The sequence below is a fragment of the Blastococcus sp. SYSU DS0753 genome (assembly GCF_054051175.1).
The window spans coordinates 1-56,833 of the sequence record NZ_JBJHAT010000010.1 but is presented as its reverse complement, the minus strand read 5'-3'; the positions used below and the strand labels follow the sequence as shown (position 1 = coordinate 56,833).

The following is a 56,833-nucleotide window of genomic DNA, read 5'->3' as shown; positions in this document are numbered from 1 at the left end:
GCACCGTCCCCCCCATCCACCCAGAACAGGAGTCGCCCGTGCCCGTCGACCCGAACATCGCCGCGATGCTGACCATGATGGAGCAGGCCGGCATGCCGCCCATGTACGAAGGCACCCCCGAGGCCGGGCGGGCGCTGTACCTGGCGCTCACCCACGGCGCCCGCACCCCGGAGCAGCTGGTGCCCGTGGGGAGCACCGAGGACCGCACCGTCCCCGGCGCCGAGGGCGACCTGGGGGCCCGCGTCTACCGCCCGGGGGGCGAGGGGCCCTTCCCGACGGTGATCTTCTTCCACGGCGGCGGGTGGGTGATCGGAGACCTCGACACCCACGACAACATGGCCCGCAACGTGTGCCGGGGGAGCGGCGCCGTGGTGGTCGCCGTCGACTACCGGCTGGCCCCGGAGCACCCGTTCCCGGCCGCGGCGGACGACGCGGTGGCCGCCGCGCGCTGGATCGCGGCGCACCTCGACGAGTTCGGTGGCGACCAGCGGCTGGGCGTCGCCGGGGACAGCGCCGGTGGCAACCTCGCCGCCGTCGTGGCGCAGGTGCTGCACGCCGACGGCACACCGCTGGCGGCGCAGTTCCTGATCTACCCGGCGGTGGACGCCGAGGGCGAGTACCCGTCCCGCATCGAGAACGCCAAGGGGTACTTCCTCGAGAAGGACACCATGGACTGGTTCTACGGCCACTACGCCGGCGCGTGGGACGACGCGCAGGATCCGCGGCTGTCGCCGCTGCACGGCGCCGAGCTCTCGGGCCTGCCCCCGGCGGTGGTCGTCACGGCGGAGTACGACCCGCTGCGGGACGAGGGCGAGGCCTACGGCGAGGCGTTGCGCGCCGCGGGCGTTCCCGCCGACGTGCGGCGCTACGACGGCATGATCCACGGCTTCTTCGACATGGGCACGATCTCGCCGGCCGCGCAGACGGCGATCGACGAGACCAGCGCCCGCTTCGGGGAGCTCCTGCGCAGCTGAGCCGGCCGGCCGCGCGCGGGGCCAGTGCCCCTGGCCCCGCCCGCGCCCCGTCGCTCACCCGGCGGGGAAGAAGGCGCGCAGTCCGAGACGGGTCGGGCGCTGGAACGGCCGCCAGGCGCCGCGGGGCTGGGCCAGCCGGTCGGCGACCACCCACAGCACGGCCGGGTCCAGCCCCATGCCCAGGTGGCTGGCGTGCACGGCGACGTTCTCGCTGATCGGCCCCTCCTGCTGCAGGCAGGTGCGCCAGTCGACGACGCCGTCCCAGCGCGAGTACACCGAGGTGCTCGGCACCGGCAGCCCCGGGGCGGGACGCACGTCCCGCACCGCACGCAGGCGCCGGTACTCCTGGTACATGCCGGCGCCCACGGCGGCGCGGCGCGGCCGGGACGGCACGCCGGCGACCGGGGAGCCGAGCGAGACCACCTGCCGCACCAGCTGCGGGGATCGCTCGGCCAACCGACGGGCGAAGATGCCACCGAGGCTCTGGCCGACGATGCTCACCGGGCCGCCGTGCTCGTCGGCGAGCCGCTGCACCAGCGCCCGGACGCCGTCCACCACCTCCGGCCGGGGCCCGTGGTTGCGGCCGAGGTCCCAGCCGACCACGGGGTGACCCAGCCGGCCGATCCAGCGGCGCAGCCTCCGGGTGGAGGCGTCGGAGGCCAGCCAGCCCGGCAGGACGACGACCGGGTGCGGCTCGCCGCGCGGGGCGAACCGGAGCAGCGGGGACCCGGCCGCGAGCGCGCCGGCGCTGACCAGTGCGCGGGCCGGCTCGGTGAGGGCCAGCAGGTCGTCGGTGCGGGTGCCCCGAGGGCGCCCGGACGGGGTGCTCACCGGAGGTGCATGCCCGGCCGGAGGCGGGATCAGTCGCTCGGCGGCAGCACGCGCGGGACGAACACCTCGTCGATCGGCCGGGGGCCGACGTACTGGCGGCAGGTGCACGGCACCCAGCTGTGACCGGACCAGCGACCGCGCTTGTCGTAGGTGTCGCGCCGCAGCTCGGCGTAGCAGGTGTTGCTCTCGGTGTCGTGCTGGCTCAGCGTGTGCCCGCAGCCGCAGAGCGGGGTCATCGGTGCGGGCGGGGCGCTCCGCCGCCCCCGGCCCAGTCGCCCGGCGACGAAGCCGGCGCCGAGCAGCGCCGCGCCCACCAGCAGGCTGATCGGATCCATCTACGTGCACCTCCTGCGCGAGACATCGACGGTAACGCGCGAACGCCGTCCCCCGGCGGGGTGACCGCCGGTGACGGCGGCGCCGGCGGGTCGGTCGCGCAGCGTGGTGGCGACGGCGGTCGGCGGGGAGCCGCTTTCGCCCGATCGTGGTGATTGACCGGCCGTGACGTGGGGCACTGGTTGCAGGTGAGCACGTACGCCGTGGGTTTCGCCCGTCCCGACCGCTGGTCCGGCGGGCCGCGCACCGAACCGAGCTACCCGTGGCACGCCGTGGAGGCCCACCGCCCGCCGGCCGAGCTCGACGGCGAGGTGGAGCTGGCCGTCTGCGGGGCCATCGTCCAGGTCTGGGGCACGCAGAAGTGGCAGCGCGTCGGCGTGGGCCGCACCGGCTGCCCGGAGTGCGCGCGCCTCACCGCCGTCGACAGCCGGCTGACCACCGCCCGCTGACCCCGGGCCCCCTGGTCGGCCGGCCGGAGCCGGCCGACCGGCTCAGCGCTGCTCGGGCTTCCGGCCGCTGATCGCCGACAGCCCGGTGATCGCCCGGCCGACGATCAGCGCCTGCACCGAGTCGGTGCCCTCGAAGGTGAAGATCGCCTCCATGTCGGCGTGGTGACGGGCGACGTGGTGGTCGAGCAGGATCCCGTCACCGCCGAGGATGTCCCGCGCGTCGGCGACGATCGCCCGGGCCTTGGCCGCGTGGTTCATCTTCGCCAGCGACGCCATGGCGGCCGTCATCCGGCCGGCGTCGGCGAGCTTCGACAGCCGCCAGCACATCAGCTGCATCGACGTGATCTCGGCCAGCATGCGGGCGAGCTTGTCCTGCACCAGCTGGAAGCCGGCGATGGGCTGCCCGAACTGCTCGCGCTGCAGGGCGTGGGCGAGGGCCAGCTCGTAGGACGCCGTCGCCAGGCCGAGCGCCCGCCAGGCGACCGTGTAGCGGGTCCGGTCGAGCATCGAGGAGACGTCCTTGAACGAGTGGCAGTTGGCCAGCTTGTTCTCGACCGGAACCCGGACGTCGGTGAGGGTGATCTCGGCCTGCCACACCGCGCGCAGCGCTGTCTTGCCGGTCATCACCGTCGCCTCGTAGCCCGGCGTGCCCTTCTCGACGACGTAACCGCCGACCTTCCCGTCCTCGCCGCGTGCCCAGATGATCACGTAGTCGGCGATCGTGCCGTTGCCGATCCACTTCTTCTGCCCGTTGAGCACGAAGGCGTCACCGTCACGGCGGGCCGAGGTCTCCAGGCCCACGGCGTCGGAGCCGTGCTTGGGCTCGGTCAGGCCGAACGCCCCGATCTTCTCGAGGCGCACCATCTCGGGCAGCCAGCGCTCGCGCTGCTCCTCGTCGCCGAGGACGGCGATCGACTGCATCGCCAGGAAGCTGTGCACGCCGTTGAAGGTGCCGATGCTGCCGTCGGCGCGCGCCAGCTCCGCGGCGACCAGGCCCGCGGCGACGTTGCTCATGCCGGGGCAGCCGTAGCCCTCGATGGTGCCGCCGACGACGCCGAGCCCGGCGAGCTTCTGCGCCATCTCGAAGGGGAACTCCGCGCGTTCCCAGTAGTCGTTGATGTGCGGGGTGACCTCTGCGTCGCAGAAGGCCCGGACCCGGTCGCGGATCTCGATCTCCTCCGGCTCGAGGAGGTCATCGATGGCGTAGAAGTCAGGGCTGTCGACGGTCACGGTCCCGAACGTACGACGAACAGGTGCATGCTGCCCGTCGTCCGGTGCGTCGCCGGGGCGGCGCGGCTGCTGATCGCGCTGGTCGCGGCGCGTGGTCGGTGCGGCACTGCCCGGGGCGCGCCGCGGTAGCTTGCGTCGTCCCGGTCCCTGCCCCTGGAGCTCCGTTGCCGTTCATCCTCCACCGCTTCACGCGGTTCGTCCGGCTGCGCCTGACCGGCTGGCGGCTGCCGCTGGCGGTCGCGGTGTTCGTCTTCCTCTCCAGCTGGCTGGCGATGGCGCTGGTCGAGCCCGTGGGCAGCGACATCACCGCGCCGGGCACCTACTGGTGGTACTTCCTCGTCACCGCCGCGACCGTGGGCTACGGCGACGTCTTCCCCAGCTCCGTCGTCGGCCGGGTCATCGGCGCCTACGTGATCGTGGGCGGCATCGTCACCCTGACCCTGTTGTTCACCCGGCTGTCCGAGGCCCTGCAGTCGTTGCGGGGCCGCCGTCTGAGAGGTGTGGTTCCCCTGGACCTGTCCGACCACGTGGTGCTGCTGGGCTACTGGCCCGGGCGCACCGAGCGGATCGTCGCCGAGCTGACCGCCGAGGGGCGGACCCAGGTCGCGCTGTGCGCCTGGGAGGACGTCATGGAGAACCCCATGCCCGACCAGCCGGCGGTGCACTTCGTCCGCGGCGACCTCACCCACGAGGACGTCATGCATCGGGCGTGCGTGCCGCGGGCCCGGACGGTGGTCGTCGACGTGCGGGATGACAACGAGACGCTCGCCGTCGTGGTGGCCGCCGAGCACGCCCACCCCGGGGGCCACCTCGTCGCGGCGCTGCGCGACCTCGAGCGGCGAGACACGCTGCGCTACGTCAGCGCCGGCGTGCAGGGCGTCCAGTGGCACATGCCGTCCCTGCTCACCGAGGAGGCCAACGACCCTGGCATCACCCAGGTCTACAGCGAGCTGATGACCCACGGCGGGCGGAACACCTACTCGCTGACGGTGCCGGCCGGCTTCCCGCACGCGACGTTCGGCGAGTGCCAGCGGCACTTCGGCGAGGCCTTCGGGGCGACCGTGCTGGCGGTGCGCGGCCCCGACGGGCTCGCGGTGAGCCCGCCCTGGGACACCCCGCTCGCGGTGGGGACGACGCTGTACTACGTCGCGGCCGGCCGCATCCCGGCCCGGCAGCTGACCGCCGTCCGGCGCACCTAGGAGGGGTGGCCCTCGACGTCGCCCTCGTCGCCCTGCGGGGCCTCGCGGGGCGCGCTCTGCTCCTCCAGGGATGCCGCCATCTCGGGCGACTCCTGCTCCAGGGCGATGTCGCGGGGCTGCGGCGTCTCGTGCTCCGTCGTCATGCCCCCACCCTGCCGCAGTGCGGCGCCCGCCGCCCCCCGGTCGTCACTCGTCTCCGGGGGCCAGCCACCCCGGGCGGTAGAGCACGGTCCCCGACAGCCCGGGCACGTCCAGCACCACCGTGCCGGTGAGCTCCTGGGTCGGTCCGAGCGGAGCCGCCGGGAAGGGCGCCGCGCCGGTGTCGCACACCCCGGCCGGGGAGCCGCCGGCGACGACCGTGCCGTCGTCCCCGACCAGGCGGAAGTCCCCGGCCGCCACGCTGCGCTCGCTCCCCAACGCGGAGAGGTCGGCGCCGGTGGTCACCGTGATCCGGACCGCGACCAGCGACCCGTTGCTGGGGACGACGGCGGCGTCGGCGCAGCTCACGCCGGGCAGCACCTCCTCCACCGTGACGGTGAGGACCAGGTCGCTCGTCGCGGGATCCCGCACCTCCAGCGGCGCACCGGGCACGAGGACCACGGCCGGCTCGGGGGTCTCGGTGGGTGGTGGCTCGGGGGTCTCGGTGGGTGGTGGCTCGGGGGCCTCGGTGGGCTGCGGTTCCGTGGGTGGTGGCTCGGGCGTCTCGGTGGGTGGTGGCTCGGTGGACGGCGGTGCGGGGGGCTCGGTGGGCGGCTCGCCGGGTGGCGGCACCGCCGGCGATGCCGGGGTGGTCAGGGGTGCCGGGGCGGGCAGCGGTGGCGAGGACGCCGGGTCCGGGGACGCGGACGGAGCTGATGTGGGGCCGGGGGAGGGTGTGGCCTCGACGGCGGCGGGGACCGGGTCGCCGGCGGGTTCCTCGTCGAGCGGCTCGCCCGGGTCGTCGTGGGATCGCTCCGGCGTCTGGGTCGGCGACGGCGACGGAGACGGCGGCGCGGGCCGCCCTCCCGCGTCCCCGGGGTCCGGCGGTACGGGGCGGGGAACGCCGGCGGTGGGAGCACCGGGCAGGAACCAGTCCTCGTCGCCGGGTGGGAGAGCGCCGATGGTCGGGATCACCAGCGGCCCCATGCCGCTGCCTCCCTCAGGGGGGAGCAGCCAGATCCGCGTCTCCGCCCGGTCGTCCGCCGCCACCTGCAGGCCGGCGGACCCGGCCGCGGGCAGGCCGGCCCCGCTCAGCGCGACCAGCGCGGCGGACCCGAGCCCGCCCGTCACCACGCCCAGGGCACGCAACCGGCGGAGGGCCGCCGCCTCCGCGGCGCGGCGGGTCGATGGCGAGGTCGGAGCCGTCGCCCGCCTCGGCACGAAGCGCCCGCGTGCCGGCGCCGCGTGCCGGACGGCCGAGGGATCCCGGGGGACCGGCGAAGGCCGCCGCACCCCGGGGGCGCCCGAGGTGGGTGCCGCGGCATCCACCCCCGGGACCGGGACATCCCCGGCGGGGGGCTGGGGCGGGGTGGTCATCGTCATCACCGCCAGGATCGACGAGCCGGGGGAACGGCCGGGAAGGAGCAGCTGGACGCTAGCCGTCCGGTGGGCGATCCGGGAGGGCTTCCGAAACGGCACCGCCCTCGTTTCTCGGAGGCGTCACCGACCCCGCAGTTCCCGGCGCAGGATCTTGCCGGTCACCGTCTTGGGCAGCTCGTCGACCAGCTCCACGCTGCGCGGGTACTTGTAGGCGGCCATGCGCTCCTTGCAGTGCGCGATCAGCTCCTCCGACGTCGTGCTCGCCCCTGGCTTGAGGCTGACGAACGCCTTCACGGTCTCGCCGCGCTTCTCGTCGGGCACGCCGACCACCGCCGACTCGCGGACGGCGGGGTGCTCGGCCAGCACGTCCTCGACCTCCCGCGGCCACACCTTGTAGCCCGAGGCGTTGATCATGTCCTTCTTGCGGTCGACGATGAACACCCAGCCCTCGTCGTTCATGAAGCCGACGTCGCCGCTCTTGAGCGCACCGCCGGGCAGGCCGGCCGCCGTCTCCTCCGGCTTGCCCCAGTAGCCGGCCACGACCTGCGGCCCCTCGGCGACGATCTCGCCGATCTCGCCCAGGGGCAGGTCGCGGCCGTCGTCGTCCTGGATGCGCACCACCGTGTTCGGAGCGGGGACACCGACCGACAGCGCACCCGAGACCGGGTCCACCGGCGACGGCGACCCGAACGGCGTCACCGTCATCGGCGAGGTCGTCTCGGTCAGGCCGTAGGCGTTGTGCACCTGCTTACCGGTGGCGGCCAGGAAGTTCTGCTCGGCGGTCGGCGAGATGGCCGCACCGCCGGAGTAGATCGAGGTGAACGAGTCGAAGTGGTCACGCGTGAACCCCGGGGCGTTGAGCAGTGCGCTGAACGCGGTGATCGCCCCGATGGTGAACGCCGGGCGGTGCTCGGCGAAGGCGTCGAGCACGACCTGGGGCTCGAACCGGTAGGCCAGCACCAGCGGCGCCGGCACCAACAGGCTGACCGCGATGTGCCCGATCAGCCCGGTGATGTGGAACAGCGGGGCGACGCCGAAGATCGCGCCGTCCCGGCCGGCGTGCACCCAGTCGCGGTAGACCTGTGCCGTGAAGACCACGTTCCGGTGGGTGTTCATCGCGCCCTTGGGCACGCCGGTGGTCCCCGAGGTGTAGGTCAGGAACGCCACGTCGTCGGAGCGCAGGCCGACCGGCGGTGGCACCCGGCCGCGGTGGACGGCGACGAACTCGGCGAAGTCCGTCGTCCCCTCGTGCCGCTGCCGGCTGATGCCGGCGAAGAGCCGCTCGTCGTCCCGCGTCTGGAACTCCAGTTCGCTCGTGGTGAGGACGAGGCGGACGTCGGTGTCCGGCACGACCTCGCGCGCGACCTCGTCGTAGAGCGTCTCCAGGGCCAGCAGCACCGTGGCCCCGGAGTCCGCGAGCAGGTAGGAGAGCTCGCGGGCCCGGCTCATCGGGTTGATCGACACCATGATCCCGCCGGCCTTCCAGGCGGCGACCATGGCGATCACGAACTGCGGCACGTTCTGCAGGTAGACCGCCAGCCGGTCGCCCGGCCCGAACCCGCGCTCGAGCAGGCCGACGGCGAGCGCGTCGCTGAGCTCGTCGAGCTCCCGGCGGGTGATCGTCCCGTCGAAGTACCGCAGCGCGACGCCCAGCGGGTCCCGCTCGACCCCGGCCCGGAACATGTCCAGGGCGGTGTCGTACTCGATCGGGTAGTCGGCCGGCTGGTCGCCGTAGAGCGCCAGCCAGGGCCGGTCGTCGTAGCCGGTCACGACCGCGGCCTCACTTGATGACGACGGGGTTGACGGGGGTGCCGGCCGCCTTCGCGACCTTCAGCGGGGCGGCGACGTACAGGAACGCGTACTGCCCGTCCTCGGCGCAGTCGGCGGCCAGCTTCTCGAGGTCGGCGATCTCGGTGAGGGTGACCCCGAGGTTGCGCATCAGCGCGTTGTGCAGCACCAGGGCGACGCCGTTGTTGGGGTCGAAGGTGACCTCGTTGGCGATCGTGTCGGTGACCAGGTTGGGGATCTCCATGTCCTGGAACCACCGCACCAGCTCGGGGGAGTAGACCAGCCCCGGCTCGTTGAAGCCCTCGTAGAAGGCCTCGCCCTGCTCGTGGAAGAGCTGCAGGAAGTTGGTGCGGATGACGAGGATGTCGCGCTTCTGGATGGGCGTGCCCTGCGCCTCGGCGCAGGCGACGAGGTCCTCGTGGGTGAAGGTCTCGCCCTTGTCGAGGGTGGGCTTGCCGCGGAAGCGCGCCATGTCCAGGAGCACGGCACGGCCGACGACGCCGCGCTCGGCGATCGGCGCGACGCTGGCCTTCTCCAGCCCGCCGACCGTGGTCCGGGCGTCGTAGCCGTTGTAGATCTTCCCGTCGTACCAGAGGTGGCCGAGGGCGTCGTACTGGGTGGAGCCCTGGAGGTAGGCGTCGATCTTGTCGTCGGCGTAGTGCAGGCCGCCGGGGTACTGGGCGCCCTTGCCCCCCTCGTCCCAGTCGCTCTCGTCCAGCACCTGGGTGCGCACGGCGGGGGTGCGGCCGGGCCACACCGGGTCGCCCTTGGGGTCACCGATGAGGCGCTGCAGCGTGAAGACCTTGCCCGAGCGCACGAGCTTGACCGCGGCGAGCACCTGCTCGGGACCGAGGTAGTTCAGCGCGCCGACCTCGTCGTCGGGCCCCCACTTGCCCCAGTTGGTGGGCGCGTCCTTGAGGAGCTCACCGAGGTAGGGCGCGGTCGCGGGGGTGTCGGTCACAGAGGCCTCCGGGCTGGTCGAGGGGCCCGTCCGTCGACGGGCGGGGCGGTGACCTGGACTATTCGCCGCTGTGGTGCCGACCACAACCGGCGTGCAACATTCGGTGCAACCGACGCCGACCGAGCCGCAGGGAGCCCCCTTGACCACCAGCACCGTGCCCGGCAACCCCGAGTCCGTCTTCACCTACGGGGCCCCGCAGCTGAAGTTCGGCAACGGCGCCTCCGACGAGATCGGCTTCGACCTCAGCCGGTACGGCGTGCGGCGGGTCCTCGTCGTGACCGACCCGGGGGTCGCGGCCACCGGGCACCCGCAGCGGGTGGCCGACCAGATGGCGCAGTTCGGCATCGAGGCGCGGGTGTTCGACGGCGTCCACGTCGAGCCGACCGACCAGAGCCTGGTCGCTGCCATCGACGAGGCCCGGTCGTCGGGTCCCTGGGACGCGTTCGTCGCCGTCGGTGGCGGGTCGAGCATCGACACGGCCAAGGCGATCAACCTGCTCACCACCAACCCCGGTGAGCTGATGGACTACGTCAACGTCCCGGTCGGCAAGGGGCAGGCGCCGTCGGAGCCGCTCAAGCCGCTGGTCGCCGTCCCGACGACGACGGGCACCGGGTCGGAGAGCACGACGATCTGCGTGATGGATGTGATCTCGGCCCGGGTGAAGACCGGCATCAGCCACGCCCGGCTGCGCCCCACCCTGGCCGTCATCGACCCCGACCTCACCCGCAGCCAGCCCTCCGGCGTGACCGCGGCGTCGGGCATGGACATCCTCTGCCACGCGCTGGAGAGCTACACCGCCCGCTGGTACACCACCTACGAGCACAAGTCCCCCGAGGAGCGGGTGCCCTACTGCGGCTCCAACCCGATCTCGGACATGTGGTCGGAGAAGGCGCTCACCCTGCTCGCCGGGTCCTTCCGCACCGCCGTCCGCAACGGGGACGACGTCCAGGCGCGGTCGGACATGGCGATCGCGGCCACCTTCGCCGGCATGGGCTTCGGCAACGCCGGCGTGCACATCCCGCACGCCAATGCCTATCCCATCGCCGGGCAGGTGAAGGACTTCCACCCCAAGGACTACCCGGGCGACGAGGCGATGGTCCCGCACGGGATGTCGGTCGCCCTCACCGCGCCGGAGGCCTTCCGGTTCACCTTCGAGGCGTCCCCGGAGCGGCACGTCCGGGCGGCCGAGCTGCTGGCGCCGGGTGCCGACCGCCCCGCGGACCTGGCGGAGTTCCTGCCCACCGTGCTCGCCGACCTGATGCGCGACATCGACATCCCCAACGGGGTGGGTGCCGTCGGCTTCGGCGAGTCGGACATCCCCGACCTCGTCGACGGCGCGATGAAGCAGCAGCGGCTGCTGGCCACCTGCCCGCGCGCCGTCACCGAGGACGACCTCGCCGGCATCTTCCGGCGGTCGCTCTCGCTGTGGTGAGGCCCCTCAGCGAGGGGGGACGACGGTCTTGGTGACCTGACCGGTCGCCACGAGGACGCCGTCCACGGTGGCCTCCGCCCGCATGAACGCGACCGCCCGGCCGCGGCGCAGCACGGTCGCCGTCACCTCCACGGTGGAGTCGGCGGCCACCGGTCGCAGCAGCGAGGCGGAGACGTCGTGGGTGACCGCGTGCTCGCCGTCGCCGAGGGAGGGCAGCAGCGCCAGGAACGAGGCGACGTCGAGGAGGGCGTAGACGACGCCGCCGTGCAGCAGCCCCGCCGGGTTCTGCGCGGCGGGGCCCACCGGGAAGCGGATGCCGGCCGCCGGGTTCCCGGCGTCGCGCAGCTCCACCCCGAGGAACCGGTGGAGCGGGATGTCCAGGACGGCCTGCACGTGGGCGTCGGTAACGGGTTCGCCGGTCACCCGGTCAGCATCCATCAACAGCCCCGGTGGCTTCCCACAGGCCCGACCGGAGCCCGTCGCGGGGTGCGCCCGCGCTCCTAGCCTCCGCCTCGACGTCTCCGCCTCGATCGCGGGACCAGGGGAGGAGCGGCGGTGATCCGGTACGGGGACCCCGAGGCGCTCGACGCGCTGGCGGCCGAGCTCGTGCGGCGTGCGCGGGAGGTGCGGGAAGCGGGGGAGGAGCACCGGCGCGACGGCCGGCGGGCCCAGTGGGTGTCCGACGCCGCCACGGCGTACCGGCGCCAGCAGGCGCGGGACTGCGCGGACGTCGACGCCGCGGCCGAGGCGATCGAGCGGGCCGCGGAGCTGCTGCGCCGGCACGCCGACGAGGTGCGCGCCCGGCTCGCCGCGATCGCCCGGGCGGAGCGGGCGGTCCGGTCGTGGCTGGCCGAGCGGGCCGCCCGCGGGGAGAACGCGCTCGAGCAGGTGGGTGAGGTTCTGGGCGAACTCCCCGAGGCGGGTGCCGACGCCTGGCGCGCGGTGCCGGCCCGGCTGAGCGGCGCGGGCCTGTGGTGACCGCCCCCGAGCTCTCGGTCAGCGGCGGGGCCGGCGGCGTCGAGGCGGAGCTCGCCGACCTCGTCACCCTGGGACGGAGCAGCGCGGGCCTGGCCGAACTGCTCGCCCGCACCAGCGCGGCGTGCCACCTGGTGCTCGCCGACCCCGACCTGCTGGCCTCCGCGCTCCTGGACCCTGCGGGCGTGGCGCGGGTGGGTGCCGCCCTGCTGGAGGCGCTGGACGGTCCGCGCGGACTGACCGCGCTCGCGGTGCGGTTCGCGGCGCGGGCCGTCGCGCTGGAGGACGCGGCCGCGGCCTACGAGGCGGCCGACCGCGCGCTCGCCGAGCTGGCCGACGACCTGGAGTGGGCGGCCGGCTGCCTCTGGCCGGTCACGACGGCGGCCCTCGTCCTGGGCACTGCCGGGCGGGCCGTCAGCGACCCGACCGGCGCGGCCGCCGACGTCACCGCGCTGCTCGCCGACCCCGAGCGCTGGCTGACCGACCGCCCGGGGCTGGTCGACGACGCGATGGGCGCGCTGCCCGGTGCGGCCACCATGGCCGGCGGTCTCGCGGTCGGCCCCACCGGCCGCTGGCTCGGCGGTGAGGACGTCGGCGCCGCGGCCCGCCGGCTCGGACGGCTCTGGCCCGACGGGGCCCCGGTGGTCACGCGGCTGCCCGACGACGTCAGCGGTCCCGCGACCGCGCCACCCCGCGGGATCGACGACCTGCTGGGCGCGCTCGAGGTCCGGGCACGGAAGTCCGGCCCGGCGCGCGACACGATCGCCGTCCGGGTGCTCACCCGCGCCGACGGTGGCACCGCCTACGTCGTCGACATCCCCGGCACCGGCGTCTGGAACGCGCCGTCGGGCACGGTCCACCCGCGGACCCACGACCTCGGGACCAGTCTCCGGGTGCTCGGCGGTGACACGACGACTCGCCAGGCGGGGATCGCCGAGGCGCTCCACCGGGCCGGTGCGGAGCCGTCGGACCCCGTGCTGCTGGTCGGGCACAGCCAGGGCGGGATGGTGGCCGCGCAGGCGGCCGCGGACGCCGGCGGCCCGGGCTTCGGGTTCGACGTGCGCGCCGTGGTCACCGTCGGGGCACCCGTCGCCCGCGTCGACGTCCCGCCGGAGGTGCAGCTCCTCGCGCTGGAGAACCGCCACGACCTCGTCCCGCAGCTGGACAGCCGCGCCAACGACGACAGCCCGAACGTCACCACCGTGACCTTCGCGGCGCAGCACGGCAGCGTCGCGGACAACCACGCCATCGGGGCCGCGTACCGGCCCGCCGCCCGGGCGGTCGATGCCGGGGAGGACCCGTCGCTGGCCGCGTTCCGCGCCGCCGCCGCGCCCTTCCTGGTGCCGCCCGGCGAGCCGGCGTCGGTCGTCGCGCACGTCTACGAGATCGGCCGGAGGTGACGTGGCCGCGCTGGCTAGTCTGCCGTGGTGCAGGGGGCGGCGGTGGTGCTGCCGGAGTTCTCCCTCATCGTCCTGGGGCTGGTGCTGCGCCGCTGGGCCTGGCGGTCCCCGGGATTCTGGGCGGAGCTCGAGCGCCTCGTGTACTTCGTGCTGTTCCCGGCCCTGCTGCTCCGCACCACGCTCGCCGCCGACGTCGCCGCGGCCGGTACGGGGGTGGCCCTGCTGGCGGCGGTGGGGGCGATCGCGGCGGGCGCGCTGCTCGGCGCGCTCGTGCGGTGGTTCCCGGGCATCGACCGGGTGACCGCGGCCTCGGGGTGGCAGACGGCGTTCCGCTTCAACTCCTTCCTGGCGCTGGCCCTCGTCGACGACCGCGGGCCGGCCGCGCTCGCGCTGATGGGCGTCCTGCTGGGCGTCACCGTGCCCGCGGTCAACGTCCTCGCGGTGCTGGCGCTCGCGGGAGGCACCACTGCGGCGAGCGGACGCGGCGCCGTTCTCGGCGTGCTCGGGGCCGTCGTCCGCAACCCGCTGATCGTGGCGACCGTCGCCGGGCTCGCCGGCAACGCCGCCGGCCTGGTGCTGCCGGAACCGGTCGACGCCACGCTCGGCCGGATCGCCGCCGCGGCCGTGCCCATGGGGCTGCTGACGGTGGGTGCGGCGCTGCGGATCGGCGAGCTGGCCCGCCGGGAGTGGGCGCTCTCCGGCTACCTGACGGCGGTCAAGCTGCTCGCGGTGCCCGCGGCGGCGCTGGCCCTCGTGGCGCTCCTGGGCATCGAGGGCGACCAGCGCGCCGTCGTCCTCGCGTTCGCCGTCGTGCCGCCTGCCACGGCGTCCTACGTGCTGACGGCCCGCATGGGCGGCAACGGCGGGTTCGTCTCCGCGCACATCTCCCTGGCGACGACGGCCGCGCTCGGGACCGTGCCGCTGTGGTTGCTGGTCGCGGGCTGAGGAGGAGGCGTGCGGTCCGCTAGCGTCCTGAGGCATGTCGCGGCGGCGCACGATCGCGATCACCGGCGGGATCGTCGGGCTCGCCCTGGTCCTGTCGGTCCTGATCCCGGGCAGCCCGACGCGGGTCGTCGCCCGGGGCGCCGTGCACGCGCAGTGCGTCACGTGGGTGGGCGACGAGGGGAGCCGGTCGCTGGCGGTGTACGGGGACTCGATCAGCCGCGCGGACAGCGAGCCCCGGTTCGGCTTCCACGGCGGCCGCTCCTGGTACTCCCACCTCGTCTGCTCCGACGAGTTCACCGACGGCGCGAACGCGGCCGTGGCCGGGGAGACGGCGGCGGAGGTGCTGGGGCGTCTGGAGGCCGACGCGCCCCGGGTCGATGTCCTGGTCATCCAGGCCGGCACGAACGACCTCCGCCTCGGGGTGCCGACGAGGGAGACGGTGGCGAACCTGCGCCGGGCGGTCCGGCTGGGGCAGGAGGCCGCGGGCACGGTGCTGCTGGCGACGGTGCAGCCGTGGACGGACACGGACGCCACGGCCCTGAACGCCGCGGTCCGCCGGCTGGCGGACAGGACGGGCGTCGAGCTGGTGGACTTCGCCGGCGTGCTGGGTGACCGCGACCTGACCCGGGACGGGGTCCATCCGACGGAGGCGGGGGCCCGCGCCCTGGCCGACCTGGTGGCGGAGGCCGTGACCTAGACGCCGACCGCAGGGGCCGCGCGCTGCCCGCAGTCCGGAGAGCTCCGGACTGCGGGCAGCGACCCCATGACGGTCGGGCCTGCTCGCCGGACCCGGCGAGCCGAGCAGGTCAGTCCATCGCGTTCAGTGACGCGACGGACTCGCGCGTCGGGCCGAAGCCGATCGGGGAGTGCTGGAGGTAGTGCGTCCGGTAGGTCCCGGCCGCCGAGTAGATGCCCTGCTTGATGTAGACGGACTGCCCCTCGTACAGGTTGGCGACCCGCTCGGACAGGACCTTCTCGCCCTGGTGCCAGACCTCGATGAGGCCCTTCGCCGGGTCGGGGGACCAGATGAACCGGACGGTGTGGTCGTTCCAGGCGCCCTTGTCGATCGTGCCGAGGTTGAAGGTCCGGACGTACTGCGCGTCGCCGGCGGTCCTGCCGCCCGTGCCACCCCGGACGTCGACCATGAGGTTCTCGTTCACGTCCGACCAGAAGTGCACGTTGGGGTTGCCGGAGTTCACCGTCTGGTGCCACTGCGTGTAGATCAGGAACTGGCCGCGCTCGTCCCAGTCGAAGTCGGCCGGGAAGAACGTGGACCAGGCCCACCACTGCTCGTCGCCGGGCCGGACGTCGCCGGAGGCGGCGATCGAGTCGCGGACCTCGGAGCGGAGGGTGCCGTGCGTGCCGTTCCAGCCGGTGTCGCCGCGCTGCACGGTGAAGAAGGCGGTGCGCTCCGAGCCGGGGTACGGGTTGGCCGTGGTGGTGCCGTACTGGTCCGACCGGAGGGCGTGGATCTCGGGCCAGGGGCCGGGGACCAGCGTCGTGGCGTCGTAGCCCCAGACCCGCGTGGGCTGGACGGCGGGCAGCTCGGACTCGGGCTCGGGCTCGGGGTCGGTCGCGGGCGGGGGCGTCGTGGTCGTCGGCGTCGTGGTCGTCGGGGGCGTGGTGGGCTCCGTGGACGGCGCCGGCGGCTCGGTGGTGGTGGGCTCGGGCGGGGGCGTCGTGGTGACCGGGGCCGCCTCGGCCGGGGTGGTCGGCTCGGCCGGCTGGCCGCCGGGGTAGATGTGCACCGGCTCCGTCCGCTCACCCTGCACCTTGGCGTGGTCCCGCGGCACGACCACGAAGGCGTACCGCGGGGTGGACAGCGGCAGCCGGGGCGACGTCCAGGCGGTGGCGCCGGTGGAGCCCACGATGCGACCGGCGGCGCCGGAGGTGACGTCGATGACGAGGTAGTCGCGGGCCCCGGGCACCCCCGTCCAGTCCAGCGAAGCCCGCTGATCGACGGCCTCGCCGGTGAGATCGGCCGGGGCGAGCAGCACGGCGGCGGCCTGCGTGTGCGATGTGACGGGCCGAGGGGCTGCCAGGACGGCGTCGGCGAGTCCGGCGCCGCCGATCAGGGTCAGGGCCGCCAGGACGGCCAGGTTGCGCTTGTTCATGGCGTCGGTCCTCAGATCAGGTCGAGCGGGGTCTGGACGAGGCGGTCGGCGGCATGGACGCCGCCGCCGGCATCGGTCAGGACGGCGGTGGCGACGGCGAGCACGAGACCGGCCCTCGAGGGGAGCCGGGCAGGCGCTGCAGATGCCGCTCGGACGCCGCGTCCGGGGCTGCGGCGGTGACACCACCGGTCGAACCGACGGCGGCTGAACGTTCTGTCACGCATCAATTACGCCACGTCATGAAGGCGGCGGTGCAGAGGCGCGCCGGTCGCCTTCCGGCCGCGGCGCCGGTGTGGCGCACCGCTGACGCCGAGGCGCCTACACCCATTGGGAGCCGTGTCCTTGCTCACGCGGACAGGGAGGCGCGAGCGCCAGGCACGACACCGCTGGCATGGGAGAGGTGGGGCGGGTGGGGCTCGAACCCACGACCCAGGGATTATGAGTCCCATGCTCTGACCAGCTGAGCTACCGCCCCGGACCCGCCAGCCTGCCAGACGGCGCCGCGGCGCCGCAGCCACGTCCTGGGGCCGGTGGGGCGAACTGACAAGGTCCGTTACCCCCCTGTGACATTCGGGCGATCCGCTTGTACCGTCTCTCGCGGCCCATCCGATCCCGCTCCCGAAACCCGGGGGCTCGGACGGGCCCCGCCGAACTCTGCGGCCTCACCGCCGCGGGGACCGGGGACCCACGTTCTCTGGGGTGAATCCCGCCTGCGCCACCACGGGCAGGCAGGTAGGGCATGTTCCGGCCCGAACCCGTCAGCTGACCTGGTAGGCGGATAGAGGAACGGAGACCGTCGCCTTGGCGACCTCGCACCACCTGCGCCACCACGTCCCGGCCGCGCCCGCGCGCCGGGCCCTCAGCCGCACCCGTCGGGCGGCCACCGCCGCCACCGCACTGCTGGCGCTCGCACTGCTCGGGACGTCGACCGCGGCGGCCGCGCCGGGCGACGCGCGCAGCGAGCACGACCGCGTCGAGGCGGAGGTCGCCGACATCGAGCAGCGCGTGCGCGACGCAGAGGAGCGCCTGCAGCAGCTCACCCTCCGGGCAGAGGAGGCCAGCGGCGCCGTGCTCGCCGCGCAGGCCGAGCTCGACCGCGCCCGCGAGCACGCCGACGCCATCGCCGCCGAGCTCGCCGCCGTCCGGGAGGCCGTGGCGAGTACCCAGGGTGAGGTAGCCGCCCTCGGCCGGGAGGCCTACATGGGCAGCGACAAGTCCATGAAGCAGCTGGAGATGGTGCTGCACGCCGACGGCCCGGGGGAGCTCCTCCAGCAGGCCGCGACGCTCGACCTCCTCGGTGAGGATCGCGCGCAGGTGCTCGAGGACCTGCGGGTGGCCGAGGCCCGCGAGGCCCGGCTCGACCAGGAGGCGAAGGCCGCCGTCGCCGAGCGGGATGCCGCAGCGCGCAAGGCCCAGGGCATGCAGGCGGAGGTCGACGCCCTCCTCGCGGCCGCGCAGACCGACTTCGACGCGCTCACCGCCGAGAAGGCGGCGCTGGACGAGCAGCTGCGCGAGGCGGAGATCCGCATGCTCAGCCTCCGCGGCACGGCCGACCCCGTCGCCGCCTGGTCCGAGCAGCAGGCCACCGAGCAGGCGGCCGTGGCGGCGGCTCCCGCGACCGCCGGGGCCGGCCGGCTCACCCAGGGGCGGGTCACCTCCTGCTACGGCAGCCGGTGGGGTACCCAGCACCTCGGCGTGGACATCGCCGCGCCGATCGGCACCCCGATCTTCACGCCGGAGCCCGGGGTCGTGCTGCAGGCCGGGCCGGCCAGCGGGTTCGGCCTCGCCGTCGCCATCCAGCACCACGACGGGGCCATCACCGTCTACGGGCACGTGAACCAGTTCTTCGTCTCGCCGGGCCAGGTCGTCAGCGGTGGGCAGCAGATCGCCGAGGTGGGCAACCGGGGCCAGTCCACCGGCCCGCACCTGCACTTCGAGGTGCACCTCGGTGGCCTGTACGCCAACCGGTCCAACCCGGTGCCGTGGCTGGCCCAGCGCGGCATCACCCTCGGCGGCAGCTGCGGCTGAGGCTGGTTGACGCCATCGGTCAGGATGAGCACGTGCGGACGACGGCGGGGGCGAGCCCGTGGCTGCGGGCGTGGCTCCTCGTCGCGCTGCTCGCGGCCGGCGTGGTCGCCGCCCTCGCCGTCGACGTGCCCACCCTGGCGCAGGTCCGCTCGTGGGCCGACGGCGGCGGCCTCCGGACGTGGCTGCTGCTGATCGCCGCGCAGGGGGTGGTCCTGCTCGCGCCCGTCCCACGGTCGGTGCTGGCGGCGCTGACCGGAGCGGTCCTGGGGTTCGGCGCGGGCTTCGCGGTCGCCTACACCGGTGCCTTCCTGGCGGCGACCGGTGCGTTCTGGCTCGCGCGGGGCCTGGGTCGCCCGGCCGTGGAGCGGCTGGCGGGGCCGCGGCTCGGCCGCGTGGACCGGTTCTCCAGCGACCGGGGCTTCGTCGCGGTGGTGCTGAGCCGGGTGGTCCCGATGGTGCCCTTCGTCCTGGTCAACTACGCGGCGGGCCTGAGCGCTGTACGGCCGCTGACCTACGGCATCGCCACCGCCGTCGGACTGGTACCCGGCACGGTGGTGCAAGTGGGCGCCGGCGCCTCGGCCGGCGCGGTCGTCGCCTGGATGCCGACCGCCACGGTCGCCCCGGTGGTCATCGTGCTGGTGCTGCTGCTGCTTGCCGGTGCGGCCGTGTCGAGGTACCGATCCCGCACCGGCGAGCAGGTGGGCGAGGACGCGGGTCAGCGCCCGCCGAAGAACCGCCCCAGCGCGCCGCCGGCCCCGCCCACGGTGCGGGCGGCCAGCTGAAGGATCGGTCCGCCCGGGATGCCCGGCACCTGCTGGACGATCGGCGCCAGCTGCAGGAGCCCGGGTACGTCGTGGACCTTCAGTCTGCGGCGGGCCACCGCCGGTACCGGGTTCACCCGGCCGGCGGCGGCGTCGAGCAGGAGCTCGGGGGTTGCCTCCACGGCCGGGCCCTCGACGACACCCGGCGGCACCCGTCGCACCCGCCACCCGTCGTCGTCCGCGGTGAACCCCCAGCCGCCGTCGGGTGTCACCAGGCTGACGCGGCCGGCGATGCCCGACGAGGCGGCCAGTGCGCCGGTCACGTCGGTCAGCGCCGCGAGCCCTGACTGCAACACGGGGCCAGGCGGTGGTGGCGCACCGCAGGACACCAGGTCCAGCCCGTGGACGGCGAGCTCGTAGGCCTGTCCGAGGACGACGCTGAGCAGCGGCAGCCGGCCGACGACCGAGACCGCGGGTGCGGTGTCGAGCTCCACCGGCTCGTCGGCCAGGTAGCGGGCCGTCGCCTCGCGGTTGCGGCGCAGGGCGGCCAGCACCTCCGCCCGGGAGGTGTCGCGGTGGGCGGCGGTCACCCGAGCGTTGACCGCGTCCGGGTCGGGGGGCGTGCCGGCGCCGCCGGTCCGGGCCGAGGCGATGAGGTCGGGCAGGGCGGTGTGGTCGTCCCAGCAGCCCAGGTGCACGCAGATCTCGTGGGCCCGCCATCCGGGGAGCCGGGACCGGCGGTCGAGGTCCACCGATTCCGCCTGCGCGAGGAAGGCGTCCCACGCGTCCAGCACCATCCCCGCGACCGCGTCGCGGCCCGCCTCGGCCATGCCCTGGTGTCCGCCCACGCGGAGGCCCTACCCGGAGGCCGCGCGAGGCAGGCACGGCGCACCGTGGCGCCGGTCACCCGCCCGGGTGAGCGCGCCGTCACGCGGCGGCGGGCGCGGACCGATCGCCCCTCCGTGAGCGAGACACCGGCGCGCGACCGCCGAGCGGGCTGGGGCCACGCCTGCGGACGACGGTCGCGCCCGGCGGTCCCGGCCGTGCTGGTCGGCCTGCGGTCCGGCCTGTACCGAGCCGGGCGACGACGTCGAGGACCTGTGCACCGGGCCGACGTCGCCATGTACCGGGCGAAGAGCACCGGCGGCGACCGGGTGGGGGTCCTGGACTCCTGAGCCGGATCCGTCCACGCCGCGTGGCCCTGACGCTACGCACCGTGGTCGGCGACGAGAAGGACGCGCTGGTCGCAGGCGTCTGGGGGTGGATGAGCGCCCCGGACGCCGACTACCGTGCGTAACGACGCTCTGGGGCGCGGCCGCTCGCGTTCCGAGCCCTCGTGGGCCGGTATGGTTCCGGCCCACCGGGCGGACCTGTGAATTCGCTGACGCATGTGGACGCCGCCAGTAACAGATGGTATTGCCCGCTGACCAGCGACAAAGCGGTGCACTGGCGGCCGGGCGAGCGCAACTGTCACTTTCGTCCCAGGAGTCGCAGCCGGGCTGGCGCGATGGGGGCACCATCGTGCAAACTTGTCGCGGGAGCCCTGCTCCGCCACTGCCGATAACGGCGCGTCACCGAATCGATGGGTCCGTAGGGGAAGACGAGACCGATCGAGTCGATGGAGGTGCCCGGTGCAGCGACGGTCAACCCAGGGTGTCGTCTTCGTGCACTCGTGCCCGAAGGCGCTCTGCCAGCACGTCGAGTGGGCGCTGGAACGCGTCGTCGGCGCGCCGGTCTCCCTGTCGTGGGCTGAGCAGCCCGCGGCGCACGGTGCCTACCGTGCCGAAGTGGCGTGGACCGGTTCGCCCGGTACCGGCGCCAAGCTGGTGGCTGCGCTGCGCGCGTGGCCGATGCTGCGCTTCGAGGTGACCGAGGAAGCCAGCCACGGCAACGACGGCGAGCGCATGTCCTACGTGCCCGGGCACGGGGTCTTCCGCGCGCCCACCAGCGCCAACGGCGACCTCATCGTCACCGAGCAGCAGCTGCGGCACCTCGCGGCGACGGCGTCCTCCGTCGAGGCGTTCCGGCACGGCGTCGACCAGCTGCTGGGCGCCGCGTGGGACGCCGACCTGGAGGTCTACCGGCACGCCGGCGACGGCAGCCCCGTCACCTGGCTGCACCAGGTCGTCTGAAGGTCACGATCGGGGCACGACACTCCCGGCCTGGTCGGGGAGCCGTCGTAGCCTGGAGCGGGCCGTCCGGGCGCCGTCGGGGAAGCGGCGCCGGGACGGCCTTTCCACGTGGTGAGGTACTGGAACGGCCCCGTCCAGAGGCTCGCGCCGAGCGTGCGAGGCGTGAGGAGGACGGGGTCCTTCGTCAGAGCGGGATGTTGCCGTGCGCCCCGCGACCGAGCGGTGCTCCGGCGAGCGCCTCGATGAGCCGCTGCCGCGTCCGGGCCGGCTCGACCACCTCGTCGACGACGCCGATCTGCAGCGCCCGGTTGACCCCGCCGGCGATCCGCTCGTGCTCCTCGGCCAGCTGCGCGTGCAGCGCCTCGCGCTCACCGGGCGGGGCGGCGGCCAGCTTCTTCCGGTGCAGGATGCCGACCGCCGCCTTGGCGCCCATGACGGCCACCTCGGCGCCGGGCCAGGCGAACACCTTCGTGGCGCCCAGCGAGCGGGAGTTCATCGCGATGTAGGCGCCGCCGTAGGACTTGCGGGTCACCAGCGTCACGCGCGGGACCACGGCCTCGGCGAACGCGTGCAGGAGCTTGGCGCCGCGGCGCACGACGCCGTCCCACTCCTGGCCCACGCCCGGCAGGTAGCCGGGCACGTCGACCAGCACCACCAGCGGGATGCCGAAGGCGTCGCACATGCGCACGAACCGCGCCGCCTTCTCCGCCGACGCGGAGTCCAGGCAGCCGCCGAGCCGCAGCGGGTTGTTCGCGATCACGCCGACCGTCCGCCCGGCGAGCCGGCCCAGGGTGGTGACGACGTTGGGCGCGAACCGGGGGTGCAGCTCCAGGCCCGGCTCGTCGAGCACCGAGGAGACCAGCGGCTTCACGTCGTAGGCCCGGTTGGTCTGCTCGGGCAGCAGCGCCGCCAGGTCGTTCCCCGCCTCCTCGGCGGCCGGGGCGAAGCTGCCCTGCGCCGCGAGCAGGTCGACGGCCAGCCGGGCGGTCTCCAGGGCGGCGGGCTCGGAGTCGGTGACCACGTGCACCACCCCGCTGCGCCGCCCGTGCGTGTCGGGGCCGCCGAGGCTCTCCATGTCGACGTTCTCGCCGGTCACCGAGCGGACGACCTCCGGCCCGGTGACGAACACCCGGCCGGCCGGACCCATGATCACCAGGTCGGTCAGCGCCGGGCCGTACGCGGCCCCACCGGCCGCGGGGCCGAGCACCACGGACATCTGCGGGATGCGCCCGGACGCGCGGACCATGGCCGCGAAGACCTCGCCGACGGCGTGCAGCGCGGTCACGCCCTCGGCCAGGCGGGCGCCGCCGGAGTGCCAGATCCCGATGACCGGCACGCGCTCGCGCAAGGCGGTGTCGATGGCGTCGACGATGTGCCGGCAGCCGTCGATGCCCATCGCGCCGCCCATCACCGTGGCGTCCGTGCAGAAGGCGACGGCGGGGCTGCCGGACACCGCGCCGCGGGCGGCCAGCACCCCGGAGGTGTCCCGGGTGCCGAGCAGCTGCATGGAGTCGGCGTCGAAGAACCGCCGCAGCCGGTCCTCCGGGTCACGCGGGTCGGGGGCCGTCACGGCGGGCGCGGCCTGGACTGTCGTCACGGGTTCCTCCGGATCGTGTGGCCCCGTCCGGAGGCTCGCCCCGAGCCTGCGAGGGGTGAGAGGGACGGGGTCCTTCTTCAGGCGGTGGTGAAGACCAACGCGATGTTGTGCCCGCCGAAGCCGAACGAGTCGTTGACCGCCGCGGTCAGCTGCGCCCGGCGCGGCTCCCGGCGGACGATGTCGAGGGCCTGCACGGCGGCGTCGTCGTCGGGGTCGTCGAGGTTCGCCGTCGCCGGCACGATCTGCTCGCGCAGCGCCAGGATCGTGAACACCGACTCCAGGGCGCCGGCGGCGCCCAGCAGGTGGCCGGTCTGGCTCTTGGTGGCGCTCACCAGCACGTGCTCGCCCAGCGAGGAGCGGATGGCCGCGGCCTCGGCGGTGTCGCCGACGGGGGTGGAGGTCGCGTGGGCGTTGACGTGCCCCACGTCGGCGGGGGAGAGGCCGGCGTCGCGCAGCGCGGCGGCGATCGCCCGTCCGGCGCCCTCGCCCTCCGGGTGGGGGGCCACCAGGTCGTAGCCGTCGGCGGTCGCGCCCGCGCCGGCCAGGCGGGCGTGCACGCGCGCTCCGCGGGCGGCGGCGGAGTCGGCCCGCTCGAGCACGAGCGCGGCCGCGCCCTCGCCGAGGACGAACCCGTCCCGACCCTTGTCGAACGGGCGGGAGGCGCGCTCGGGCTCGTCGTTGCGGGTCGACATGGCGCGCATGGCGGCGAACCCGGCCATGGGCAGCGGGTGGACGCAGGCCTCCGCGCCACCGACGAGCACGATGTCGGCGCGGTCGAACCGCAGCAGGTCCAGCCCCCAGCGGATGGCCTCGGCGCCCGAGGCGCAGGCGCTCACCGGTGCGTGCACGCCGCCCCTGGCCCCGACGGCCAGGCCCACAGCGGCCGCCGGCCCGTTGGGCATCAGCATCGGGATGGTGAAGGGGGAGACCCGCTTGGGCCCCTTCTGCTCGAGGACGTCGTCCTGGCCCAGCAGCGTCAGCGCCCCGCCGATGCCGGTGCCGAAGACGACCGCGATCCGCTCGGGGGCGACACCGGCGTCGCCGGCCCCGGACTCGGCCCACGCCTGCTCGGCGGCCACGACCGCAACCTGCTGGCTGCGGTCGAGCCGGCGGGCGCGGACCCGGTCGATCTGCTCGGCGGGTTCGGTGGCCAGGCGGGCGACGAGCTGGGCCGGGAACTCCTGCACCCACTCCTCGGTGATCCGGCTGACGCCCGAGCGCCCGGCGAGCAGGGCGTCCCAGGTGCTGGCCACGTCGCCGCCGAGCGGCGTGGTGGCGCCCAGGCCGGTGACGACGACGTCGGTGGTGGACGGGCTCATGGGATCTCCTCGTGCGGACGACGGCCGGGTGGGCCGGATCGGGGGGATCGGGTCCCGCCGGCGGTCGGCCGGCGGGACCCGAGGGGGTCAGCCCTGGTTCTTCTCGATGAAGCTGATCGCGTCGCCCACCGTCTTGATGTTGGCGAGCTGGTCGTCGGGGATGGCGACGCCGAACTTGTCCTCGACGGCGGTGGCGATCTCGACCATCGACAGGGAGTCGACGTCGAGGTCCTCGGTGAAGGACTTCTCCGGGGTGGCGTCCGCTGGGCTCACCCCGGCGACCTCCTCCAGGATCTCGGCCAGACCGGACTGGATCTCCTGGGTGCTCACGCGGGTCCTCTCTCTCGGATGGTGCGGTAGAAGGACCCCGTCCTGCCCGCCACTCGCACGCTCGTGGCGGTGCCCTGGACAGGGCCGTTCGTCGTCCGGGACACGGTGTCCCGGCGAACTGGGGTGGGGCGGCTCACGGGAGCACGACCACCTGGCCGGCGAAGGTGAGGCCGGCGCCGTAACCGAGCAGGAGGGCGACGTCCCCGCTCCTGGCCTCGCCGCTCTCGAGCAGGGCCGCCAGCGCCAGCGGCACGGACGCCGAGGACGTGTTGCCCGAGCGGACGATGTCGCGGGCGATGACCGTGCGCTCGGGCAGCTTCAGCCGCTTGGCCATGAGCTCGATGATCCGCAGGTTCGCCTGGTGCGGCGCGAACACGTCGATGTCGTCGGGGCCGACGCCGGCGCGGCGCATCGCCTCGACCAGGGTGTCGGTGAGCTTCGTGGTGGCCCAGCGGTACACCGCCTGGCCGGCCATGCTCATGCCGGTCTCGTTCTCGGGGATGGCGATCGCCTCGTGCAGGTCGCCGTCGCTGCCCCACACGGCGGGGCCGATGGCCGGCACGTCGGACGCGGTCACGACCGCGGCGCCGGCCCCGTCGGCGAAGATGACCGCCGTCGCCCGGTCGTCGAGGTTGGTGTAGTCGGTCAGCCGCTCGCCGCCGATGACGAGGGCGTTGCGCGCGGTGCCGCTGCGGATGGCGTCGGCCGCGGCGCTGAGCGCGTAGCACCAGCCGGCGCAGCCGGCGTTGACGTCGAAGGCGCCGGGCCGGGGCACGCCGAGCTGGTGGGCGATCCGCGGAGCGAGGCCCGGGATCGCCTTCGGCGGGCTGGTGGTCGCGAGCAGCACCAGGTCGATGTCGCCGGCGTCGAGGCCGCTGGCGGCCAGCGCCTTGCCGCCGGCTGCGACCGACATCTCCACGAGCGTCTCGTCGGGCTCGGCCCAGCGGCGCTCCGCGATGCCGACCCGTGCCTGGATCCACTCGTCGTTGGTGTCCATCCGCTCGGCGAGCTCGGCGTTGGTCACCCGACGGCGGGGCCGGTAGCTGCCGAAGCCGAGGATGCGGGCACCGGGGGCGCCGACCGGGAGCTGGAGTCGGGTCACGAGGACACCTCCGGGTAGAGCCGGGCGATCGGGTCGCCGGCGTCGACGAGGTCACCGTCGTGCACCAGCCACTCGGCCAGCACGCCGTCGTAGCCGGCGGAGACGTTGACCTCCTCCCGGCGGCCGCGGATGCAGCCGAGCGGGGTGCCGGCGGGCAGGTGGGTGCCCTCGGCGATCTCCGCAGGGCTCACCGTCCCGCGGGCGGGCGCGACGACCATCCGCCAGTCGGGCAGGTGCTCGGCCTCCGCGCGGCCGCGCTCGGCCTCGATCAGCTCGCGGGCCCGGTCGAGGTCGGCGGGCGTGCTCACGGCGAGCACCTCGATGCCGGCGCCCTTCCACTCCCGCTTGGCCAGGCCGGCGAGGGCGCCGGCGGGCGGCAGCTCGATCACGGCGGTGACGCCCAGCTCCCGCATGGTCGCCAGGCAGGCGTCGAACCGCACCGGACTGGTGACCTGGGTGACCAGTCGGGAAAGCACCTCGGCGCCGCTGTCGACCGCGGCGCCGTCGGCGTTGGACAGCAGCAGCCGGCTCGGGTCGGCCGGGCGCAGCCCACCGACCAGGCCCTCGAGCTCTTCGCGGGCGCTGGCCATGTACGAGGTGTGGAAGGCGCCGGCGACCGAGAGCGGCATGATCCGCGCCTTCGCCGGCGGGTCGGCCTTGAGCGCGGCGAGACCCTCCAGCGATCCGGCGGCGACGATCTGGCCGGCGCCGTTCATGTTGGCGGGGCTCAGGCCGTGCTCCTCCATGGCGGCCAGCACCTCGTCGGGGTCGCCGCCGAGGACGGCGGACATGCCCGTGGGGGTCTGTGCGCAGGCGGCGGCCATGGCACGGCCGCGGACGGCGGTGAGCGCGATGGCCGCCTCGACGCTCAGCACGCCGGCGAGCGCCGCGGCGGTGAGCTCGCCGACGCTGTGCCCGGTGATGACGACGTCGCGCCCGGTGTGCGGGGTGTGGGCCACCGGCCCCGGCAGCCCACCCAGCTCGCGGGCGACGAACAGGCTCATCGCGACCACGAGCGGCTGGGTGACCGCGGTGTCCTTGATCGCCTCCGCGTCGCCGGTCGTGCCCAGGGAGAGCAGGTCCGCGCCGGCGATCGCGCCGGCCCAGCGGAAGAACGGTTCGGCGCCGGGGAGGTCGAGCCAGTCGGTCAGCATCCCGGGCTTCTGCGCACCCTGACCCGGGGCGAGGACGGCGAGCACCCCACCACCGTGCCAGTGATCACCGGTCCCGCGCGCGGCGGCCGGGCACGAAAGCACCCTGGTGATCTTTGTCGAGTTCCTCCAAAACACGCGCGGGTTCAGGGGCTCGAGGCGCGTTCCTGTGGTGGGAACCGGACCGTCCGGGTCAGTGCCAGAGGGAGCGGTCGTGGTCCAGCGCGGCGAGCGCGAGGGCCACCTGCAGGGTCCAGCTGCCCCGGGGGTCGGTCGCCGACAGCCCGGTGAGCTCCGCGGCCCGCCGCAGCCGGTACCGCACGGTGTTGGGGTGCACGAAGATCGCCCGGGCGCTCGCCTCGAGGTTGCCCCCGCTGCTCAGCACCGCGCGCACCGTGTCCAGCACCCCGCCACCGGCCGAGCGCAGCGGCGCGGCCACGTGCTCGTGCAGGGCGGTGCGGGCCAGCGGGTCGCCGTCGAGCGCGCGCTCGGCGAGCAGGGCGTCCGCCGCGACCGGGCGCGGCGCCTCCGGCCAGGCGGCCGCTGCCCGCAGCCCGGCCAGCGCCGCGGCGGCGGAGACGGCGGCGCGTCCCAGCCCGTCCACGACCGGGCCGGTGACCACCGGACCCGCACCGAAGTCGTCCGCGACCCGCTCCGCAGCGGCCTCGAGGTCGCCGGTGCCGCCCAGGACGACCACCAGCTGGTCGGCGTGCACGCCGACCAGCACGTCGCAGCCCAGCCCGCGGGCGGCCCGGCGCACGGCCCCGTGCGGATCGTCGTGCCCGGTCGGCGTCGCCCCCACGACGACGAGCGCCGGCGTGCCGGCGGCCCAGCCCAGCGCCGCGGCCCGGCCGGAGAGCTCCTCGGAACGCTCGCCACGCACCAGCGCGTCGACCACCAGCGCCTCCAGGCGCGCGTCCCAGGCGCCCCGGTTCTCCGCGAAGGTGGCGTAGACGTGTGCGGTGGCGAAGGCGACCTCGCGGCTGAACTGCAGCACGGCGAGCCGCAGCGCCTCCTCGTCGCCGGGCTCGGCGACCGATGCGACGCGTTCCTCCGTCACCTCGACCGTGACCTTGATGAGGTCGACGGTCTGCTTCAGCGCCACGGCCCGCACCAGCTCGCGCGGTGCCGCCCCGAACACCTCGCCGGTGAGGCGGGGGGGCCGCCCGGGGTTGCGGCACCACTCGACGAGCGATGCGATGCCGGCCTGGGCGACGAGGGTGACCCACGAGCGCTGGTCGGCCGGCATGGCCCGGAACCAGGGCAGGTCCTCGTCCATCCGGGCCACGGCCTGCGTGGCCAACGACCCCGACGCCCGCTCCAGCCGCCGCAGCGTCGCGTCGCTCGGCGGGCGGTTGCTCACCCGGCTCACCGGGTCAGCGTGTCACGCCCCCCGGGATCGGGGAGAGTGCAGGTGTGGACCATGCCTCGGCCGGTGCTCGCTGGGACGGCGGGAGCGCCGCGGTGAGCGGCCTCGACTCCCGCGTGGTGCTGGCGCCCGACGACGGCTCGCTGGGCCCGCTGCTGCGGATCGCCGACGACCGGCTCGGGCCGGGCGCCGGCTACGGCCGGCACGAGCACCGGGCGGTCGACGTCGTCGCCGTCGTCCTGGACGGGGCCCTGCACCACCGGTGGGGCCCGGGGGTCGACCTGACCGCCGGTGACGTCGCGGTGCTCCGCGCGGGGGATGGGCTGGTCCACGACGAGGTGGCCGGCGACCGGGGAGCGCGGGTGCTGCAGTGCTACCTGCGCAGCGCCGCTCCCGCGGAGCCCGCGACGCACGCGGTGCACCGGTCGCCCGGTGGGTGGCTGGACCTGGGCCGCGGGGACGCCCGGCTGTGGGTGGCCCGCCCGCAGGCGGGGGAGGAGGTCGCGCCGCCCCCGGGGCTGGTGCTCGTCGCCGACGCCTCCGGCGTGCGACGGCACGATGCCGGGCCGGTGGGCACCGGCCCGGCGTCCGCGGTCCTCGTGTGGCAACTCGACGCCGGCCGCCCCGACTGGGCAGAGTGGTGAGCATGGAATCGGCCTCCTCGCAGGATCCCGCCGCGAGCGCGCGAGCGGAGGGAGGCGAGGAGGTCCTTCCGCTGCTCGCCGCCGCGTACTCGGACGCCGACCGCACCATCGAGCTGCGGCGGCAGCTGCACCGCCACCCGGAGATCGGGCTGCACCTGCCCCGGACGCAGGCCACGGTGCTGGAGGCGTTCGCCGAACTCCCGCTGGAGGTCACCACCGGCACCACCACGAGCTCGGTCGTGGGCGTGCTGCGCGGGGCACGGCCGGGCCCCACGTTCCTGCTCCGCGGCGACATGGACGCGCTGCCCGTGCACGAGGACAGCGCCCTGCCCTTCGCCTCCGAGGTCCCCGGCGTGATGCACGCCTGCGGGCACGACACCCACGTGGCGATGCTGGTGGGCGCCGCCCGGCTGCTCGCCGCCCGCCGGGACGAGCTGGCCGGGCAGGTGGTGTTCATGGTGCAGCCGGGGGAGGAGGGCTTCCACGGTGCGCGCTACATGCTCGAGGAGGGCCTGCTCGACGTCGTCCCCGAGGCGCCGGTGAGCGGCGCCTTCGCGCTGCACATCTCCTCGACGCTGCCCAGCGGGACGGTGAACGTCCGGCCCGGGCCGATGATGGCCGCCGCCGACCAGTGGCGGATGACGCTGCGCGGCCGGGGCGGCCACGCCTCGGAGCCGCACGCGGCCGCCGACCCGATCCCGGTGGCGGCCGAGATCGTGCTGGCCCTGCAGGCGATGGTGACCCGGCGGGTCGACGTCTTCGACCCGGCCGTCGTGACCGTCGCGCACATCGAGGCAGGGTCGACCAACAACGTCATCCCCGACACCGCCTACCTCGAGGGCACGATCCGGACGCTGTCGGCCGAGCGTCGTGCTGACGTGGTCGCCTCGGTGCGGCGGGTCGCCACCCACGTCGCCGCCGCCCACGAGATGGAGCTGCACTGGGAGCACTTCGAGGGCTACCCGGTCACCATGAACGACCCCGGCATGGCCGCCCACGTGCTGACCACGGCGGCCGAGCTGCTGGGCCGGGACGCCGCCGTGCTGATGCCGGCCCCGCTGATGGGTGCCGAGGACTTCGCCTATGTGCTGCAGCGGGTGCCCGGCGTCATGGCGTGGCTCGGCGCCCGCCCGCACGGCATCGACCCGGCCACGGCGCCGCCCAACCACTCCAACCTGGTCGTGTTCGACGAGGAGCCGCTGCCGGCCGGCGTGGCGCTCTACGCCCAGATGGCGCTGCGCGCCCTCAGCGGTTAGGCGGAGCCGCGGCGCACCAGGGAGGTGCCGCAGACGCGAGCCGCGGCCTCGGCCCCGGACCCGGCCGAGCCGATCTGGTCGAGCAGCAGGTCGACCAGCCCACTGGTCATCTCCTCCAGTGGCTGGGCCACGGTCGTCAACGGGGGGTCGCAGGCCGCCGCCACCTCGGCGTCGTCGAACCCCACCACCGCGACGTCGTCGGGCACCCGCCGGCCGGCTGCCCGCAGGACGCGCAGCGCCCCGACCGCCATGGGGTCGGAGGCGACGAATACGGCGTCCAGGTCGGGGACGTCGGTCAGGAGCCGGGTCATGGCGCGTGAGCCCCCGGCCTCGGTGAAGTCGCCCTCGGCGACCAGCTCCGGCCGGGCGGGCACGCCGGCGGCGGCTAGCGCGGCGCGGTACCCGGCCAGCCGGTCCAGACCCGCCACCATGTCGAGCGGGCCGGTGACCGTGCCGACCCGGGTGCGGCCCAGCGACAGCAGGTGGGCGGTGGCGGTGGTGGCCCCGCCGACGTTGTCGGCGTCGACGTAGGGCACCGGCCGGCCGTCGAGCGGCCGCCCGGACATCACGAGCGGCACGGGGGAGCGGGCGAGCAGGTCGGGCAGCAGGTCGTCGCGGTGCAGCGAGATGAGGATGACGCCGTCGACGTGCCCCTGCTGGACGTAGCGGGCGACCTTCTCCTGCTCCCGCCGGCCGCGGGCGGCCAGCAGCACCAGGTTCAGGTCGGTCTCGGCCAGCCGGGCCGACAGCCCGCGGACGATGCGGGCGAAGAAGGGGTCGGCGAAGATCTGGGTGTTGGACTCCGACAGCACCAGCGCGAGGGTGTCGGTGCGCCGGGTGACCAGGCTGCGGGCCATCCGGTTGGGGACGTACCGCAGCGCCTCGACGGCGGCGTGCACCGCGTCCCGGGCCTGCGGGCTGACGCGCGGCGAGTCGTTGATGACCCGCGACACCGTTGCCCGGGAGACCCCGGCGAGCGCGGCCACCTGCTCCAGCGTGGGCGTCGGAGGTCGCGCACCGGCGGTGGTCATGGCACCTCCTCCGCGGTCACGGGCGGCGACCGGTACCGGGCCGCCGGGAGGTCACGGTAGTGCGCGCCGGTCGTCCGCACGAGGTCTGCGAGGAGCTCCGCCCGTCCGGGCGAGACGACCGGGCGCTCGGTGTGAGAGCGTTCTCACCGCGTCACCGGCGCACGCCCGCCGGCCGGCGCCCCGGTCCCACCGACCCGCCCAAGGAGCAGTGTGCCCATGTCCTCGACCGACAGCCGTCCGGAGCTCGCCGAAGGGCTCACCTTCCCGCCCGGGTTCTTCTTCGGCGCCGCCACCGCGGCCTACCAGATCGAGGGCGCCGTCGACGTCGACGGCCGGGGCCCCTCCATCTGGGACACCTTCAGCCACACCCCGGGCCGGACCTTCCGGGGCGACACCGGGGACGTCGCCGTCGAGCACTACACCCGGTATCCCGAGGACATCGCGCTGATGAAGGAGCTGGGCCTGTCGGCCTACCGGTTCTCCGTGGCGTGGCCGCGAGTGCTGCCCGAGGGCGCCGGCCGCGTGGAGCAGCGGGGCCTGGACTTCTACCGCCGCCTGGTCGACGAGCTGCTGGAGCAGGGCGTGGACCCCTGGCTGACGCTCTACCACTGGGACCTGCCGCAGGCGCTGCAGGACCGCGGCGGCTGGACCGACCGGGAGACCGCAGCCCGCTTCGCCGACTACGCCGGCATCGTCCACGACGCGCTCGGGGACCGGGTGCGGCACTGGTCGACGCTCAACGAGCCGATGGTGAGCGCCCTGCTCGGCCACCAGTCGGGGGCGCACGCGCCGGGCATCCGCGACGCCGTCTCCGCCTCCCGCGCGGTGCACCACCTGCTGCTCGGCCACGGGCTGGCCAGCCGGGTGCTGCGCGAGAAGGGCGTCGACCACCTGGGCATCACGCTGAACTTCACGCCGATGTCCCCGGCCAGCGACCGGCCGGAGGACGTCGACGCCGCCCGTCGGCTCGACGGGCAGCAGAACCGGATGTTCCTCGTGCCGATCGTCTCCGGTGCCTACCCCGAGGACGTCGTCGCCGACCTGGCCGCTGCCGGCGCCCCGCTGCCGGTGGAGGACGGCGACCTCGAGGTCATCTCCGCGCCGCTGGACTGGCTGGGCGTCAACTACTACTTCGAGCAGACGGTGCGGGCCGGCGCGCGACCCGAGGACATGCCGCCGACCTCGTTCATCGGGGGAGAGGACGTCGTCGAGCTGGACCCGGAAGGGGTCACGACGACGATGGGCTGGGGGGTCAGCCCGGAGGCGTTCACCCGGCTCCTGCTGTGGCTCGAGGAGCAGGCGCCCGGGCTCCCCCTGGTCATCACGGAGAACGGCTCGGCCTGGGACGACGAGGTCTCCGCCGACGGGGCCGTGCACGACCCCGAGCGCACCGACTTCCTGCTCCGGCACCTGGCGGCGCTCCAGGCGGCCATGGACGACGGCGTCGACGTCCGCGGCTACTTCGCCTGGTCGCTGCTGGACAACTTCGAGTGGGCCCGCGGCTACGCCCAGCGGTTCGGCCTCGTGCACGTCGACTACGAGACCCAGCGGCGCACGATCAAGGACAGCGGTCGCGCCTACGCGGAGATCATCCGCCGCCACCGCGCACGCTGAACGGACGGCGGGGCACTCACCGTGCCCCGCCGTCGGCCCCCTCGCAGGGTCCCGCCGCGAGCGTGCGAGCGGTGGGGGGCGAGGGGGTCCTCTTTCAGGTGGCGGGGCTGGGGTCCGACCGCTCGTCGGCCGGCGCGGCCTGCACGTCGCGCACCCGGTACTTCTCCACCGCCTCGCGCACCCGTGCCCGGTCCACCTGGCCCTCGTCGGCCAGCGAGGCGAGCGTGCGCACCACGATCGACTCGGCGTCGACGTGGAAGTGCCGCCGCAGCGCCGGGCGGGTGTCGGAGAGCCCGAACCCGTCGGTGCCCAGCGTCGCCATGCCGCCGGGCACGTACGGCGCGATCAGGTCGGGGACGGCGCGCATCCAGTCCGACACCGCCACGACCGGACCCACCGTCTCCTGCAGCCGCGCGGTCACGAACGGCGTCCGCGGCTCCTCCTCGGGGTGCAGGAGGTTCCACTCCGCGCACTCGTCGGCCTGCCGGCGCAGCTCGTTCCACGACGTCACCGACCAGACGTCGGCGCTCACGCCCCAGTCCTGGGCCAGCAGTTCCTGGGCCCGCAGCGCCCACGGCACGGCGACGCCGGACGCGAGCACCTGCGCCTTGACCTCGCCGGCCGCGCCGTCGTCGGCCCGCGGGCCCTCGGCGTAGCGGTACATGCCGGCCAGCAGGCCCTGCACGTCCAGGTCCTCCGGCTCGGCCGGCTGGCTGAACGGCTCGTTGTAGACCGTCAGGTAGTACATGACGTCGGGGGAGCGGGAGCCGCCCAGCGGGGCGCCCGGGTCCTCGCCGTACATGCGCACGAGGGCGTCGCGGGTGATGTGCGCGACCTCGTAGGAGAACGCCGGGTCGTAGGACACCACCGCCGGGTTGGTGTGCGCCAGAAGGAGCGAGTGGCCGTCCTCGTGCTGGAGCCCCTCGCCGTTGAGCGTCGTCCGCCCGGCGGTGGCACCGAGCAGGAAGCCGCGGCTCATCTGGTCGGCGGCGGCCCAGATGGAGTCGCCGGTCCGCTGGAACCCGAACATCGAGTAGAAGATGTAGATCGGGATCATCGGCTCGCCGTGGGTCGAGTACGACGTGGCGGCGGCCGTGAACGACGCCGTCGAGCCGGCCTCGTTGATCCCCTCGTGCAGGATCTGGCCCTGCTCGGACTCCTTGTAGGTGAGCATCAGCTCGCGGTCGACCGAGGTGTAGCGCTGGCCGGCCGGGTTGTAGATCTTCTGGGTCGGGAAGAGGGAGTCCATCCCGAAGGTGCGCGCCTCGTCGGGGATGATCGGCACGAAGCGCGGGCCGAGCTCGGAGTCCTTGAGCAGCTCCTTGAGCAGGCGGACGAACGCCATCGTCGTCGCCACCTCCTGCTTGCCCGAGCCGCGGCGCAGGACGTCGAGGGCCTTGTCCTCGGGCGCCTTGAGCGTCTTGAACTCCGCCCGCCGGCGCGGCACCGCCCCGCCGAGCGCCCGGCGCCGCTCGAGCATGTACTGCATCTCGTCGGAGTCGGGGTCCGGCTTGTAGTAGGGCGGCAGGGTCTTGTCCAGCGCCGAGTCGGGGATGTCCAGGTAGAGCCGGTCGCGGAAGGCGGCGAGGTCCTCGGCGGTCAGCTTCTTCATCTGGTGCGTGGAGTTGCGGCCCTCGAAGTGGCTGCCCAGGGTCCAGCCCTTGATGGTCTTGGCGAGGATGACCGTCGGCTGGCCCTTGTGCTCCATCGCGGCCTTGTAGGCGGCGTAGACCTTGCGGTAGTCGTGGCCCCCGCGGGCGAGGTCCCAGACCTCCTTGTCGCTCATCCCCTCGACGAGCTTGCGGGTGCGCGGGTCGCGGCCGAAGAAGTGCTCGCGGACGAAGGCGCCGTCCTCGGCCTTGTAGGTCTGGTAGTCGCCGTCGGGCGTCTGGTTCATCAGGTTGACCAGGGCGCCGTCGCGGTCGGCCGCCAGCAGCTTGTCCCAGCCGCGGCCCCAGATCACCTTGATGACGTTCCAGCCGGCGCCGCGGAAGAACGACTCCAGCTCCTGGATGACCTTGCCGTTGCCGCGCACCGGGCCGTCGAGCCGCTGCAGGTTGCAGTTGATGACGAAGGTGAGGTTGTCCAGCTCCTCGCGGGCGGCCAGTCCGATGGCGCCCAGCGACTCGGGCTCGTCCATCTCGCCGTCGCCGAGGAACGCCCACACGTGCTGGTCGGAGGTGTCCTTGACCCCGCGCGCGTGCAGGTAGCGGTTGAACCGCGCCTGGTAGATCGCGTTGAGCGGGCCGAGCCCCATCGAGACGGTCGGAAACTCCCAGAACTCGGGCATCAGCCGGGGGTGCGGGTAGGACGACAGCCCGCCGCCGGGGTGGCTGACCTCCTGCCGGAAGCCGTCGAGCTGCTGCTCGGTGAGCCGGCCCTCGAGGAAGGCGCGGGCGTAGATGCCGGGGGAGGCGTGCCCCTGGAACCAGATCTGGTCGCCGCCGCCGGGGTGGTCCTTGCCGCGGAAGAAGTGGTTGAACCCGACCTCGTACAGCGACGCCGACGAGGCGTAGGAGGAGATGTGCCCGCCGACGCCGACCCCGGGACGCTGCGCCCGGTGCACCATGATCGCGGCGTTCCACCGGATGTAGGCGCGGATGCGCCGCTCGGCGTCCTCGTCACCGGGGAACCAGGGCTCGCGCTCCGGCGGGATGGTGTTGATGTAGTCGGTGCTGCGCAGGGCCGGCACGCCCACCTGCTGCTCCCGGCTGCGCTGCAGCATCCGGAGCATGAGGTAGCGGGCCCGGTTGCGGCCCGCGTGGTCGACGACCGCGTCGAGGGACTCCAGCCACTCCTGGGTCTCGTCGGGGTCGGTGTCGACCAGCTGGCTGGGGAGCCCGTCGGTGATGACCGCGCGGGCCTGTCCTGCGCGGGCGGGGTCGCCGTCCGGCTGCTGCGGTGCGCTCATGGCTCCATCGTCTCCTGCCGACGTCCTCCCCGTCACGTCTGTGTCCGCTCTGCGGAAAAGTCGTGTCGGACGCGCGCCCCCGGTGCGCCCGGTGCACGCAGGCTTGCGCCCCGCCCCGTATGCCCTACGCTTCCGCCTGCGGTGCATCGACGAGACGGCGCCGCCCCGGATGCCCGGCCACGACGGCCGGACGACGGCGTCGACGACAGCGAGAGGGGTGACATGACCGGGGTGCGGGTGGTTCTCCCGCTGGTCGTGTCGATCTCCGCCGCGTGCCCGTCCGTCGCCCGCTCGGTCTTCCCGTGACGCCTTCGTGCGTGATCACCGGCCGGGCCGGGCACCGGACACCCCACACCTGGCCAGCAGTAGGCCGACCCATGGAGGAGCAGCAGGGATGAGCGTCGACAGCGCCGGCATGGCGGCCCGGCTGGGCATCAAGCCGGGCATGGTCGTGCAGGAGCTCGGCTGGAGCGAGGACGCCGACGAGGACCTGCGCGACTCGATCATCGAGGCGTCCGGCAGCGAGATGGTGGACGAGGACACCGACGAGGTGGCCGACGTCGTCATCCTCTGGTGGCGCGAGGACGACGGCGACCTGTTCGACGCCCTCACCGACGCGCTGACCTCGCTGGGCGACGAGGGCGTCGTCTGGCTGCTGGTCCCGAAGTCCGGCCGGCCCGGGCACGTGGAGCCCGGCGACGTCACCGAGGTCGCCCCCACGGCCGGTCTCTCGCAGACCAGCAGCATCTCCGCGGCCAAGGACTGGTCCGGCATCCGGCTGGTCACCCCGAAGGCGGCGCGCAGCCGCCGCTGAAAGAGGACCCTGTCCTCCTCATCCCTCGCACGCTCGGGACGAGCCTCTGGACGGGGCCGACGGGGGCCGTTCCAGCCGGTCACCACGGGTGGGGCACGATCACGGGCATGAGCCTCTCCGTCGGTGACCGCGCGCCCGAGTTCAGCCTGCCCGACCAGGACAAGCAGGTCGTGTCCCTGGCCGACCTGCGCGGCACGCCCGTGCTCCTCGTCTTCTACCCCTTCGCCTTCTCCGGCATCTGCACCGGCGAGCTCTGCCAGCTGCGCGACGAGCTGACCTCCTACACCGGTGCGGGGGTGAAGGTGCTGGCCATCAGCACCGATCCCGTCTTCAGCCTCAAGGCGTTCAAGGCGCAGGAGAACCTCGAGTTCCCGCTGCTCTCGGACTTCTGGCCGCACGGCGAGGTCGCGCAGGCCTACGGGGTGTTTAACGAGAAGGCCGGCATGGCCCTGCGCGGCACGTTCCTCGTCGACGCCGAGGGCGCCATCGCCTTCGCCGAGGTCAACGCCCCCGGCGACGCCCGCCAGCAGTCCGGCTGGAAGGACGCGGTCGCGCAGCTCGTGGCTGCCTGACCGGCCGCCCGGCCAGGGGTCTCCCCGCGCGCTCGCGAGTGGCGAGCGGCGGGGAGGTCCTTACGCTGGGCCGGCGGGGCGCGTAGCTCAGCGGTAGAGCTCTCGCCTTACAAGCGAGCGGTCGCAGGTTCGAACCCTGTCGCGCCCACCCCGTCGTCCTCGGAGCAACCGGTGGCGCAGCGGGCGATGCCGCGTACGCCGGTCAGGCGGCGACGGGCGCCTCGGACGCCGGGGCCGGCTCGGCGGGCTTCGGGAACGCCGGCCGCAGGAACGCCGGCGCCCGGAACGGGGTCCACTCGCCCTCGGGCTGCGCCAGCCGGTCGGCGATCGCCCAGAGCGCCGCCGGGTGGTGGCCGATGCCGAGGTGGCTGGCCATGACCGCGATGTTCTCGCAGCGCTCACCGGGCACGTTCAGGCAGGTCTGCCAGTGCACGATGCCGTCGAGGTGGGAGTAGATCGACGTCGCGGGCACCGGCAGGGGGCAGCCCTCGGACTCCAGCGGGAACTGGCGCTGCTCCACGTGCAGGTGGGCGTAGCGGTCGAACGCCTTCGACGCCCGGGTCTGGCTGTGCCGCTCGATGCGGAACGGGCTGCCGAGGGTGATCACCTGGCGCACCTGGTCGGGGCACTGCCGGGCGAGGTCGCGGGCGAAGATGCCGCCGAGGCTCCAGCCGATGACCGTCACCTCGCGGCCGTAGCGGCCGTGCAGGTAGTCGAGCTTGTCGCGCAGCCCGTTGACGCAGACGGCGGTCGGGCCGATGTTGCGCCCCAGCCCCCAGCCGTGCACCCGGTAGTCCAGCCGCCGGAGCGTCGCGCGGAGGACCCGGGTGGAGGAGTCGTCGGCGAGCAGGCCGGGGAGGACGAGCACGGGGTGGCCGTCTCCCTTGGGCAGGCGAGCCGTGAGCGGGCGGGCCGCCAGGTAGAGGCCGTAGTCGGCGAACGCCCGGCCGGGCTCGGTGAGGTAGAGCGGGAGTGCGGGGCCGTCACCCTGCTGTCGTGCCACGTCGTCCTCCAGGCTGCCGTCCATGTGTGCACGGGCTCTACCAAGATGCGGCCTGGCTCACACCTGAGGTGGCTGCACGCGCGGGCACATGTTGCCGAACTGTGTCCTGCGTCATAGCGGACGTTCGCGTACCGCCACGTGACGCGGCCTGCCCGCGCTGCGACCGGTGGCACCACGTGCCACCGTACGGACGACGGCAGGGGAGAGGAGCGGGATGGGCGAGGACGGCATGCCCGGGCGGAGCCGCACGGTGGACCTCGACGGACCGGTGCACTACCTCGACTTCGGGGGCCCGGAGGAGGGGCCGGTGGTCGTGCTGGTGCACGGGCTGGGCGGCTCGCACCTGAACTGGGACCTCGTCGCCCCGGCGCTGCGCGAGCACGCGCGGGTGCTGGCCCTCGATCTGCCGGGTTTCGGGCGCAGCGAGCCCGGCGGCCGCAGGGCCAGCGTCCCGGCCAACGTCGCCGTGCTGAACCGCTTCCTCGCCGAGGTCGTCGGGGAGCCCGCCGTTCTCGTGGGGAACTCGATGGGCGGCATGATCTCGATCCTCGAGGCGGGGGAGCACCCCGAGGCGGTGCGCGGACTGGTGCTGCTCGACCCGGCCGTCCCCGGCCCGCGGCGGGCGCTGGACCCGCTGGTGGCCGTCACGTTCGCGCTCTACGCGATCCCGTTCGTCGGGGAGCGCTTCCTGTGGTGGCGGCGGCAGCGCACGTCGGCCCTGGTCCGCGTGCACGACATGCTGGAGCTGGTGGGCGTCGACCCCGAGCAGGTGCCCGCCGACGTCATCGACCGGTCGGTCACCCTGATCGAGGAGCGCCGCGACGTCCAGGGGATGGACCGGGCGTTCCTCGCGGCGGCCCGCTCGGTGCTGCGGGTGCTGGCCGATCCGCGTCGCTACCGCGCCGCGATGGCGTCGATCGACGTCCCGGTGCTGCTGGTCCACGGCGACCGCGACCGGCTGGTGCCGGTGCAGGCGGCGCGGGACATCGCGCGGCAGCACGCCGCGTGGCGGTACGCCGAGTGGGCCGGCGTCGGCCACGTGCCCCAGCTGCAGGAGCCGGAGCGCCTGGTGGCCGAGGTGCTGGACTGGATGCGCGACGCGCGGCTCGTCGGCTCCCGCGCCTAGCTCCCTCCGTCCGGGCGGAGCGTGTCGCGCAGCGCCTCCAGCCCGGTGTAGCGCGGCCGCCAGCCGAGCTCCTCGCGGGCCCGCGTGGTGTCCATGATCGCCGGCCGGGTGGCCGCTTCGACCCACTCGGCCACCGGCGGCAGGAACGGCAGCCGGGAGACCGCACGCGCCGCGGCCTGCGCGGGCGCGGCGGGCGTCGGGATCGCGATCGCGCCGAACTCCCGGGCCACGTCCGCGGCGGTGAGGACGCCGTCGCCGGCGATGTTGTAGGCGCCCGGCGGTCCCGCGCCCAGGACGCACAGCAGCAGCGCCTGCCCGACGTCGTCCTCGTGGACGAACTGCAGCGGGTGGCGTGGCACCAGCAGCGGCACGGGGACCGGCAGCCGCCGCGGCCGGTCGAACAGCAGGCGGCCCAGCGGGGCGAGCGGGCCGGGCAGCACGTCCTTCCCGCCGATGGCGTGCGGACCCACCACCACCGGCGGGCGGAGCAGGTAGAGCGCCAGATCGGGGGCCGCCGCCACCTCGTCCTGCAGCAGGTGCTCGAGCTCGGCCTTCTCCTGGGCGTAGAACAGCCGCGCCGCCGGGCGCACCGGCCACTCCTCGGAGATCAGCTCCGGGTTGTCGCGGTGGAAGCCGTAGGCGGCGACCGAGGAGGCGTAGACGAACCGCCGGGCGCCGACCGCCGACGCCGCGCGGAAGACGTTCAGCGTGCCGTCGACGTTGATCGCCCGGGTCGTCTCCCGGGAGGCGTTGCCGGTGATCAGGAAGGCCAGGTGGACGACGACGTCGGCACCGGCGAACGCCTCGCGCAGCCCCTCCGGGTCGCGCACGTCGCCCTGCCGGTAGCGCATCTTGGTCCAGCCCCGCTCGGCCGGGTCGAACGGGCGGCGGGCGATGCCGATGATCGACTCGACGCGGTCGTCGTCCTGCAGCAGCGGCACGAGCCCGGCGCCGAAGGTGCCGGTCGGCCCGGTGACGGCCACGGTCAGCCCGCGCCCCCCGGCGCTCACCGGGCGGCTGCCCGGGCCTTGGTGGTCCCGCCGGTGGGCTGCTCCACGTCGGGCGTGGCCTCCGCCGCGCGGGCGAGCTCGAGCAGCTCCTCGATGCCCCGCCGGATGCCCCCGGAGAGGACGTCGACGTCGGGGAAGGCGTCGAAGTCGGCGTTGAGGCCGAAGGTCATCGTGTCGAGGTAGCTGAAGATCCCGATCGAGCAGCGGATGCCGCCGGCGATCGGCACGTAGGCGTGGGCCGAGCACATCCGCTTGCCGAGGACGTACAGCGGCACCCGGGGGCCGGGCACGTTCGTCGTCACCGCCTGGCACCACATCTGCCCGGCCTGCATCGCCGAGCGCACCCCGACGGAGAGCAGGGTGGGGGCGACGAAGTCGCCCATCGAGATGATCGTCGGGACGTCGACGGCCTGCATCGCCCGCTTGTACTCGTCCATCTGCCCGCGGATCGAGCGCAGCCGCGACACCGGGTCCGGGTCGCCGACGGGCAGGTCGACGAAGACGCAGGCCACCCGGTTGTTCAGCGATCCGCGCTGCTGCTCGGAGCGGACCGAGACCGGCACCATCGACCGCACGACGAGGTCCTCGGAGGAGAGCTCGCCGCGGCCCTGGAGCAGGTCGCGGAAGCCCTTGGTGATCGCGGTGAGGACGACGTCGTTGACCGTGCCGCCGAGCGCTGTGCGCACCGACCTGAACTCCTCGAACCGGCCCTGGGTCCACGCCCAGCGACGGTGCGGCCCGATGTGCCCGTTGAGCGAGCGGGCGGTGGGGGTGACGGCCTGCTTGGCCAGCGACGGCAGGGCGCCGGCCAGCGTGCGCCCGGACTCGGCGAGGCCGCGGACGTTGCGGGCGGCGCTCCCGACGGAGGGCAGGCTGGTCAGCGTGCGCAGCGGCTGGGTGGCCGCCTCGGTGACCGCGCCGGCGACCAGGGCCAGCGAGGAGGGGTCGCGCCGCGGCGTCCAGTCGCGGGGGTCCTCGTGGGTGGCGTCGGGGTCCAGGTCGAACATCAGCTGCATGAGGTCGGTGCCGGCGACGCCGTCGACCATGCAGTGGTGGACCTTGGAGATGAGCGCCCAGCGCCCGTCGGCCAGGCCCTCGACGAGCCAGAGCTCCCACAGCGGCTTGGCCATGTCCAGCCGCTGGCCGAGCACCCGGCCGGCCAGGTTGCGCAGCTGCTCGTCGCCGCCCGGGGAGGGCACCGCGGTGTGCCGGACGTGGTACAGGATCTGGAAGTGCGGGTCGTCGACCCACATCGGGCGGCCCAGCTGCAGCGGCACCTCCCGCACCCGCTGCCGGTACCGCGGCACGCGCGGCAGCTTGCTGAGCAGCAGCCGGACCACGTCGCCGTAGCTGGGCGCCGGCCCGTCGAACACCGCCACCGACCCCACGTGCATGGGGGTGTTCTCGCTCTCGGCGAAGTAGAACCCGCTGTCGAGGGCACTCATGCGGTCCACGTCTCACTCCTCGCCGCCCTGGTCGCTCTGCTCGGACCTGGGCCTCGCACGTCCCGGATGGTGGCCGCCGAACGAATCTGCGCCCCTCCGTGCACGCACTCGACGGTGTGGCGGCGGCCACATCTTCCCGTGCCCCGTATCCAGCAGGTCAACCGGCCTTCCGGCGCTCGACCTCGATCCGGTCGAGCAGGTCGGTGAACGCGCGGTCGACCACCGCCGCGCGGGTGAGGTTGACGCTGTGCCCGGCCCCGGGGACGACGACCAGCTCGGCGCCCGGGCCGACCGCCTCGGCGATCCGCCGCCCGTGGGCCTCGGGGGTCAGCCGGTCGTGCGTCGCGGCCACCACCGTCACCGGCACCCGGCGGAGGACCTCCAGCGCCGCCGTCTCGTCGTGGTCGAGGAAGGTCGCGTAGAACGCCATCGTCACCGGTAGGGGCGTCTCTTCCAGCAGCTGCTGCACCAGGCGCACGCTGCGCGGGTCGGCGTCGTCCTTGCCGAACAGCAGCCGCCGGATGGCCCGCCGGCCGAGGAAGGTGCCCCGCCGGCGACGTCGCTCCAGCGCCGGGGCCAGCCGCTGCAGCAGCCAGAGGTAGAGCGGGAGCAGCCGCAGCCGGCGCATCAGCGTGACCACCGTGGCCAGGACGCCGGTGCTCACCAGTCCACCGGCCGAGGTGGCCAGCAGGAAGGCGCCGACGATGCGGGTGCCGAACAGCTCGGGCCGCTGCCGGGCCAGCGCGAGGATGCTCATCCCGCCCATGGAGTGGCCGGCGAGCACCACCGGCCCGGTGGGGGCGACGGCGTCGAGCACCTCGCCGAGGTCGCGGCCGGTGCGGTCGATCGTGGCCCGGGTCAGGGGCGTCCAGCCGGAGCGGCCGTGGCCGCGCTGGTCCCACAGGACGAGCCGGGCCCGGTCCCGCAGCGCCGCGCGCTGGGGCTCCCACTCCGCCAGCCGCGCGGTGAACCCGTGGCAGAGGACGACGGTGAGCGGGGCGACTTCCCTGCCGTCGAACTCCACGTGCAGGTCGCAGCCGTCGTCGGTGGTCACCGTCCGCGAGCCCGGAGGGGGCGGTCCGTCGAGCGGGGGCAGGGGCAGCAGCGGGGGGTCGGCGGGCACGGCGCCATCCCATGGCCTCGGAGCGTGGCGCGCAACCGGCCGGCTCAGTGGCCCCCGCGGCGCCCGGGTGCGGTCTCCCGCACCAGGCGACGGGCGGCGTCGACCTCGCGGGCCACCGGGGCCAGCACCCCCTCGGCGTGCAGCTCCGCGTCGTCGGGCACGACCGACCGCCGGACGTCGTCCTCCAGCCCGCGGATCGCCCGGCGCAGGACGGCCACCTGGGCGAGGTCGGGGGCCGGCTCCCCGCCGCGGCTGGCGATGACGGCCTCGGTGACGGCGTCGGACGCGCGTTCCAGCTGCACGATCACCGGCCACCACGCGGCCGCCCGCGTGCTGATCGGCGGTGGCTCGGCCAGGCGCCGCTGCAGCTGGGTCTGCAGCTCGGTGAGCGCGCGGTAGCTGCGCCTGCGGGCGCGGCGGCGCTCGGCCGGGCTGCCGGTGAAGGCGGCCGCCACGAACGCGTCCAGGGCGCGGGCGGCGTCGCGCAGCGCCTCGTCCAGCGGGGCGCGCCAGGTCTGCGGCCACAGCAGGTAGCCGAAGACCAGCACGATCGCGCAGCCGATCAGCGTGTCCAGCAGCCGGGCACCGACGAGCCCCGGCCCGGCAGGCAGCGCCAGATCGAGCAGCAGGATGATCAGCGGCGTCTGGAAGACGGAGAACAGGCCGAAGTTGGCGTTGCGCGCCCACGGCAGCACCGCGGCCGCGCCGGCCAGCGCCACGAGCACCCACCCGTTGCGGGGGAGGGCCGCGAGGAGGGCGGAGCCGAGCAGCACGCCGAGGAGGGTTCCGGCGCCCCGCTGCACCGCCCGGGTGAACACCGAGCCGAAGTCGGGCTTCAGCACGATCGCGACGGTCAGCAGGACCCAGTACGGCCGCTCGATGGGCAGGTACTGGCGGGCGATCTCCGCGACGGTCATGCAGAGCGACAGCCGGACGGCGAAGCTGCGGGCGTCGGCGCTGGCGAGCGTGCGGTCGGCCAGATCGTGGAGGCGGGTGCGGAGGTCGGGCCGGGCCACCGCCGCGGCCGCCGCGCCGGCCCGTTCCTCCGGGTCGCCCACCACGTTCCACACGAGCCGGACGCCGTGCCGGACGGCCCGCACGGCCGGATGGCCCTGCTCGAGGGGGGCGGGGCGCTGCTCGACCAGCTCGCCGCGGCCCGAGACTGCCGCCGCCAGCGCGTGCGCGGCGGCGACGTCCTGCGGATCCGGGGGGATGCCCGCGCGCGCGGCGGCCACGGCGCCCTCCACGAGCGGCGCCGCCGCGTTGAGGACGCCGGCGAGTTCCGAGAGCTCGCGGCTGCGGCCCGCCGACCGGCTGCGGCTGCGGATGACCCGGTCGTAGGCGGCGTTGAGGGCCGTGGTGAGCGCCCGCCGGGCCTCGGGGGCCGCGTCGCTGCCGACCGCCGCCAGCAGCTCGCCGATGCGGGTGAAGACGGCGGCGACGGCGGACCGGTCGGGGTCCAGCGGCTCGGTCCGGTACTGCACCAACGCCGTCAGGGTCGCCCACGCCGCACCGCAGAGGAAGAAGCCGACCTCCGCGGCGGCCGTGAGCGGGGTGACCAGCCCCGAGGCGAGCGCCGTGTAGATCAGCAGCTGCAGCGCGCCGAGCGACAGAGCCGCGTTGACCGCGCTGACCAGCGCCGCGGCCGCCGACAGCGCCGCGATGACGGCCACCGGTGCCCACCCGCCACCGGTCGCGAACTGGCCGGCCAGCAGGCCCAGCATGCCGAAGAGGGTCGCCGCCCCGATCCGGCGGAGCCGGTCCCGGAGCGGGCCGGGCTGGGGCGCCAGGCTCGCCGCCAGCGCCCCCATCGTGCCGAACACGCCGGCGCCCAGCGTGACGGCGGAGTCCAGGCCGCCCATGGCGACGGCGAGGGCCAGGGGGGCGGGGATCGAGACGGCGAACCGGGCGACGTCGCGCCACGGGACCGGCGGGGGCGTGGTGCGCACCAGCTCCTCGAGCCAGGCGGGGGCCCGCAGCGATCGCTCCCCACGCCGCCGCACCACGCTCCGAAGCTTGGCACTCCACCGGACCGGCCGTGCGCACCCCCGCCTACCCTGACCAGCCGTGACCGTGCAGCTCGGGAAGGTCCTCGCCGCCCTCGATGCCCGCTACGACCCGGCCCTCGCCGAGGGGTGGGACGCCGTCGGGCTGGTCTGCGGCGACCCCGCGGAGGAGGTGCGGCGGGTGCTGTTCGCCGTGGACCCGACCGCCGCCGTCGTCGACGAGGTGGTGCGAACCGGTGCGCAGCTGCTGGTCACCCACCACCCGCTGTTCCTCAGCCCGGTGCACGGTGTGCCGGCCGACGACCCGCGGGGGCGGCTGGTGCACCGGCTGGTCCGGGCGGGCGCCGCGCTCTTCGTCGCGCACACCAACGCCGACCGGGCCCCGCGCCACGGGGTCAACGACGCGCTGGCGGCGGCGCTCGGCCTCGCGGAGGCCGTGCCACTGGAGCCCACCGCCGCGGATCCGCGGGCCGGGCTCGGCCGGGTGGGCCGGCTGCCGGAGCCGATGACGCTGCGCCGGTTCGCCGAGCACGCCGCTGCCGCGCTGCCCGCCACGGCCGGAGGTGTCCGGGCGGCCGGTGACCCCGACCGGCGGATCGCCACGGTCGCGGTCTGCGGCGGCAGCGGTGGCTCGCTGCTGGGTGCCGCCGCCGCGGCCGGGGCCGACGTGCTGCTCACCAGCGATCTGAAGCACCACCCGGTGTCCGACGCGCTGGAGGGGGCCGGGCCGGCGCTGTGCGACGTGGCGCACTGGGCCTCGGAGTGGCCGTGGCTGCCGGTGGCCGCCGACGTGCTGCGCCGCGACCTGGACGGCGCGGTGGAGGTGGCCGTCGCCACCCCGCGGACCGACCCGTGGACCTGTCGCGCCGACGCCCCGGCCGCGGGCTGACCGGGGCGGTCCGCGCGGTCAGCCGTGACCGGCGGCCCGCAACGCCTGCACGCAGCTGCGCTCGAGCGCGCGCTGGCGGCGGATCCGGGCGAGCAGGCCGGGGACCGGCTCCAGCTGCCTGGTCGCGGCCGGGCGCACGTCGGTGAGCCGGCCGTCGGCGTAGCGGCCGGAGGTGGTGTGCACGGTCCACCGCTCGACGTCCGGCACGGAGAGCTCCTGCCCGACCAGCACCGCCGGGCCGGCCACCGCCGGCGGTCCACCCGGCAGCGCGAGCGGATCGGCGTCCCAGTCGGGGACCCGGACGGTGCGCACGTGCAGGCCACCGTCGTCGACGGCCAGGACGGCGTCGGCGGGGCCCTCGCGCCGGTCGACCGGGACGACGGCGTCCGGGTCGAGGACCAGCACCAGGCGCGGCAGGTACCACCAGTGCTCGCGGCGGAGCATGTGCGAGTCGGCCAGCGCCCGCGACGGTGGGTGCTTGCGCAGCTCCTGGTCGAGCAGCTCCTCGCTGAACAGCTCGCCGTCGCCGTCCTCGACCAGCGTGAGCCGCCCGGTGAACGCCAGGGGTGACCACCGCGCCCCGGTGAGCCGTGGCTCGGAGAGGACCAGCGCGGCCGAGCCGGCGGCCGCGGCGGCGCGGGCGGTCGCCACGTGCGCCCAGGGCAGCGCGACCGCCGGCCGGCCGCCGAGGGCCAGCGGGACGACGCCGGTGGCCCCCGGGGGCCCGTCCGGCGTGGACCACAACAGTTCGGCCACACCCGCGGCGTGGAGCGCGGCCAGACTTGTGGGGTCCATGGGCTGAGTGTTCACTCCCTCCGACGGCGGCGACGAGGCCGCCCGTGGACCAGGGGGTTCTGCCGTGCCCGCGTTCGTCGTGGCCGCCGTGGTCGGGGTGCTGTTCTTCCTCGGCTACCGGTACTACTCCAGCTACCTGGCCCGGAAGGTGTACGCCCTCGACCCGGCGTTCGTCACGCCGGCCCACCAGTTCAACGACGGCAACGACTTCGTGCCGACGAACAAGCACGTCCTGTTCGGCCACCACTTCACCTCGGTGGCCGGGGCGGCCCCGATCGTCGGCCCGGCGATCGCGGTCTTCTGGGGCTGGGGCCCGGCCCTGACCTGGATCGTCCTGGGCACCATCTTCGCCGCCGGCGTGCACGACTTCGGCGCGCTCGCGGTGTCGGTCCGGCACAAGGCCAAGAGCATCGGCACGCTGGCCGGCGAGGTCATCAACGGCCGGGCCCGGAAGCTCTTCCTGGCGATCATCTTCTTCCTGCTCACCCTGGTGAACGCGGTCTTCGCCGTGGTGATCGGGAACCTCTTCGTCGCCAACCCGGGTGCGGTCATCCCGATCGTGCTGGAGATCCCGCTGGCGATCTTCATCGGCGTCTACATCTACCGGACGCGGTCCTCGGCGCTCATCCCGTCGATCGTCGGCGTGGTCGTGCTGTACGCCCTCATCCTGGTCGGGAACGCCTTCCCGATCTCGCTCGACGGGCTCGCCGACGCGCTGGGGGTGGAGCAGACCCGCAACGTCTGGGTGGTCCTGCTCTTCGCCTACACCTGGATCGCCTCGCGCATCCCGGTGTGGGTGCTGCTCCAGCCGCGCGACTACATCAACAGCCACCAGCTCTTCATCGCCCTCGGCGTCATCGCCCTGGGCGTCATCGTCGGCATGAACACCATCCAGGCGCCGGTGGTCAACGACGTGCCCGAGGGCTCGCCGAGCTTCTTCCCCTTCCTCTTCATCACCATCGCCTGCGGGGCGATCTCCGGCTTCCACTCCCTGGTCTCCTCCGGCACGACGTCCAAGCAGCTGGACAAGGAGACCGACGCTCGCTATGTGGGCTACATGGGCGCGGTCGGCGAGGGGTCGCTGGCCACCGGTGCCGTCCTGGCCGCCACGGCCGGCGTCGCCGCCTCGCAGGCGGACTGGGAGGCGCTCTACCCGGACTTCGCGACCGCCTCCAGCGGGGCGACCGGCAACTTCGTCAACGGCGTGGCCCAGTTCGCGAACAACATCGCGATCCCGCTCGACCTCGCGACCATCTTCGCCGCCGTGGTCGTGATCAGCTTCGCCGCCACCACCATGGACACCGGCGTGCGGCTGCAGCGCTACGTCGTCCAGGAGATCGGCGAGCTCCTCGGCATCCGGGCGCTCTCCCGCAACCTCACGGTCGCGACCACCATCGCCGTCCTGATCCCGCTCGGCATGGCGCTGATCCCCGGGGAAGGGGAAGCCGGGTACACCTTCGGGGTCCTGTGGCAGCTGTTCGGGACCACCAACCAGCTCACCGCGGGCCTGGCGCTGTCGGTCATCGCCGTGTGGATCACCCGCCGGGGCCGCAACCCCCTCGCCGCGCTCATCCCGCTGGTGTTCCTGCTGGTCATGACGTCGTGGGCGCTGATCGTCAACCTGCGCAACTTCATCGAGGCCGAGGACTGGGTGCTGGCGCCGCTGGACGCGCTGATCTTCGTCCTGGCGGTCTGGCTGATCGTGGAGGCGGCGCTGGCCCTGCGCACCGCCTACCGCGAGCGGCCGTCGACCCCGGTCGACGGATTCGGGACGGGGGAGCCGGACGCCGTGGCGAAGGCCAACCCCGAGGTCGGCGAATCGACGGCCGGGCCCACGGAGGGGCCGGCCGGGACCTCGCGCAGGTGACCTCGCGGGTCGTCCTCGTCCGCGGCTCCCGGGCCGCGGGCGGGAGCGGCGGTTGCTGCAGCGGCGACGTGCGCCCCTTCGACGACGGCGGCTCGCACACCCACGCCCCCCGGGCGGACCCGGTGGGGGAGGTGTACCGGGCGCTGCGGGCGCGGCTGCCGGCCGACGTCGCGATCGAGGTCGTCTCGCCGTCGAACTGGCTCTGGCTGCTGCCGGAGCTGGTGAGGGCCGGGCGCCGCCGCGGCCTGCGGGGCGCCGCGCTGCGCCGCTCGGTGCGTGCGGGGATGGCGGTCGAGTCGCTCGTCGTCGACGGCGCGGTGCTCGCCTCCGGTGGCCTGCCCGCGCCCGCGGCCGCCGTCGCCGCGGTGGAGGCGGAGCTGGCGCTGCGGTGACCCGGCCGCGGTCGGGTCACCGGCGCGGGACCCGACCGGGGCGCGGGTAGGTTGAGCGCGTGAAGGTCGACCATTTCGAGCAGCAGAAGCTCCTGGAGCTCGCGGCGGAGGACGTCGCCCTGACCCAGCTCGCGCACCGGAAGCGGACGCTGCCCGAGGCCGCGGCCGTCGAGGCCGCCGCGGAGACCGAGCGGTCGCTCGGGGACGACGTCGTCCGGGCCGAGACCGAGGTCCGCGACCTGCAGCGGGAGGTGTCCCGCCTGGAGGCCGACGTCGAGACGGTCCGGCAGCGCGCGACCCGTGACCAGCAGCGCCTGGACGCCGGTGGCATCACCGCGCGGGAGACCACCAGCCTGCAGCTGGAGCTGGAGTCGCTCGCCCGGCGCCAGGCGACCCTGGAGGACCAGGAGCTCGAGCTGATGGAGCGCCTGGAGACCGCCGAGTCCACCCTGCGGGCGGCGCAGGAGGCGCTCGAGCAGGCGCGGGCCGATCGGGAACGCGCCGAGCAGCTGCGCGACGACGCGCTCGCCGACGTCGCCGACTCCACCACCCGGCACGAGAGCGCGCGCGCCGCGGTCGCCGGGGGCCTCTCCGCCCCGCTGCTGACCCTCTACGACCGGGTCCGCGCCCAGACCGGCAGCACCGGGGCGGCGATGCTCCGGGCGCGGCAGTGCCAGGGCTGCCGGCTCGAGCTGAACGGCCGCGAGCTGGCGGCGGTCCAGAAGGCCGACCCCCACGAGGTGGTCCGCTGCGAGAACTGCGGGCGGATCCTGGTGCGCACGGCCGAGTCCGGGCTGTGACCCGCCGGTTCGTCGTCGAGGCCGACGGCGGCTCCCGCGGCAACCCCGGGCCGGCCGGCTACGGCGCGCTCGTGCGGGACGCGGACACCGGCCGGGTGCTCGCCGAACGCGCTGCGTCCGTGGGGCGGGCCACCAACAACGTGGCCGAGTACGGCGGCCTGGTCGCCGGGCTGCAGGCGGCGCTGGACCTCGACGCCTCCGCCGAGGTCGAGGTGCGGATGGACTCCAAGCTGGTCGTCGAGCAGATGTCGGGCCGCTGGAAGATCAAGCACCCCGACATGCAGCAGCTGGCGCTGCAGGCCCGCGCGATCGCGCGGAAGCTGGGCGGGGTCCGCTACACCTGGGTGCCCCGCGCGCAGAACGGTGCCGCCGACGCCCTCGCCAACAGCGCGATGGACGGCAAGCCCGTGCACCGCGACGCCGCCGCCGAGCCCAGCGTGGCCGAGGACGACGTCCAGCCCACGGCGGAGCCCGCCCCGGTGGTCACCACGGTCACCCACCTGCTGCGCCACGGGCAGACCGAGCACACCCCCGAGCGCCGGTTCAGCGGCCGCAACGAGCTGCCTCTGTCGCGTACCGGGCGGGCCGAGGCCGAGGCGGCGGGGGAGCGGGCCGCCCAGCTGGGGATCGAGGTGGTCGTCGCGTCACCGCTGCGCCGGACGCGGGAGACCGCCGAGATCGTCGCCGCGCGGCTCGGGCTGCCGGTGGAGTTCGACGACGACCTGCGGGAGCTGGACTTCGGCGACCTGGAAGGGCTGACCTTCGACGAGGCCCGCGCCCGGCACCCGCTCGCGGTGCGCCGGTTCATGGCCGACGTGACGGTGGCGGCGCCCGGCGGGGAGTCGATCGCCGAGGTCAGCGCCCGGCTGGCCGGTGCGCGCCGGCGCATCCTGACCCGGCACGCCGGGAGGACGGTGCTGGTGGTCAGCCACGTCACGCCGATCAAGCTGCTGCTCGCGGCCGGGCTCGGGGTCGGCGACGACGTCGTCCACCGGGTCTTCCTGGAGGCCGCCTCGTTGTGCACCGTCGCCTGGAGCTCCGACGGGCGCACCTCGGTGCGGCTGGTGAACGACACCGCGCACCTGCGCTGACCGCGGTACGGCGTTCAGACCCCCACGAACAGGTACACCGACACCGCGACGCCGAAGGTCACGATCGTCACGCGCAGCGGCGTGGTGGGGATGCGGCTCGCCAGCCGCGCTCCGAGGAAGCCGCCGACGAGGCCGGCCGGGGCGGCAACGGCGACGACGGTCCACTCGACCGGCCCGAAGACGCCGAACACCACCAGCGTCACCGTGGCGGTGACCGCGGACAGCGCCGACTTCAGCGCGTTGGCGAGCTTGAGCCGGTGCAGCCCGATGCCGAGGACGCCCACCAGGATCACCCCGAGCGCACCGCCGAAGTAGCCGCCGTAGACGGTGGCCAGGAACAGGGCCAGGTACAGCCAGGCCGGGTCGCGGCCGGGCCCGGCGGCGAGCTGACCGGCCAGCCGTCGGGTCACCAGCGGCTGGAGGGCGAGCAGCAGGCTGGCCAGCAGCACGAGCACAGGGACCACGGCGTCGAAGGCGTCGGACGGCGTGGTGAGCAGCAGGACGCTGCCGCCGAGCCCGCCCAGGGCGGCCACCGCGCCGAACCGGAGCAGGCGCCGGCGCTGGCCGGCGTACTCGGCGCGGAAGCCGGCGACCCCGCCGAGGTAGCCGGGCCACTGCGCCAGCGAGTTGGTGACGTTCGCCGCGACAGTGCCCAGCCCCAGCGCGACGAGGGTGGGGAAGAGGATCAGCGAGCCGCCGCCGGCGATCGAGTTGACCCCGCCGGCGAGGAACGCGACGCCCGCGACGACGAGCAGGTCGACGGCGGACACGGCGGACACGGCGGACACGGCGGTGCAGCCTACGGTGGGCGCGTGCGGAGGCCGGCGAGCGCGACGTGGCTGGGAGCCCTGCTGGGTGGGTCGGGGGTGCTGCACCTGGTGCGCCCGCGTACCTACGAGTGGCTGGTGCCGCCGGAGCTGGGCGACGCCCGGTCGTGGGTGCTCGCCAGCGGGGTGGCCGAGATCGGTACCGCCGCCCTGCTCGCGGCGCCGCGCACCCGGCGGGCCGGCGGCTGGTCGGCCGCCGCCCTCCTGCTGGCGTTCGTGCCCGCGCACCTGCACCACGTCCGGCTCGGCCGCGGGAAGCCGGCGGTGCTGGCCGCCGCCGCGGTGCGGCTGCCGCTCCAGGTGCCGATGGTCTCGGCGGCGCTCCGGGTGGCCCGCGGCCGCTGACCGCCCGGGGCCGACGCCGGCACGGCAGACTCGACCCGTGCCCGCACCGATGCCCGACGACTGGCAGCGCGCCCTCGTCGTCGCCGCCCACCCCGACGACATCGAGTACGGCCTCGCCGCCGCGGTCGCCGTGTGGACGGCCGCGGGCAAGGAGGTGCGCTACCTGCTCGCCACCCGCGGCGAGGCGGGGATCGCCGGGATGCCGCCGGCGGAGGCCGGGCCGCTGCGTGAGGCGGAGGAGCGTGCGTCGGCCGCCGTCGTCGGGGTGAGCGAGGTGGAGTTCCTCGACCTCCGGGACGGCGTCCTGGTGGCCGGGCCCGACCTGCGGCGCGAGCTGGCGGGCGGCATCCGGCGGCACCGGCCCGACCTGGTGGTCACCACCTGGGGCGGGGACACCTGGACCCTGCCCGGGGTCAGCCCCGCCGCCCTGAACTCGCCCGACCACCGGGCGCTCACCCGCAGCGTGCTCGACGCGGTCGCCGACGCCGCCAACGAGTGGATCTTCCCGGAGCTCGCGGAGGACCCGTGGTCGGGCGTCCAGTACATCGCGGTGCAGGCCATGGGCGGTGAGCCGCCGCACGCGATGGACGTCAGCGGGGGAGTGGAGCCCGCGGTCGCGTCGCTGGCCGAGCACCGGCGGTACCTCGCGGCGCTGTCCGACGAGCCGGTCGACGAGCAGGCACGGCGACAGATCGACATGTCGACCCTGACCGAGGACGGCGGCCGGCAGGTGGGCTTCACGCTCTACTGGGGATAGCCCCCGACCGCGGGCCGGCGCGGCGGCGCGCCCCGGCTGGGACGCACCGTCGGCGCGGTGCCGTCAGCGGCGGCGGCCGCTGAAGCGGCTGATCAGTCGCTTGAGCAGGTTGGCCTTGACGAGTCCCGAGATGAGTCCCATGGCGGTGCCTCCTCCGTCCGGTGATCGGTGTGCGGGCCGCTTCCTACCCGGGTGGTCCCTGGTCCATGTGCCGGCGGCCTAGACTGGCCGGTACGACGGACGAGTCGGCTGGGCGGTCGCGTCGGCGGGGGAGACCCCGTCGCCGAGGAACGTCCGGGCTCCACAGGGCAGGGTGGTCGTTAACGGCGACCCGGGGTGACCCGCGGGACAGTGCCACAGAAAACAGACCGCCAGCGCTCGCGCTGGTAAGGGTGAAACGGTGGTGTAAGAGACCACCAGCACGCCGGGTGACCGGCGTGGCTCGGTAAACCCCACCCGGAGCTAGGTCAAGAAGGAGCGGCGGTTCTCCGCCGTTCCGCGCAGGCGTTCGAGGGCGGCCCGCCCGAGCCTGCGGGTAGACCGCTGGAGCCTGCCGGCAACGGCAGGCCTAGATGGATGACCGCCCATCGGGAGGCCGCAAGGCGCCCGTGGACAGAACCCGGCGTACAGGCCGACTCGTCCGTCGTCCTTCCGCCGGGGCGCCCGTGTGCGGCCACGCGGGGACGGTGGTGCAGGCGAGACGACGTTTCCGCGGGAACGCCTGCGGACAGCGGCCCGCCTCGGCTGCCGGTGGAGACGGCGGCAGCGCCACAGGATCTCCGGTAGGGCTCACCGTCCCTGAGGTCACCGCCTGCGTCGGCTCGGTCCCCGCGCTCGTGACGGCGGCCGACCACTCCGGTGACGAGGAGCACGAGCCAGCCGGCCACCGTCGCGGCCCTCACCGCGATGTCGAAGGCCGACGTGTCGCCGGCGAGGAGGTCCCGGATCAGGAACGAGGCCGCGCCTACGAGGAGCAGAGACGCCATCACCAGGAACCACGGCTCGCTGCGGACGTCGCGTGCGCCTCGACCCGTCACGCAGCACAACCTAGAAGGCCGACGGTGCTGGCGACCAGCGCACGAGGCGCTTCCGGCCGACGGTGGGAGCGGCAGGCGGCACGAGTCGTCACCGCGTGCCGGGTCCGGCGCTTGCGACGTCCGGGAACGTGCCCGTGCGGGCAGTCGGTGTCGGGCGCTGGTCGGGTGGCGGTCACCCGGGGTTGGCCCATCGGCTGCCCGGGCGTCGTCTTCGCTGGTCAGGGTCGGGGCACCTGTCCCGCTACCCCTGGAGCTCCCGTGTCACCCCGCGCCCGGCGTCTCACCTGCACGTTCCCTGCCGCCGCCCTGATGCTCGCCGTGACCGTCGCCCCTGCTGGTGCGAAGCCGGCGCCCGCGCCGGTCTTCACCGAGCTGGCCACGTTCGAGGTGACCGGTGAGGTCGCCGAGATCCTCGCGGTGACCCCCGACGGCCGGACGCTGCTCTACACCGACTCGGCCACCGGCGAGGTCGGGCTGGTCGACCTGACCAGACCCGCCGAGCCGACGGCGATCGGCAGCGTGCAGCTGGGTGGGGAGCCCACGTCGGTGACCGTCACCCGCGACGGGCGCCACGCCCTCGCCGTGGTCGACACCAGCACCTCGTTCACCGCCCCGTCGGGGGAGCTGGCCGTCATCGACCTGCGCACCCGCGCCGTCGTCCGGACCATCGACCTGGGCGGCCAGCCCGACTCCATCGCGATCAGCCCCGACGGTGCGGTGGCGGCGGTCGCGATCGAGAACCAGCGCGACGAGGACCTGGAGGTCGACGGCGTCGAGGGCGGTCTGCCGCAGGCGCCTGCCGGTTTCCTGGCCGTCGTGGAGCTGCACACGACGCCGGAGCGGTGGACGGTCGACCGGGTCGAGCTGACCGGGCTGGAGGGCGCCCTGTACCCGGACGACCCCGAGCCGGAGTACGTCGACATCGACCGCCGGGGCATCGCGGCGGTGACGCTGCAGGAGAACAACGCAATCGCCCTGGTCGACCTGCGTTCCCGCACGGTCGTCGGGTCCTTCTCGGCCGGGACCGTGACGCGCACCGACGCCGACACGTCCGACGACGGCGTGATCGCGTTCGACGACGCGCTGACCGCTCCCCGGGAGCCCGACGCCGTCCAGTGGACGCCGGGGGGCAACCTGGTCACCGCGGACGAGGGCGACCTGGCCGAGGAGCCCAGCGGCGGTCGTGGCTGGACCGTCTTCTCCCCGGACGGGGAGGTCGTCTCGACCTCCGGGGGAGCGGCGGAGCAGGCCCTCGCCGCGGCGGGCCGCTACCCCGACGGGCGCAGCGACGACAAGGGCGCGGAGTTCGAGGGCGCGGAGGTCGCCACGCTCTACGGCACCACCTACGCCTTCATCGGGTCCGAGCGCGGGGACGCCGTCCTGGTCTACGACCTCGCCGACGAGGGCGCGCCCGAGCTGCTGCAGGTGCTGCCCACCGGGGAGGCCCCGGAGGGGCTGCTTGCCGTCAAGCGCGGCCACCTGTTCCTGACCAGCAACGAGGACGACGGGACCATCTCGCTGTTCCAGCTGACGAAGCCCTGAGCTCCCGGGCCGGGGGCGCCCACCGCGCCCCCGGCCCGGGTGGTCAGGCGGCGACGGCGGTGACGAAGGTGCAGATGCCCTCGCCGGAGTCCGCCCGATGCCGTATCCCGATCAGCCAGAGCAGTGCGGTCTCGATCCGGTGGGCCAGCTTGCGCGGCCCCTCGTACCAGGTGCTGCCGCCGGTGGTCACCTGGACGTCCCGGAACCCGGCCAGCCGGATGTGCTCGACGAGCATCCAGTCGGGGAGGATCGAGATGTGGCCGGGCTGGTAGTAGTGCCCGGGCCCGAAGATGAACGGGGCGCCGCGCAGGAACATCTTCAGCCGTGAGTGCGGGTGGGTGATGTTCGGGGTGCTCACGACGAGCCGGTCACCCGGCCGGAGCAGGGCCCGGATCGAGCGGAGCACCTGCCGCGGGTTCTCCACGTGCTCGAGCGTCTCGACGCACATCACCAGGTCGAAGGGGCCGCGGGTCTCCTCGGTCCACTGGGGGTCGTCGAGGTCGAGGCGGTGGATCCAGTCATGCGGCGGGTCCAGGTCGGTGGGGACGACGTCGAACCCGGCGTCCCGGAGCCGGCAGGCCAGCGCCCCGCAGCCGGCACCGACCTCCAGGATCCGGCCGCCGGTGGGCAGGGCCCGGCGTGCCAGCTCGACGGCGTACTCGTGCACTCCCGGGGCGGCGTGGATGCCGTGCCCCTGGTACGACCCGGTCGCGGCGGTTCGGGACGTGGTGGTGCGCTCGTCGGCGGTCACCTTCGGGAGTGTGACCCAGCCGCCGCGTGCCCGCTCGTCGCGGCGTCGGCCGGGCCTGGGGGCGGGCCTGTGCCAGGGTGGGCGCGTGCAGACCCCGGCCCGGTTGGTCGCCCCGTGACGGGAGCGGTCGTCGCCGTCGCCGCGGTCGGTGGCCTGCTCGTGGGCGCGGCCGCGAACCGGGCCGCGGGCGCCTTCCCGTGGGGCGCCGCCGACGAGGCCACCCGGCGGTCCGCGGTGCGGCCGCCGGTGCTGGAGCTGCTCACCGCGGGGCTGTTCGCGCTCCTGGCGCTGCGGCTGGGGGCGGTCGCGGAGCTGCCGGCCTTCCTGGTCGTCGCCGGGGCGGGCGTGCTCCTCGCGGTGATCGACCTCCGGCACCGGCTGCTGCCCGACCGGGTCACCGGTCCGGCCGTCGTGGCGACCGCGGTGCTGCTCACCGGAGCGGCAGCGGTGGAGGGCTCCTCGGACGCGCTGCTGCGGGCGGGGCTGGCGGCCGCCGCGCTGTTTTGCGGCTACCTGGTCCTCGCGCTGATCTCGCCCGCCGGCCTCGGCATGGGCGACGTCAAGCTGGCCGGCCTGCTCGGCCTGCCGCTGGGCTGGCTCGGCTGGCAGGCGGTGCTGCTGGGGGCGCTGGCCGGCTTCGTGGTCCAGGCCGCGCTGGCGCTGCTCCTGCTCGCCGCGCGGCGGATCGGGCTCAAGGGGGAGCTGCCGTTCGGGCCGGCCATGCTGCTCGGTGCGGCGATCGCGGTCGCCTGGAGCGGAACGCCCCCCGCCTGACGGCGACGCCGGCGGTGACGCTGGGTCACCAGCGGACCGGAGCCGTCCCTCGATGGGCGGAGTGCCGTCCCTGGATCGGGTGACCCGCCCTCAAGCCCCGGTGTGTTCCGCACGACAACTCCCTCCAACGCCGCGAGGCCGGATCGCCCGATCCGGACCCGACGGCCCGCAACCGGAGGAGCACCGCATGCTGATCAACGCCTACGCCACCCTGGCCAGCCTCGTCGCCGTCGCCCAGGACCGCCTCAAGAACGAGGAGAAGGGCGCCACCGCCGTCGAGTACGGCCTGATGGTCGGCCTCATCGCCGTCGTGATCATCGGCGCCGTGACCCTGCTGGGCACCGAGCTCAAGGGTCTGTTCACCGACGTCACGGACAGCATCCCCGACGCCCCCGCGGCCCCCTGACCACTCGCTGCTGCGCGACGACGTAGCGGAACCGGCGCAGCGGCCCTCGTCCCGAGGGCCGCTGCGC

54 protein-coding genes, 2 tRNA genes, 1 other RNA gene and 1 riboswitch are annotated in these 56,833 nt (G+C 74.7%); of the genes, 30 read left to right on the top strand and 27 right to left on the bottom strand.

All coding sequences use genetic code 11. The features are described from left to right. Positions 1-38 precede the first annotated feature (38 nt). Positions 39-974, top strand: coding sequence for an alpha/beta hydrolase (locus tag ACI799_RS10250; protein ID WP_456613010.1), 936 nt, complete (start codon positions 39-41; stop codon positions 972-974). Positions 975-1,028: 54 nt separating this feature from the next. On the opposite strand, the gene ACI799_RS10245 is transcribed toward ACI799_RS10250, so the two are convergent. Further along, complete coding sequence (locus ACI799_RS10245) at positions 1,029-1,805, bottom strand: esterase/lipase family protein (protein ID WP_456613009.1); 777 nt, start codon at positions 1,803-1,805, stop codon at positions 1,029-1,031. Positions 1,806-1,834: 29 nt separating this feature from the next. Then, positions 1,835-2,140: a hypothetical protein gene (locus ACI799_RS10240; protein WP_456588962.1), complete on the bottom strand. Its 306-nt coding sequence runs from the start codon at positions 2,138-2,140 to the stop codon at positions 1,835-1,837. 186 nt (positions 2,141-2,326) lie between these two features. On the opposite strand from ACI799_RS10240, the gene ACI799_RS10235 reads away from it, so the two are divergent. Next, the gene (locus tag ACI799_RS10235) at positions 2,327-2,587 is read left to right on the top strand and encodes a hypothetical protein (protein ID WP_456588963.1); all 261 of its coding nucleotides are present in this window, start codon (positions 2,327-2,329) and stop codon (positions 2,585-2,587) included. Between the two features lie 42 nt (positions 2,588-2,629). Here the strand turns inward: ACI799_RS10235 and ACI799_RS10230 are convergent, their stop codons facing one another. Then, the gene (locus tag ACI799_RS10230; RefSeq protein ID WP_456588964.1) at positions 2,630-3,817 is read right to left on the bottom strand and encodes an acyl-CoA dehydrogenase family protein; all 1,188 of its coding nucleotides are present in this window, start codon (positions 3,815-3,817) and stop codon (positions 2,630-2,632) included. Between the two features lie 164 nt (positions 3,818-3,981). Here ACI799_RS10230 and ACI799_RS10225 point away from each other — a divergent pair, with 164 nt between their 5' ends. Beyond that, positions 3,982-5,016 (top strand): ion channel, encoded by a 1,035-nt coding sequence (locus ACI799_RS10225; protein ID WP_456613008.1) that lies wholly within the window; start codon positions 3,982-3,984, stop codon positions 5,014-5,016. Here the strand turns inward: ACI799_RS10225 and ACI799_RS10220 are convergent. From ACI799_RS10220 to ACI799_RS10205, 4 genes are all read right to left on the bottom strand, one after another. Then, complete coding sequence (locus ACI799_RS10220) at positions 5,013-5,159, bottom strand: hypothetical protein (RefSeq protein ID WP_456588966.1); 147 nt, start codon at positions 5,157-5,159, stop codon at positions 5,013-5,015. The genes ACI799_RS10225 and ACI799_RS10220 overlap by 4 nt on opposite strands. A gap of 43 nt (positions 5,160-5,202) precedes the next feature. Beyond that, positions 5,203-6,285 (bottom strand): hypothetical protein, encoded by a 1,083-nt coding sequence (locus ACI799_RS10215; protein ID WP_456613007.1) that lies wholly within the window; start codon positions 6,283-6,285, stop codon positions 5,203-5,205. Positions 6,286-6,654: 369 nt separating this feature from the next. After that, positions 6,655-8,304 carry an AMP-binding protein gene (locus ACI799_RS10210; RefSeq protein ID WP_456588968.1) on the bottom strand — a complete coding sequence of 550 codons (1,650 nt, stop codon included), beginning with the start codon at positions 8,302-8,304 and terminating at the stop codon, positions 6,655-6,657. Between the two features lie 10 nt (positions 8,305-8,314). After that, a complete protein-coding gene (locus tag ACI799_RS10205; protein ID WP_456588969.1) occupies positions 8,315-9,283 on the bottom strand; it encodes a cyclase family protein in 969 nt (322 codons plus the stop codon). A 139-nt stretch (positions 9,284-9,422) separates the two neighbouring features. Here ACI799_RS10205 and ACI799_RS10200 point away from each other — a divergent pair, with 139 nt between their 5' ends. After that, entirely contained in the window at positions 9,423-10,715 is a 1,293-nt protein-coding gene (locus ACI799_RS10200; protein WP_456588970.1) for a hydroxyacid-oxoacid transhydrogenase, read from the top strand. A gap of 6 nt (positions 10,716-10,721) precedes the next feature. Here ACI799_RS10200 and ACI799_RS10195 read toward each other — a convergent pair whose 3' ends face one another. Next, a complete protein-coding gene (locus ACI799_RS10195) occupies positions 10,722-11,138 on the bottom strand; it encodes a PaaI family thioesterase (RefSeq protein ID WP_456588971.1) in 417 nt (138 codons plus the stop codon). Between the two features lie 132 nt (positions 11,139-11,270). On the opposite strand from ACI799_RS10195, the gene ACI799_RS10190 reads away from it, so the two are divergent. The 4 genes from ACI799_RS10190 to ACI799_RS10175 are packed head-to-tail and all read left to right on the top strand — an operon-like array spanning position 11,271 to position 14,732. After that, on the top strand, positions 11,271-11,693 hold the full coding sequence (locus tag ACI799_RS10190) for a hypothetical protein (RefSeq protein ID WP_456588972.1): 423 nt from the start codon (positions 11,271-11,273) through the stop codon (positions 11,691-11,693). After that, positions 11,690-13,090, top strand: coding sequence for an alpha/beta fold hydrolase (locus ACI799_RS10185; RefSeq protein WP_456613006.1), 1,401 nt, complete (start codon positions 11,690-11,692; stop codon positions 13,088-13,090). The genes ACI799_RS10190 and ACI799_RS10185 overlap by 4 nt, the downstream gene beginning before the upstream one ends. A gap of 27 nt (positions 13,091-13,117) precedes the next feature. Beyond that, entirely contained in the window at positions 13,118-14,035 is a 918-nt protein-coding gene (locus ACI799_RS10180) for an AEC family transporter (protein WP_456599161.1), read from the top strand. 34 nt (positions 14,036-14,069) lie between these two features. Next, entirely contained in the window at positions 14,070-14,732 is a 663-nt protein-coding gene (locus ACI799_RS10175; protein WP_456613005.1) for an SGNH/GDSL hydrolase family protein, read from the top strand. Between the two features lie 109 nt (positions 14,733-14,841). Here the strand turns inward: ACI799_RS10175 and ACI799_RS10170 are convergent, their stop codons facing one another. Both ACI799_RS10170 and ACI799_RS10165 read right to left on the bottom strand, forming a co-directional pair. Further along, positions 14,842-16,149, bottom strand: coding sequence for a heparin lyase I family protein (locus ACI799_RS10170; protein WP_456613004.1), 1,308 nt, complete (start codon positions 16,147-16,149; stop codon positions 14,842-14,844). 401 nt (positions 16,150-16,550) lie between these two features. Then, positions 16,551-16,624 (bottom strand) — tRNA-Ile (locus ACI799_RS10165). Between the two features lie 160 nt (positions 16,625-16,784). Then, a riboswitch (cyclic di-AMP (ydaO/yuaA leader) is annotated at positions 16,785-16,940 on the top strand. A gap of 10 nt (positions 16,941-16,950) precedes the next feature. Here ACI799_RS10165 and ACI799_RS10160 point away from each other — a divergent pair. Both ACI799_RS10160 and ACI799_RS10155 read left to right on the top strand, forming a co-directional pair. Next, complete coding sequence (locus ACI799_RS10160; protein WP_456588977.1) at positions 16,951-18,177, top strand: murein hydrolase activator EnvC family protein; 1,227 nt, start codon at positions 16,951-16,953, stop codon at positions 18,175-18,177. Positions 18,178-18,209: 32 nt separating this feature from the next. Further along, positions 18,210-18,959: a TVP38/TMEM64 family protein gene (locus tag ACI799_RS10155; RefSeq protein WP_456613003.1), complete on the top strand. Its 750-nt coding sequence runs from the start codon at positions 18,210-18,212 to the stop codon at positions 18,957-18,959. On the opposite strand, the gene ACI799_RS10150 is transcribed toward ACI799_RS10155, so the two are convergent. Next, complete coding sequence (locus ACI799_RS10150) at positions 18,893-19,786, bottom strand: maleylpyruvate isomerase N-terminal domain-containing protein (protein ID WP_456613002.1); 894 nt, start codon at positions 19,784-19,786, stop codon at positions 18,893-18,895. The two genes, ACI799_RS10155 and ACI799_RS10150, sit on opposite strands and share 67 nt — an antisense overlap. 783 nt (positions 19,787-20,569) lie before the next feature. On the opposite strand from ACI799_RS10150, the gene ACI799_RS10145 reads away from it, so the two are divergent. Then, a complete protein-coding gene (locus ACI799_RS10145) occupies positions 20,570-21,070 on the top strand; it encodes a DUF3145 domain-containing protein (protein ID WP_456588980.1) in 501 nt (166 codons plus the stop codon). A 184-nt stretch (positions 21,071-21,254) separates the two neighbouring features. Here ACI799_RS10145 and ACI799_RS10140 read toward each other — a convergent pair whose 3' ends face one another. The 6 genes from ACI799_RS10140 to ACI799_RS10115 all read right to left on the bottom strand — a co-directional run bounded on the left by ACI799_RS10140 (position 21,255) and on the right by ACI799_RS10115 (position 27,941). Further along, complete coding sequence (locus ACI799_RS10140; protein ID WP_456613001.1) at positions 21,255-22,667, bottom strand: acyl-CoA carboxylase subunit beta; 1,413 nt, start codon at positions 22,665-22,667, stop codon at positions 21,255-21,257. Between the two features lie 77 nt (positions 22,668-22,744). After that, a complete protein-coding gene (locus ACI799_RS10135; RefSeq protein ID WP_456588982.1) occupies positions 22,745-23,986 on the bottom strand; it encodes a beta-ketoacyl-[acyl-carrier-protein] synthase family protein in 1,242 nt (413 codons plus the stop codon). Between the two features lie 87 nt (positions 23,987-24,073). Then, positions 24,074-24,316, bottom strand: coding sequence for an acyl carrier protein (locus ACI799_RS10130; protein WP_347060094.1), 243 nt, complete (start codon positions 24,314-24,316; stop codon positions 24,074-24,076). Positions 24,317-24,449: 133 nt separating this feature from the next. Then, the gene (locus ACI799_RS10125; RefSeq protein WP_456613000.1) at positions 24,450-25,418 is read right to left on the bottom strand and encodes a beta-ketoacyl-ACP synthase III; all 969 of its coding nucleotides are present in this window, start codon (positions 25,416-25,418) and stop codon (positions 24,450-24,452) included. Continuing rightward, positions 25,415-26,617 carry an acyltransferase domain-containing protein gene (locus ACI799_RS10120; protein WP_456612999.1) on the bottom strand — a complete coding sequence of 401 codons (1,203 nt, stop codon included), beginning with the start codon at positions 26,615-26,617 and terminating at the stop codon, positions 25,415-25,417. Before ACI799_RS10120 ends, ACI799_RS10125 begins: the two co-directional genes overlap by 4 nt. 145 nt (positions 26,618-26,762) lie before the next feature. Further along, positions 26,763-27,941 (bottom strand): PucR family transcriptional regulator, encoded by a 1,179-nt coding sequence (locus ACI799_RS10115; protein WP_456588985.1) that lies wholly within the window; start codon positions 27,939-27,941, stop codon positions 26,763-26,765. Between the two features lie 44 nt (positions 27,942-27,985). Between ACI799_RS10115 and ACI799_RS10110 the strand changes: the two genes are divergently transcribed. Next, on the top strand, positions 27,986-28,582 hold the full coding sequence (locus ACI799_RS10110) for a pirin family protein (protein ID WP_456612998.1): 597 nt from the start codon (positions 27,986-27,988) through the stop codon (positions 28,580-28,582). 2 nt (positions 28,583-28,584) lie between these two features. Then, positions 28,585-29,838, top strand: coding sequence for a M20 metallopeptidase family protein (locus ACI799_RS10105; protein WP_456599169.1), 1,254 nt, complete (start codon positions 28,585-28,587; stop codon positions 29,836-29,838). Here ACI799_RS10105 and ACI799_RS10100 read toward each other — a convergent pair. Beyond that, positions 29,835-30,869, bottom strand: coding sequence for a LacI family DNA-binding transcriptional regulator (locus tag ACI799_RS10100; RefSeq protein ID WP_456588988.1), 1,035 nt, complete (start codon positions 30,867-30,869; stop codon positions 29,835-29,837). The genes ACI799_RS10105 and ACI799_RS10100 overlap by 4 nt on opposite strands. Before the next feature lie 216 nt (positions 30,870-31,085). On the opposite strand from ACI799_RS10100, the gene ACI799_RS10095 reads away from it, so the two are divergent. Next, positions 31,086-32,483 carry a GH1 family beta-glucosidase gene (locus tag ACI799_RS10095; protein ID WP_456612997.1) on the top strand — a complete coding sequence of 466 codons (1,398 nt, stop codon included), beginning with the start codon at positions 31,086-31,088 and terminating at the stop codon, positions 32,481-32,483. Between the two features lie 94 nt (positions 32,484-32,577). Here the strand turns inward: ACI799_RS10095 and aceE are convergent, their stop codons facing one another. Further along, complete coding sequence (aceE, locus tag ACI799_RS10090; protein ID WP_456612996.1) at positions 32,578-35,394, bottom strand: pyruvate dehydrogenase (acetyl-transferring), homodimeric type; 2,817 nt, start codon at positions 35,392-35,394, stop codon at positions 32,578-32,580. 141 nt (positions 35,395-35,535) lie between these two features. Here aceE and ACI799_RS10085 point away from each other — a divergent pair, with 141 nt between their 5' ends. The 4 genes from ACI799_RS10085 (at position 35,536) to ACI799_RS10070 (ending at position 36,928) form a co-directional block, all read left to right on the top strand. Next, entirely contained in the window at positions 35,536-35,700 is a 165-nt protein-coding gene (locus tag ACI799_RS10085; RefSeq protein ID WP_456588991.1) for a hypothetical protein, read from the top strand. Positions 35,701-35,788: 88 nt separating this feature from the next. Further along, positions 35,789-36,208, top strand: a complete 420-nt coding sequence (locus ACI799_RS10080; protein ID WP_456588992.1) for a DUF3052 domain-containing protein — start codon at positions 35,789-35,791, stop codon at positions 36,206-36,208. Between the two features lie 107 nt (positions 36,209-36,315). Beyond that, on the top strand, positions 36,316-36,780 hold the full coding sequence (locus tag ACI799_RS10075) for a peroxiredoxin (protein ID WP_456588993.1): 465 nt from the start codon (positions 36,316-36,318) through the stop codon (positions 36,778-36,780). Between the two features lie 76 nt (positions 36,781-36,856). Next, a tRNA-Val gene (locus tag ACI799_RS10070) sits at positions 36,857-36,928 on the top strand. Between the two features lie 54 nt (positions 36,929-36,982). Here the strand turns inward: ACI799_RS10070 and ACI799_RS10065 are convergent. Continuing rightward, positions 36,983-37,783 carry an esterase/lipase family protein gene (locus tag ACI799_RS10065; RefSeq protein WP_456612995.1) on the bottom strand — a complete coding sequence of 267 codons (801 nt, stop codon included), beginning with the start codon at positions 37,781-37,783 and terminating at the stop codon, positions 36,983-36,985. A gap of 214 nt (positions 37,784-37,997) precedes the next feature. Between ACI799_RS10065 and ACI799_RS10060 the strand changes: the two genes are divergently transcribed. Then, positions 37,998-38,909, top strand: a complete 912-nt coding sequence (locus tag ACI799_RS10060) for an alpha/beta fold hydrolase (protein WP_456588995.1) — start codon at positions 37,998-38,000, stop codon at positions 38,907-38,909. On the opposite strand, the gene ACI799_RS10055 is transcribed toward ACI799_RS10060, so the two are convergent. From ACI799_RS10055 to ACI799_RS10040, 4 genes are all read right to left on the bottom strand, one after another. Next, on the bottom strand, positions 38,906-39,919 hold the full coding sequence (locus ACI799_RS10055; protein ID WP_456597668.1) for an NAD-dependent epimerase/dehydratase family protein: 1,014 nt from the start codon (positions 39,917-39,919) through the stop codon (positions 38,906-38,908). The genes ACI799_RS10060 and ACI799_RS10055 overlap by 4 nt on opposite strands. Continuing rightward, positions 39,916-41,364, bottom strand: coding sequence for a WS/DGAT/MGAT family O-acyltransferase (locus tag ACI799_RS10050; protein ID WP_456589065.1), 1,449 nt, complete (start codon positions 41,362-41,364; stop codon positions 39,916-39,918). The genes ACI799_RS10055 and ACI799_RS10050 overlap by 4 nt, the downstream gene beginning before the upstream one ends. 157 nt (positions 41,365-41,521) lie before the next feature. Beyond that, positions 41,522-42,487, bottom strand: a complete 966-nt coding sequence (locus ACI799_RS10045) for an alpha/beta fold hydrolase (RefSeq protein WP_456612994.1) — start codon at positions 42,485-42,487, stop codon at positions 41,522-41,524. Between the two features lie 44 nt (positions 42,488-42,531). Next, complete coding sequence (locus ACI799_RS10040; RefSeq protein WP_456599174.1) at positions 42,532-44,493, bottom strand: FUSC family protein; 1,962 nt, start codon at positions 44,491-44,493, stop codon at positions 42,532-42,534. Between the two features lie 61 nt (positions 44,494-44,554). Between ACI799_RS10040 and ACI799_RS10035 the strand changes: the two genes are divergently transcribed. After that, the gene (locus ACI799_RS10035; RefSeq protein ID WP_456599175.1) at positions 44,555-45,382 is read left to right on the top strand and encodes a Nif3-like dinuclear metal center hexameric protein; all 828 of its coding nucleotides are present in this window, start codon (positions 44,555-44,557) and stop codon (positions 45,380-45,382) included. A gap of 18 nt (positions 45,383-45,400) precedes the next feature. Here the strand turns inward: ACI799_RS10035 and ACI799_RS10030 are convergent, their stop codons facing one another. Then, entirely contained in the window at positions 45,401-46,177 is a 777-nt protein-coding gene (locus ACI799_RS10030) for a hypothetical protein (RefSeq protein ID WP_456597664.1), read from the bottom strand. Positions 46,178-46,241: 64 nt separating this feature from the next. On the opposite strand from ACI799_RS10030, the gene ACI799_RS10025 reads away from it, so the two are divergent. Genes ACI799_RS10025 through ACI799_RS10010 form a run of 4 tightly spaced genes read left to right on the top strand, consistent with a single transcriptional unit; the run spans position 46,242 to position 50,327 of the window. Then, positions 46,242-48,044 (top strand): carbon starvation CstA family protein, encoded by a 1,803-nt coding sequence (locus ACI799_RS10025; protein ID WP_456612993.1) that lies wholly within the window; start codon positions 46,242-46,244, stop codon positions 48,042-48,044. Then, the gene (locus ACI799_RS10020; protein ID WP_456612992.1) at positions 48,041-48,436 is read left to right on the top strand and encodes a hypothetical protein; all 396 of its coding nucleotides are present in this window, start codon (positions 48,041-48,043) and stop codon (positions 48,434-48,436) included. The genes ACI799_RS10025 and ACI799_RS10020 overlap by 4 nt, the downstream gene beginning before the upstream one ends. A gap of 59 nt (positions 48,437-48,495) precedes the next feature. Next, positions 48,496-49,236: a zinc ribbon domain-containing protein gene (locus ACI799_RS10015; RefSeq protein ID WP_456589003.1), complete on the top strand. Its 741-nt coding sequence runs from the start codon at positions 48,496-48,498 to the stop codon at positions 49,234-49,236. Next, a complete protein-coding gene (locus ACI799_RS10010; protein ID WP_456589004.1) occupies positions 49,233-50,327 on the top strand; it encodes a bifunctional RNase H/acid phosphatase in 1,095 nt (364 codons plus the stop codon). Before ACI799_RS10015 ends, ACI799_RS10010 begins: the two co-directional genes overlap by 4 nt. Positions 50,328-50,341: 14 nt before the next feature. Here ACI799_RS10010 and ACI799_RS10005 read toward each other — a convergent pair whose 3' ends face one another. Beyond that, positions 50,342-51,115, bottom strand: coding sequence for a sulfite exporter TauE/SafE family protein (locus ACI799_RS10005; protein ID WP_456589005.1), 774 nt, complete (start codon positions 51,113-51,115; stop codon positions 50,342-50,344). Between the two features lie 24 nt (positions 51,116-51,139). On the opposite strand from ACI799_RS10005, the gene ACI799_RS10000 reads away from it, so the two are divergent. The 4 genes from ACI799_RS10000 (at position 51,140) to ACI799_RS09985 (ending at position 54,835) form a co-directional block, all read left to right on the top strand. Beyond that, positions 51,140-51,499: a DoxX family protein gene (locus ACI799_RS10000; protein ID WP_456599178.1), complete on the top strand. Its 360-nt coding sequence runs from the start codon at positions 51,140-51,142 to the stop codon at positions 51,497-51,499. 37 nt (positions 51,500-51,536) lie between these two features. Next, complete coding sequence (locus tag ACI799_RS09995) at positions 51,537-52,256, top strand: PIG-L deacetylase family protein (RefSeq protein WP_456599179.1); 720 nt, start codon at positions 51,537-51,539, stop codon at positions 52,254-52,256. A 241-nt stretch (positions 52,257-52,497) separates the two neighbouring features. Continuing rightward, positions 52,498-52,899, top strand: an RNA gene (gene rnpB / locus ACI799_RS09990) — RNase P RNA component class A. A gap of 703 nt (positions 52,900-53,602) precedes the next feature. Next, positions 53,603-54,835: a choice-of-anchor I domain-containing protein gene (locus ACI799_RS09985; RefSeq protein ID WP_456612991.1), complete on the top strand. Its 1,233-nt coding sequence runs from the start codon at positions 53,603-53,605 to the stop codon at positions 54,833-54,835. 43 nt (positions 54,836-54,878) lie between these two features. On the opposite strand, the gene ACI799_RS09980 is transcribed toward ACI799_RS09985, so the two are convergent. Beyond that, positions 54,879-55,586 (bottom strand): class I SAM-dependent methyltransferase, encoded by a 708-nt coding sequence (locus ACI799_RS09980; RefSeq protein ID WP_456612990.1) that lies wholly within the window; start codon positions 55,584-55,586, stop codon positions 54,879-54,881. Between the two features lie 114 nt (positions 55,587-55,700). Between ACI799_RS09980 and ACI799_RS09975 the strand changes: the two genes are divergently transcribed. Next, complete coding sequence (locus ACI799_RS09975; RefSeq protein ID WP_456612989.1) at positions 55,701-56,360, top strand: prepilin peptidase; 660 nt, start codon at positions 55,701-55,703, stop codon at positions 56,358-56,360. 187 nt (positions 56,361-56,547) lie between these two features. Continuing rightward, positions 56,548-56,766 (top strand): Flp family type IVb pilin, encoded by a 219-nt coding sequence (locus ACI799_RS09970; protein ID WP_456612988.1) that lies wholly within the window; start codon positions 56,548-56,550, stop codon positions 56,764-56,766. The last annotated feature ends 67 nt before the right edge of the window (positions 56,767-56,833 follow it).

Bases quoted from the DNA above. Each gene is read 5' to 3' on its own strand.
- ACI799_RS10170 (WP_456613004.1), bottom strand. From the start codon at position 16,149: ATGAACAAGCGCAACCTGGCCGTCCTGGCGGCCCTGACCCTGATCGGC.
- ACI799_RS09970 (WP_456612988.1), top strand. From the start codon at position 56,548: ATGCTGATCAACGCCTACGCCACCCTGGCCAGCCTCGTCGCCGTCGCC.
- aceE (WP_456612996.1), bottom strand. From the start codon at position 35,394: ATGAGCGCACCGCAGCAGCCGGACGGCGACCCCGCCCGCGCAGGACAG.
- ACI799_RS10030 (WP_456597664.1), bottom strand. From the start codon at position 46,177: ATGGACCCCACAAGTCTGGCCGCGCTCCACGCCGCGGGTGTGGCCGAA.
- ACI799_RS10075 (WP_456588993.1), top strand. From the start codon at position 36,316: ATGAGCCTCTCCGTCGGTGACCGCGCGCCCGAGTTCAGCCTGCCCGAC.
- ACI799_RS10095 (WP_456612997.1), top strand. From the start codon at position 31,086: ATGTCCTCGACCGACAGCCGTCCGGAGCTCGCCGAAGGGCTCACCTTC.
- ACI799_RS10105 (WP_456599169.1), top strand. From the start codon at position 28,585: ATGGAATCGGCCTCCTCGCAGGATCCCGCCGCGAGCGCGCGAGCGGAG.
- ACI799_RS10080 (WP_456588992.1), top strand. From the start codon at position 35,789: ATGAGCGTCGACAGCGCCGGCATGGCGGCCCGGCTGGGCATCAAGCCG.
- ACI799_RS10050 (WP_456589065.1), bottom strand. From the start codon at position 41,364: ATGAGTGCCCTCGACAGCGGGTTCTACTTCGCCGAGAGCGAGAACACC.
- ACI799_RS10100 (WP_456588988.1), bottom strand. From the start codon at position 30,869: ATGACCACCGCCGGTGCGCGACCTCCGACGCCCACGCTGGAGCAGGTG.
- ACI799_RS10240 (WP_456588962.1), bottom strand. From the start codon at position 2,140: ATGGATCCGATCAGCCTGCTGGTGGGCGCGGCGCTGCTCGGCGCCGGC.
- ACI799_RS10175 (WP_456613005.1), top strand. From the start codon at position 14,070: ATGTCGCGGCGGCGCACGATCGCGATCACCGGCGGGATCGTCGGGCTC.
- ACI799_RS10135 (WP_456588982.1), bottom strand. From the start codon at position 23,986: ATGAGCCCGTCCACCACCGACGTCGTCGTCACCGGCCTGGGCGCCACC.
- ACI799_RS10060 (WP_456588995.1), top strand. From the start codon at position 37,998: ATGGGCGAGGACGGCATGCCCGGGCGGAGCCGCACGGTGGACCTCGAC.
- ACI799_RS09985 (WP_456612991.1), top strand. From the start codon at position 53,603: ATGCTCGCCGTGACCGTCGCCCCTGCTGGTGCGAAGCCGGCGCCCGCG.
- ACI799_RS10220 (WP_456588966.1), bottom strand. From the start codon at position 5,159: ATGACGACGGAGCACGAGACGCCGCAGCCCCGCGACATCGCCCTGGAG.